Origin of the sequence: Hominiventricola aquisgranensis (genome assembly GCF_040096225.1) — a bacterium.
In the GTDB taxonomy this organism is placed as follows: domain Bacteria; phylum Bacillota; class Clostridia; order Lachnospirales; family Lachnospiraceae; genus Hominiventricola; species Hominiventricola aquisgranensis.
Window position 1 is genome coordinate 57,672 of the sequence record NZ_JBBMFC010000012.1, and the last position, 44,118, is coordinate 101,789.

The 44,118-nt window shown below is 45.9% G+C and carries 31 protein-coding genes (1 of these 31 cut by a window edge); 2 read left to right on the forward strand and 29 right to left on the reverse strand.

All coding sequences use genetic code 11. The features are described from left to right. From WMO62_RS08200 to WMO62_RS08340, 29 genes are all read right to left on the reverse strand, one after another. A protein-coding gene (locus tag WMO62_RS08200; RefSeq protein WP_349144382.1) for a DUF5722 domain-containing protein crosses the window boundary here: on the reverse strand, positions 1 to 2,565 show its 5' portion. It extends 4,221 nt beyond the left edge of the window; the window shows 2,565 of its 6,786 coding nt (coding positions 1-2,565); the start codon lies at positions 2,563 to 2,565; its stop codon lies beyond the left edge, outside the window. A gap of 152 nt (positions 2,566 to 2,717) precedes the next feature. Next, entirely contained in the window at positions 2,718 to 14,447 is an 11,730-nt protein-coding gene (locus WMO62_RS08205) for a hypothetical protein (protein ID WP_349144383.1), read from the reverse strand. 246 nt (positions 14,448 to 14,693) lie between these two features. Beyond that, positions 14,694 to 15,725 carry an SH3 domain-containing protein gene (locus WMO62_RS08210; RefSeq protein WP_349144384.1) on the reverse strand — a complete coding sequence of 344 codons (1,032 nt, stop codon included), beginning with the start codon at positions 15,723 to 15,725 and terminating at the stop codon, positions 14,694 to 14,696. Between the two features lie 246 nt (positions 15,726 to 15,971). Beyond that, positions 15,972 to 17,675: an AAA family ATPase gene (locus tag WMO62_RS08215; RefSeq protein WP_349144385.1), complete on the reverse strand. Its 1,704-nt coding sequence runs from the start codon at positions 17,673 to 17,675 to the stop codon at positions 15,972 to 15,974. A 98-nt stretch (positions 17,676 to 17,773) separates the two neighbouring features. Further along, positions 17,774 to 18,127 (reverse strand): helix-turn-helix domain-containing protein, encoded by a 354-nt coding sequence (locus WMO62_RS08220; RefSeq protein WP_117496979.1) that lies wholly within the window; start codon positions 18,125 to 18,127, stop codon positions 17,774 to 17,776. Between the two features lie 179 nt (positions 18,128 to 18,306). Further along, a complete protein-coding gene (locus WMO62_RS08225; RefSeq protein ID WP_349144386.1) occupies positions 18,307 to 18,855 on the reverse strand; it encodes a pentapeptide repeat-containing protein in 549 nt (182 codons plus the stop codon). Then, the gene (locus WMO62_RS08230; protein WP_117496981.1) at positions 18,846 to 19,091 is read right to left on the reverse strand and encodes a helix-turn-helix domain-containing protein; all 246 of its coding nucleotides are present in this window, start codon (positions 19,089 to 19,091) and stop codon (positions 18,846 to 18,848) included. The genes WMO62_RS08225 and WMO62_RS08230 overlap by 10 nt, the downstream gene beginning before the upstream one ends. A 157-nt stretch (positions 19,092 to 19,248) precedes the next feature. After that, positions 19,249 to 21,453, reverse strand: coding sequence for a glycoside hydrolase family 25 protein (locus WMO62_RS08235; RefSeq protein ID WP_349144387.1), 2,205 nt, complete (start codon positions 21,451 to 21,453; stop codon positions 19,249 to 19,251). 33 nt (positions 21,454 to 21,486) lie between these two features. After that, entirely contained in the window at positions 21,487 to 22,734 is a 1,248-nt protein-coding gene (locus WMO62_RS08240; RefSeq protein ID WP_117496983.1) for a nucleotide sugar dehydrogenase, read from the reverse strand. Positions 22,735 to 22,948: 214 nt separating this feature from the next. After that, the gene (locus tag WMO62_RS08245; RefSeq protein WP_349144400.1) at positions 22,949 to 24,118 is read right to left on the reverse strand and encodes a MalY/PatB family protein; all 1,170 of its coding nucleotides are present in this window, start codon (positions 24,116 to 24,118) and stop codon (positions 22,949 to 22,951) included. Between the two features lie 87 nt (positions 24,119 to 24,205). Next, on the reverse strand, positions 24,206 to 25,360 hold the full coding sequence (locus WMO62_RS08250; RefSeq protein WP_349144388.1) for a trans-sulfuration enzyme family protein: 1,155 nt from the start codon (positions 25,358 to 25,360) through the stop codon (positions 24,206 to 24,208). Positions 25,361 to 25,579: 219 nt separating this feature from the next. Further along, on the reverse strand, positions 25,580 to 26,026 hold the full coding sequence (locus WMO62_RS08255; RefSeq protein ID WP_349144389.1) for an RrF2 family transcriptional regulator: 447 nt from the start codon (positions 26,024 to 26,026) through the stop codon (positions 25,580 to 25,582). A 2-nt stretch (positions 26,027 to 26,028) separates the two neighbouring features. Beyond that, positions 26,029 to 27,339 carry an O-acetylhomoserine aminocarboxypropyltransferase/cysteine synthase family protein gene (locus tag WMO62_RS08260; protein ID WP_117496987.1) on the reverse strand — a complete coding sequence of 437 codons (1,311 nt, stop codon included), beginning with the start codon at positions 27,337 to 27,339 and terminating at the stop codon, positions 26,029 to 26,031. 84 nt (positions 27,340 to 27,423) lie between these two features. Beyond that, complete coding sequence (gene cysK / locus WMO62_RS08265; protein ID WP_117496988.1) at positions 27,424 to 28,356, reverse strand: cysteine synthase A; 933 nt, start codon at positions 28,354 to 28,356, stop codon at positions 27,424 to 27,426. Between the two features lie 276 nt (positions 28,357 to 28,632). Continuing rightward, positions 28,633 to 29,121: an HD domain-containing protein gene (locus tag WMO62_RS08270; RefSeq protein WP_349144401.1), complete on the reverse strand. Its 489-nt coding sequence runs from the start codon at positions 29,119 to 29,121 to the stop codon at positions 28,633 to 28,635. Between the two features lie 122 nt (positions 29,122 to 29,243). Continuing rightward, positions 29,244 to 29,930 (reverse strand): response regulator transcription factor, encoded by a 687-nt coding sequence (locus WMO62_RS08275; RefSeq protein WP_349144390.1) that lies wholly within the window; start codon positions 29,928 to 29,930, stop codon positions 29,244 to 29,246. Further along, positions 29,923 to 31,434: a histidine kinase gene (locus tag WMO62_RS08280; protein ID WP_349144391.1), complete on the reverse strand. Its 1,512-nt coding sequence runs from the start codon at positions 31,432 to 31,434 to the stop codon at positions 29,923 to 29,925. The genes WMO62_RS08275 and WMO62_RS08280 overlap by 8 nt, the downstream gene beginning before the upstream one ends. Positions 31,435 to 31,558: 124 nt before the next feature. Continuing rightward, on the reverse strand, positions 31,559 to 32,026 hold the full coding sequence (locus WMO62_RS08285; protein ID WP_349144392.1) for a hypothetical protein: 468 nt from the start codon (positions 32,024 to 32,026) through the stop codon (positions 31,559 to 31,561). Positions 32,027 to 32,038: 12 nt separating this feature from the next. Then, positions 32,039 to 32,224 carry a hypothetical protein gene (locus WMO62_RS08290; RefSeq protein WP_349144393.1) on the reverse strand — a complete coding sequence of 62 codons (186 nt, stop codon included), beginning with the start codon at positions 32,222 to 32,224 and terminating at the stop codon, positions 32,039 to 32,041. Between the two features lie 247 nt (positions 32,225 to 32,471). After that, positions 32,472 to 32,750: a type II toxin-antitoxin system HicB family antitoxin gene (locus WMO62_RS08295; protein WP_118440105.1), complete on the reverse strand. Its 279-nt coding sequence runs from the start codon at positions 32,748 to 32,750 to the stop codon at positions 32,472 to 32,474. 76 nt (positions 32,751 to 32,826) lie between these two features. Beyond that, positions 32,827 to 33,867: a [FeFe] hydrogenase H-cluster radical SAM maturase HydE gene (gene hydE, locus WMO62_RS08300; RefSeq protein ID WP_147601648.1), complete on the reverse strand. Its 1,041-nt coding sequence runs from the start codon at positions 33,865 to 33,867 to the stop codon at positions 32,827 to 32,829. Beyond that, positions 33,824 to 35,029 carry a PP-loop family protein gene (locus WMO62_RS08305; RefSeq protein WP_117497010.1) on the reverse strand — a complete coding sequence of 402 codons (1,206 nt, stop codon included), beginning with the start codon at positions 35,027 to 35,029 and terminating at the stop codon, positions 33,824 to 33,826. The genes hydE and WMO62_RS08305 overlap by 44 nt, the downstream gene beginning before the upstream one ends. After that, positions 35,026 to 35,817: a tRNA threonylcarbamoyladenosine dehydratase gene (locus WMO62_RS08310; RefSeq protein WP_118596807.1), complete on the reverse strand. Its 792-nt coding sequence runs from the start codon at positions 35,815 to 35,817 to the stop codon at positions 35,026 to 35,028. Before WMO62_RS08310 ends, WMO62_RS08305 begins: the two co-directional genes overlap by 4 nt. Before the next feature lie 111 nt (positions 35,818 to 35,928). Further along, complete coding sequence (locus tag WMO62_RS08315) at positions 35,929 to 37,344, reverse strand: aldehyde dehydrogenase (RefSeq protein ID WP_349144394.1); 1,416 nt, start codon at positions 37,342 to 37,344, stop codon at positions 35,929 to 35,931. After that, the gene (locus tag WMO62_RS08320) at positions 37,338 to 38,546 is read right to left on the reverse strand and encodes an iron-containing alcohol dehydrogenase (protein ID WP_349144395.1); all 1,209 of its coding nucleotides are present in this window, start codon (positions 38,544 to 38,546) and stop codon (positions 37,338 to 37,340) included. The genes WMO62_RS08315 and WMO62_RS08320 overlap by 7 nt, the downstream gene beginning before the upstream one ends. A gap of 82 nt (positions 38,547 to 38,628) precedes the next feature. Beyond that, positions 38,629 to 39,270 carry an endonuclease III domain-containing protein gene (locus WMO62_RS08325; protein ID WP_117497018.1) on the reverse strand — a complete coding sequence of 214 codons (642 nt, stop codon included), beginning with the start codon at positions 39,268 to 39,270 and terminating at the stop codon, positions 38,629 to 38,631. Between the two features lie 94 nt (positions 39,271 to 39,364). Next, positions 39,365 to 40,072, reverse strand: coding sequence for a response regulator (locus tag WMO62_RS08330; RefSeq protein ID WP_117497020.1), 708 nt, complete (start codon positions 40,070 to 40,072; stop codon positions 39,365 to 39,367). Next, positions 40,062 to 41,126 carry a sensor histidine kinase gene (locus WMO62_RS08335; RefSeq protein ID WP_117497022.1) on the reverse strand — a complete coding sequence of 355 codons (1,065 nt, stop codon included), beginning with the start codon at positions 41,124 to 41,126 and terminating at the stop codon, positions 40,062 to 40,064. The genes WMO62_RS08330 and WMO62_RS08335 overlap by 11 nt, the downstream gene beginning before the upstream one ends. Positions 41,127 to 41,251: 125 nt before the next feature. After that, positions 41,252 to 41,398, reverse strand: a complete 147-nt coding sequence (locus tag WMO62_RS08340; RefSeq protein WP_349144396.1) for a hypothetical protein — start codon at positions 41,396 to 41,398, stop codon at positions 41,252 to 41,254. 262 nt (positions 41,399 to 41,660) lie between these two features. On the opposite strand from WMO62_RS08340, the gene WMO62_RS08345 reads away from it, so the two are divergent. Both WMO62_RS08345 and glgD read left to right on the forward strand, forming a co-directional pair. Continuing rightward, complete coding sequence (locus WMO62_RS08345; RefSeq protein WP_349144397.1) at positions 41,661 to 42,869, forward strand: glucose-1-phosphate adenylyltransferase; 1,209 nt, start codon at positions 41,661 to 41,663, stop codon at positions 42,867 to 42,869. Then, a complete protein-coding gene (gene glgD, locus WMO62_RS08350) occupies positions 42,863 to 44,008 on the forward strand; it encodes a glucose-1-phosphate adenylyltransferase subunit GlgD (RefSeq protein ID WP_349144398.1) in 1,146 nt (381 codons plus the stop codon). The genes WMO62_RS08345 and glgD overlap by 7 nt, the downstream gene beginning before the upstream one ends. Positions 44,009 to 44,118 lie beyond the last annotated feature (110 nt).

The following is a 44,118-nucleotide window of genomic DNA, read 5'->3' on the forward strand; positions in this document are numbered from 1 at the left end:
TGTGTAGCTGCCTGCATCTTTGACATATGCTGTCATAGTTCCGCTGGCATCTGTATATTCCGCCCGGTAATCTCTTCCCTTTAGAAGGAAGGTCCCATTCACAGCCACTGCATAGGGTTCTACATTTACAGCTTCCCCGGTCCATGCATACAAAGATGTATAATCAATGTTTGCATTTCCGGCTTCATAGGCCTCTCCCATATCCGCCGGGAGAATCTGGAATGTAAGCTCCCTCTCCCCTGAATATAATCCAATACCGGCTACTTTGATTCTACCCGTTCCTGCGTGCAGATTGGAAGAATATTCTACGGTATAATCGGCTCTTTCTTCCAGTGTATAAGTCTCATTCTGAATCGCAAATTCCGTTTTAACAGCTTTTCCCGTAAATGTCACCGGATCAAGTCCGCTCACAGTCAGCTGGCTGATGTCTCCAGGCCGGATCACATAGATCGTTCTGGTCACTTCTCCGGTGTAATCACCTGTACCTTTGATCACAACCGTATAGCTGCCTGCTTCCTGAATGGCAGTTACTGCCTCTCCTGCTGCATCTTTATAGATAACTGTATAATCGGTATCTTTCCGCAGTTTATTTCCCGTCTCCGGCTCTGTGACTGATAACTGCGGATCAATGGCACTGCCTGTATAATTATAAGATTCTGTCAGAGAAATATTCAGATCCTCCACGGATCTTACCACATGTACGGACAGCTCCTTGCTTCCAGTGTAATCGCCGATTCCTGCAATTATTATTTTATAGTATCCTATATTTTTGATTTCGGATACTTCTGTTCCTGATGGGTTATGATAAAAAACTGTATAGTCTGTACCTGCTTTCAACAGTTTCTCTGTATCAGCCTCACGAACAGTAATCTCCGGTGTGATTGCCGAACCTGCGTACATCTGCTCCGAATCTGTTGTAATATCCAGACTGCTCAGATCTCTTGTCACATGTATGGTCTTAACGATCTTTCCTGTATAACTTCCCATACCTGTGAACACCAGCTCATAGGTTCCTGCATTCTGAATCTCGTCAATATCCTCTCCCGCAGCATTTCTATATGCTACGGTATAATCTGTATTTTCTTCCAGATCTGTACCGTCATACTTCACTGTAAACACCGGTGTGATGGCAGATCCTGTCCACGGATATTTTTCTGTCCAGGTAATACTCATGTCTGTAAGTGGTGTCTTCTGAACATATTCGTATGCATTTTCTGAAAGAGTTGGATATACAAATGTAAAATCCGAATCGGTATAGGTCAGAACGCTCTCTGCAATATGTTCTTCGCCTACATTTCCAGATGCTCCAAATCCTTTTGTCTGACTTCCCGCCAGAAAATAGGTATCATATATATTCATGCCCTGATCATCCCATGTGGCATCTACCAGATACCACTGGTCATCTTCCATCTGCACATAGTTCCACATATGGGCACCTTTACTGTCTCCGATGCCTCCCATTCCGCTCACAAGCACACAGGGAATCCCCACTTTATCACACAGGACTTTGAGGGCCTTTGCATAACCCTCGCATACCACTTTCTTTCCTTTGTCCTTGTACCCAATAAATGCCGGAACTGATGTATGCGCATACAAATACTGACTTAAGTTGGATTTATCTGCTCCTGCTGCTTCATTGTCATAAGACAGTTCCTCACACAGATAATCATGAAAATACTTTACCAGCTTGTAGCGGTCATCTCCCGCCGCTTCCCGAGCCTGTTCCACAATCTGGGCAACAGCTTCCTGGTAAGCTCTGAGCGTCTCATCTCCTGTGGTTCCTGTGGAACAGTTTTCATAATATTGATCTCCATCTCCGATTTCATAGTCAATTTCGGAGACTCTGCCATCTCCAGATGCGTTTTCATAGGTACAGATTCCCATTGATACACCATAAGCCCAATAAAGTTGTGGGTAGTCCTGCTTCATAGCCCACCATGCTTCGTTCGCCGTCATGACGGCTCTTTCATATACTTGCTGGTAAGTCGCGGGTGTATATGGGAGCTGGGTTTTCAGGGGAATCTCAACTATCAGCGGTGCAAAGGGTTCTTCCCCATAATAGCCATCATCCATCAGTTTTTTTTTCAGTGTCTGATACAGTTCTATTGCGACCGGATCACTCAACTGTTCTCCAAAGGAACCGTTCCACTCAGTGTCTGTCTCACTCAGAAGTGCAAACTCCGAGAATCCATCGATTGCAACCAGATCCGGTTCAGCTTCAACAACTTCATAGATTGTTTTCATCTTCTGTTCTGTATCAGATTCCTTGTCAGTCTTCTCCGCTGCTTCTACTTCAGTCGTTTTCTGCTTTTCAGCTTCTGTTTCGTCTGTCTCGTCCACGTCCTCCGTCAGCGTGCTGTTCTCTTCTCCATCCGTATTATTTTTCACGCCTGCCTGCACGGTATTCGTATCATTTTCCACGTCTGTCTGCGCGATGTTCGTATCAATACCTGCCTCTCCTTCTTCCGTCTTATACGGAGTGGCTGCCGTCGCATACACGGGCTGTACCTGACTGATCATCATGGATGCCGCCAGCATCAATGCCAGTATTCTTCTGGATCTCACTCGTATTTCCTCCTCTTGTCTTCTGTTCTATTCTATGCTTTCTGTCATTTTGCTGTATATCTGTAAATGGATCTTAATCATTCGGCAGATCCACTTACAGATATGCAGGCGGCTTTGTTATCCGCCGCCTGCAGACTGTATTTCATTTACATTTAAAGGATCATATTCCATGTCAGGTTATTGGTTCTGGCAGGCTTTAACATCATTACTTTTGCTCCATCTGGCACGGTTCCCATTCCAGAGATATGGGCACCTGACTCAGCATCATATCTGCTGTACTTCGGTGCAAATATTTCATTTGCCTGCTCCTGCGTCACCTTCGGAGCCTGCAGAAGAACCATTCCATTGACAAGCTGTGCCTTGGAATTTCTTGCATATTCTGTCAGGCAGATAATGATCGGTGCATGGACTGCCACATTCTCAGATGTTGCAGTTTTGTCAAAGGAATCCGTCTTTGAAACTGCTCCGGTGATCACGATCTGTGATACGTTGCTCCTGTTCTTCCGGCCGATAATCTGATTATCCATGGTCTCCAGTTTCACCTGATTCATTCTTACTGCACCAGTTACCGTATTTTTCACCCACATGCCTGCATCGATCACGCCAAGGTGCATGGTCGTTGTACCTGTGGATGTGTAATTTCTGGTTTTCACATAACCATTGATCTGTGCATCTTTTACCGCCACATTTCCTGCGGTCACATTCAGTGTCACACCTTCATTCAGCTTCAGGCTGCTGATTCCACTGATTCCTTTTGGAACAGAGAGAATCGCCTCTTTGGATCTGACCTGCACAACGGTGCTTCCGACTTTATGATCAAACTTGTCAGACAGCTTCAGATCCACGGTTCCAAATCCTGTGATCTGTTCCGCAGGCTGAGTCTGCATGTTGTTAACATAATAAAAATTATCTCCGTTGCTCCAGTTGGTGGTCATCTCCCAGGTCAGTATGCTCTTGGTGCCACCACTGATTCTTGACGGTATCGCTGACAGATATGCGTATGTGTTGCCCTGATTTGCTTTATATTCAAAGTTTCCACTTTCCAGCATATTTTTCATGGTCAGATCATAATTACCGGCATTTAAGGTGTATGCACGGTTTTCATACCATACGGTCTTTCCACTTGCTTTTCTAAGTACTCCGATCAGTCCGATCCGGTCAAATTCCGTCGGGCAGCGGAGCGTGATCGCTGTACCGGTAAAGAACACATACCGTCCATGGTCATCATTGGATTTCACGGTCAGTTTTGCTGCCTGTGCAGGCATGGTCAGTGTTCCGATCGTACCATTGTCCCCTGCATTCTCTGTCAGCATGATGGTGTATGTTCTCGCCTTCTTTGCGATCACATCGATCTCTTTGACTGCCTGTGCCCAGTTCATAAAGGACGCTTCATAAACCGATGTTCCATCTTCCTGCGCAGTCACAATGATGGGAAGTCCGCCATTGTTGACTGCATATTTAGATTCTGCCAGATACATGCCTTTCTCATATTTCCACAGGGGCAGGTTCTTCGCATAGGAAGTATCTGAATCCTCCACCAGCAGAGTCACATCCGCAAGAGATGCCTTCGGGATCACTGCCAGTTTTACATTTTCTGTTGGTTTTCCATTTACTCCAAGCTCATAATCCTTCATGTCATTCATGCCAAATGCATGGGTATCTTCCAGCTTCCCATTGATCTTCTTCTGATCATAGACCATCATCTGAATACTGGTCGGTACTGTGATCTCCCCGTTGATGACCAACTGGGTTCTGGATATCTTGTTCGCAGGTCTTGCTGTCCGATAGGTTGTCAGCTTCAGAGCTGCATCATCTGCATGCTTGGTCAGGTCTGTGAAAGTCATGACTTTTTCGCCGGTCACTGCTGCATCATTGGAAGCTGCCGTCAGTGTAGTCGCCGTCAGATTACCCTTTACATGCAGTTCTCCCGCAAGGCTCAGGGTCTTCGCAGATACTGCTCCATTCACCGTCACATCTGCGCCTGCCGGGATCACAATCTGTCCCTGCGGTGCTGTAATTGATGTATAGGTATCGCTCTTTTTCGGCAAGGTCAATGTCCATCTGGTATTGCTCATGGAGATGGTCGGTGCCTGCTCTTTTGCAGTCTGCCATTTTCCACCACTGACTGTTCCTGCTACCAGCTTCACACCGTCAAATGTCGTGTCACATCTCGGTGTAACCGCACCGGTAAACTTCAGTGTCGGTACAGCACTTGTACTATCGCTCTTGATGGTAACTGCTTTTGCATAAGTCGGCAGTGTCAGTGAACCATATGCCGGTGCCTGATTGCCGTCCTGTGCCGTCTTCACCAGCGGCTGTCCATTTTCCCGTTCCGCATTGGCAGTCAGGATCGTCATGGTATATGCATCATAATCTGCTGCTTTCACACCGGTTCCTGCACGGTTGATCATGGTAACTGCCTGTGAAAATGTCTTCGCATAGGTTGTTGCGTCAGACTTTTCATCACTCTCACGGGTGATCTCTACTGCCATCTCACGCTTGTCACCGTTCTTCACATTGTAGTTCAGATCCTTGTAGCTGATGAGATTTGCTAATACATCATCCGATGCTGTCTGATAATAGTGCGCACGGAAAATACCAGCGTCCGCCTTCGGTGCTGCCAGAAGCGAGATATCTTTATAAGTCTCAGTCGGATCGGCCGAAGAGCCTCCCCGGTACAATGCTGCTGATGTGAGTGTTCCTATTTTATATGCATTCAGCACATCCGCCTGCGTGGTCGTATCCTTCATTACTTTGATCCAGATCCGCCGGTCCTTACCTGTGGATGCCGAACCGTTCACTGTAAAGGCAGATTTGCCAGTCTTCGCATCTACTCTGCGGGTTCCGATGTAGCTTCCCTTATTCTTCATCCACGATGTCAGACTTGTACTGATTGTAGTCGCTCCCCATGCATTCCAGGTAGATGCTTTTGCATCCGTATCTTTCATCGTAACTGCATTCACACTAACAGTTCCCAGTGTTGCCAGATCTGTTCCATTGAGAAGATCCAGATCATTTACATACTGCATGGTGCCCAGTACACCAATCTTGCATCCATCCATGGTCAGGGTACTTACATTCCGGACGCCAGTGACAGAAGCAAACAATGTCTGTGCATTTTTAAAGGAACAGTTCTCCAGTGTCACACGAGATACGGAGGTCTTCTTTCCGTCCACTGTCATGGTTGATGCGGACATGGTCAGTGCCGGGTTTGCCACATTCACTTTATTATTCTTAATCACTACCGGATCAAAGACAAAATTTTCAAATGTAACGATGCCTGCCGGTTTCATTCCGTCTGCTGCCAGGAATCTGACCTCTGATCTCTGGATCTTATTGGTGTAGACTACACTTGCCGCCTTATTTGCTTTCGGAAGCACCAGCGAGCTGGCAGCCGTAGCATCTGTAATGCAGGTATCTGTCAATTCGGTCGGAACCTTAACCGTATATGTATCCGTCAGTGCTGCCAGATTCGCGATCTCCGTCGCCGCCTGGTTCAGATCCAGACAGGTCGTAGATTCATCGGCATGATCAAGTTCCACCTCATACGATTTAAGGCTGTCTGTTCCCAGATATACACCGCCTGCATATTTCACCAGATGATATTTTGTGTTGTCAGTATTGTTATATCCCACCTTAAAATGTGACAGATATTCTTTCGGAATGTCCGCCAGTTTCTTCGTTGCCGGAACGGTGAGCTTCACATTGCTATCGCCTGTACGATTATAAATAAGTTCGTAATCGGTTGCATCTATCAGACGCGGATCTTCTTCTGTACTATCATTCTCATGAACTGCCAGTATGATCTTGCCTTCATCAGCGCCTGCTGGTTTGCCGTTTTCATCAACTCCAGCATATACGCCGCCTGTAAGTGTAAACTGGGAGTTATCCAGACCCTTTTTCTCCACGGTTCTCCAGGTTCCGATCATCGGTGGATTGGTAAGCTGGTTTGTATAGACGATATCGCCGATCTTCATGGCAGCTTTTCCGTACAGCTCTGCTCCTGCGTGTAATACAAGTGTCTGCACACTCAATGCCCCTGCTGCCTGAACAGCAACATTTTTACGGATATAAACGGTTCCGTTTGTGATTGCCAGCTTACCGGTCAGATCATAACGAGTATTCTCATCGCCATCGAACTCATACTCTGCCGTCTTGGAACCGGCTCCTGTGATACTTCCGATTGATGCATCGACTCCGCTGACAACAACGGTATCCATCGTAAAGCTATAACTTCCCACTGCAATGTCTCTGGAAATACCATAAGCTTTTTTCACACCTTTTACTGTTTTCACAGCGGTTGGTGCCAGCATAATTCCCCTGAACACTGTATTGGAGCGTAAGGAAATGTTGTTATTATAATAGATCCGATCACTATTGACATCACATGCTGTGATTTCCACTGTTGCTTTTGTTGACGGCAGTGTCAGATTTACCGGCTGTACTGCTTCTCCCAGGTTCTTACACAACACAATACTGATGGTCTCACTTGCAAGGTTGCTGCTCTTATAAGCATTGACTGCTGCCACTGCATCTGCCCAGGTCACATAATAACCAAGCAGTTCTTCGTCCTCCACATATACAGCCGCCTGTACTTCATCTGCATAATAGATATTTACATAGCCGCTCTTGTCGCGGAAGAAGATATAACCAGTTTTCTTTCCGGTCTCATATGGATTCTCATTTCCTGCTTTCAGATTCTCGCTATCCGGTACGAAGAGACTGATATCCGCCTTCGGTGCAACCAGGAAACGTCTGCACGCGGTCTTCTGTGCCGCTGTAAATGTATCGCCCATCACTGCCAGCGTCGGAACAGTTCCATCGCTGTTCAGCACCTTGACCCTAATCGTTGAACCATCTTTACTTGCTACGTTTCCTTTGATGGTCAGGTAAGGTGTCAGATCTGCGGCACTCTTGCGGATGGTGGTCAGTGCATTCTTGGATCCTGTATAGGCCAGATCTTTATTGAATGTAAATACGCCATCTGCTTCTACCTGAGAATCTGTCATGGTCACATTGCCATTGACTGTCACGGATGCTGCTTTGAGCTGTGCATTTCTAAGTGTCAGATCTTTCACTACTGTAAACGCGCCATCTGTGTAGATCCAGTTGCCTTTTCTGTCTTTACCGGTCACATATTTCTCTACATAGAGCTTTCCATTTGCGTCTTCATCATTTGTGTTTTTATCTGTGTTCAGATCCACATAAGTGAATCCTGTCACAGAACCATAGATCAGGTTGCCCTCAGTTGCTCCTGTATTTTCTTCACTGCGGTTTCCGACTGTCTTAAGTGTCTTTCCGGTAACTGCTGTCAGCTTCAGAGTTGCCGCATTGTTTCCTTTGAGGATCAGCGGCGAATTGAAGGTCACATTGTCACCCAGATTCAGGGTATATGCACCTGCCACAGTCAGTGTAATCGGTTTTACGCATGTCTTCGGATCTCCGTCAAATATAACATTAGTCCAGGTTCCATTTACCCTGACTTTGCTGTTCAGATTTACATTTTTCAGAGTGAGTCCTGTGTTGGCAGTGATATTTCCCTGATAGTAAATGTTCTTTGCATCACCTTCGGATGTCACAATGACATTGGCTGCAGCATTTCTTCCCGGAAGCAGCAGACTGATCGGTGCTGTCTTCTCTGCTTTTGCACTTCCCAGATCGGTCTTCAGAGTGATCGTATACTCTGTATTCTTCGCATTGCTGTTGCCTGCTGCCTGATTATTGATCTCCGTCACTGCATCCGCCCAGGTCAGACACGGGGTCTGCTGGTCTGCCTTCGTACCATCACTGTCAGTGGTCTTGTATGTCAGCTCGATGGCGTAGTCCGTGGTGCTCATATAGTTAATATAACCGCCAGACTTATAGAGCATGCCCTTCTGCACATCACTGTCTGTTGTATTCAGGACAATCTTGGCTGCTGCTGTTTTCTTCGCCAGCACAAGCGGAATATTCTTATAGACAGTCTCCTGATTGTCATTGACCGTCTTATAAGTGCTGCCCCATACATAGCCAGCCAGAGGTGCTTCTTCATTCGACCGATCCTTAAATAGTACTTCCTGTGCCGTCAATGTGGTTCCTGTCTTCACCATTTCTACCACTGACAGCTTCAGCGGATCTCCCTTGACCGTTCCATTGATGATAAAGTTCGGTGTCACACGGGTGATCTCTTTGTCTGTACTCCTTGTGTTTCTTGTCAGCGTCACAGATGCCTGTACGGAACAATCACCCTTTGTGATTACATCCGTCACAGTCAGCTTACCGTCTACTTCCAGTAATGCAGTTTCTCTTTCTTTGACATTATTGGCAAGCTCCAGATTAGTTGCGGTCACATTGCCTGTTACATACAATCCCGCACTATGATCGCTCTGAACTTTCAGTACGCTCAGTCCACTGATGCTTCCATTTACGGTAAAATTACAGGTTGTACTTGTTTCGTCTTCATTCTTTCCAGTTTTAGATACGGAATTCCGTACAGTTACCTGACCTTTTCCGTTTCCAGTGATTCCAGTGATCTTATTCCCTGTCGGAATATAACAACTATCCAGTTCCAGTTCATAATTCTTTACCTTGATACTTCCACCGGAAGTCTGTGGTACAAGATCAAGCTCCACAAACGTGGTATTGCTGTTCAGCTCAATCAGATTCTTAAAACTGAATTTTATTGAACTCTCTGTCTCATTTACTACATACAGCCGGTGAACTTTTGTAGGGAATCCAAGGTTCTCATTCACATTTGTCGCACTGTCCTTCAAAATGGAAATCACATAATCAGCCGTCGGATCATTCAAAAACTGAATCTGGCCGAAGGCTTCTTTGACAGTTCCAAAATAACCATAGATATTGCCTTTCTCATTATAAGAACCATAATTCAGTGCAACCGAAGGTGCGGCCGTTCTTGCGATAATAACCCACTCACCAGATTTTTCTGTCCACTGCTTCTCACCCTTCTCGTTCTCTGTTACGAACCAGGATGCCGGTGCATTTTTGGCACTCAACAGTTGGTGATCTGCGGTCTTCGTATTGTAGATTCCCTCAGTATCAACAGTAATCGCACAGGAGAGATAATACGCTTTCTCTCCCTCTGCCTCATGATAATCCCCGTCACTATCAACCTTTTCGGTCACATACAACATGGAATCTGTATTTTCTCCCGGATAGGAGACCTTGTTATCCTCTCCGTTGGTGATTACATTGGCCAGTGTGATCTTACCGGAGGTCATCTGATTGTTATTATTTCTGACGCCCACAGTCTTTAACCATGCTGCATCATTCATTGTCAGCTTTGTTGCGGTCACGTTACTGGTAACCTGCAGGGTCGGAGTATGATCCGGCTTACCAGACAGAATCAGATGTGCAATGCCGCTGACAGAGCCTCTGGCTTCCACCCACGCACTGGCCTCAGACGGAAGTACTGTGCTATCTCCTGTTACAATCTGCCATACCGAATTGGCGGATCCTGTTACATTGGTAAATACACCGCCGGAATTTTCCAGATAGAATGTATTCCGGTTCAATGCAACGCTCGCTGGAGCTGCACCTTCTTTTGCTGTTGCTTTCGGCGTCAACCAGAAATTCTGGAATGTCACATTGGTTGGAAGGCTTACATTTCCATACCAGGTCAGTGTACACAGTTCAGCGCCTGAACGCTGCTCATAAGAGAAGTCCAGACTTGCGGCTTTGGACGGAATGGTAAATGTTCCATCGATCGTCACTGTGTCGTCCAGTACCTGGATCTCATACTCATTTTTCGCATCATTGATGTTGTTGATAGCTGCTACTACCTGCTGCCAGTTTGCATATTCTCCGATCCGCGATCCTTCTTTAATTCCCTTCTGGGTAACTGCAAACAGTGCTTTCGCAATCAGGAGTTGTTTGCCATTCTGCTGCAGCATGAAATCATACTCTTCTCTTGCTGCATCCGAGTTATCTCCATCCCGAAGTTCTGCTGTGACATTGAACATCTCCAGCGGGAATCCACTGGTCATGCTGGTGTTAAATGCCACCTGCTTAAGCAGTGCATCTGCCGTCTTGTCCGGCTCATGGATCTTCACGGTACAGCGGCTCTCTTCATCTGCCTGTACCGGTGTTCCATTGATCGTCAGTGTATCACTTAAAGACTTCTGGATCACAGGCGTTCCTGCTATCCGCAGTCCATAGAGTACAACCGTTCCCGGCTGATCGGTCTCACCTTCACCCATATACTGTGAGTCCACTACAAATAAGGATTCGTCATTCAGCCATACTGCATCGCCATTTACTGATGCATAATTATGTACATGGAAGACTGCCTGGTCATCATTTACCAGCTTCTTCAGCCGTTTTACTGTGGATATGGTAACGGATGCCGTACCATCTTTCGTCGGATACCCTCCATTATATAAGGTACCTGCTGTCATGTTCAGGGTATCGATTTTTACCTGTCCGCCGTCATTGTAAATGGTCTCATAACCGCTGATGGCATCTTTTGCAACAGCTTTCGTTACATTCCATGTGGTTACATCTACAGCTGCGCCTGACTCCACCTTGACACTTCCACCCTGCTGCACAAGTGTCGGAATCGTTACCTTGCCATCAAAGGAGGTGCTTCCGCTGTTGAGGGTCAGCTTCTTGAACTGTACTTCCAGTTTATCACCAGAGATGTAGGTTCCTGCCTCAGTTGAGCCTCTGCTCACCAGAGATGCCACATTCAATGTAGCCTCAGACATGTCAAATACGGCATTCTCTGTCTTCTGATGTTTGTCTTCTGACCAGGTGATCGCATTGGCATAAAATGCTGCATTGGGAGCATTGATGGTCAGATCATCACCTTTTGCCGTCCACTGTTCGTCATAACCGCCTTCCAGCTTATACTCACTGAATCTGCCCATATGGATTTCTGTCGCACTCGGTGCTTCCAGCGTTCCATTTCTGATATCTACAAATGGACTGATGTAAATCGTAGAGGCTGTTGTCTTCAGAATCACTTTCTTGCCGGATCCATCCAGCTTCAGATACTGAACCTTACCTGTTTCCAGATTCTTCGGTTCATCCGCATAGGTTATGAACTCCAGATCCGTTACACAGGAAGGCAGTGTAACATTATTTTTCAACTGCCCTGATGCAAGGAGTACAAAGGTATATTTTCCTTTATCATTTCCGAAACCGCCCGAAGATATCAACTTACTAATACTTGCAACTGCATACTCAAAACTGTCAAAACGACAAATCATATTTGCATGTTTCACCAGAACAGTTGCTTCTTTAGCCCTTACGCCATAACCTGTTCCCGTTTTTTCACACACAGCATATAAAGTAATCACCTGCTTATGTTCAGAATCTGCATACAAGTCAGAGGTAAAAAATCCATCCAGTGCGGTTCTTACCTTTGGCATATAAATCTCATATCTACGCTCAGAAATTTCATTGCTTTTGTTCCATCCGAATGGCTTTTCTTCCCATTTACCAGTTTCTTGATTATATGCCATACCTTTGCAGAGCACCGGTGTAACCATCTTACCTGAACGAGATACACTTCCATTGATCAATAATGTATGGTCTGATACATTATCCGGTGATACCATCCGCAGTTCAAAGTTCTCCTCTGCTTCCAGCTCACTTCCACTTCCTTTTACAAGCAGATTATTGATCACACCACGCTCTGTAAGGGTCATGGTAGAACCAGAGACTGCCGTCAAGGTTCCGCCTACATTTTCCAGAAAATGAACGGTCAGTACGCCATTCAGTTCCAGATTGCCGATCACTTTCAGGGTTCCGATGGATACTTCCTGTTTCTCAAATTTTCCATCAGAGACCTCATAGCTCTCTCCAACCACCTTCAGACTTGCACAGTTCAGTGTCTGACCGGTCAGATCCACATTGGCTGCCATGGTCACTGCCAGTTTACCTGTGTTGGTCCACTCTACATTTTCTGTAACCAGTCTGCCGCTGTAAGCAACATTCTGCTCTCCCACGATCAGCTTTTCAGAAAGATTATTCATATTTACAGTCAGATTCGACCACCGTATATCACTGTTATCCGGATATACGGTCAGAGATCCAGCTTTGCTCACGCGGATCTGTCCATTCGTTGCCGAAGTGGTCATAACTGTATCCGCATCTGTCAAAGTCAGAACCTGTTCCTGCAGATCAAGCAGAACTGCATGTCCCTGCTCCCGGTAATTCAGATCATTCTTACCAGCACTCACTGTCTTGTCTGCATTTACCTGACTAGTATTTACACGGATCACATAAGAGACATCATTCTCCGGCTGCTCTGCGATCCATTCTTTTGCTTCTGCAAGTGTATCCACGCCAGTCTGGTAGGATTCTGCATCCTCTCCCGGCTGATAGATCCAGTAAAGCTTCGTCTGATCTTCCGGTTTTGCTACAACTGTCAGGCTGCATGTTGCTTCATCCAGTGCAAATTCAACATTTCCGTCAGCCACGAAGTAGTCATTGACATCCTTGCCGGAAGATTTAATCTGAGCGATCAGATCTGCGCCAAGAATGGCGACCTGGTCATTCTCGGAAAAGGTTCCCCAGTCTTCAAAAGTGCCAGCTACATCAACAACATCTCTCTGAAGACGAATCTGGAAGTCATTGATTTCACTGTTGATATGAAATATCGGCCATTCCACAACATCAGCAGTTTTCTCTGCTACCAGTAATAATTCATTCGCATCATTACTTATTATCTTATTAACTGTACAGCTTTTCTGTGTAAATAATTTGGAGTCTCCCTTCATTGTAAGATTTTCGATCTCCATCTCTTTTGCATTTACACTGCTTTGTTTCAGATCAAACGTAGCATTGGTTGTTTTCCATTTATTTTTTACAGTCAGGCTGCTCCATTTTGTAATAAAAACATCATCTGTAACAAATTCAGTTTCATCATTTACCGTCAGATTACTGTTCATTGCAGTCTCTAACTTCTTTTTAATTCCATTTGAAGTATTATAGGATACCTCATTCCAGGTTACACGGTTGTGCTCCCCAAGTTTAACTGTAACAGAATCAGTACTTGTTGATGTATCCCCATCATTTGCCACTTCAATATTCATATTCTGCCAGTTCAAGTAGACATCACTGGTATCCTGCGAAGACTGAAAATCAGCACCAATCGTTACAGTATTATTTTGATCAACCGTTGCAGATTTGACAACAAATTTTATTGTACCGAAAGTCTTATTTTCATCATTGCTGATTCCTTCCACATTCACCGTATAGGTACCAAAGGAATATCCGTCTCCTTCAATAGTCAGCGTATGTCCGTGAAGATACAGCGTCGTGTTGCTCCGATCCTCTGTCTGGGTATAAGCAGGGACTGTCAGATCCTGCTCAATCTCAACGGAATAGGAAGAATATTCACCTTTTTTGATCTCTTCCTCTGCCGCTTCCAGCGGATTCCTGCCTTCTATATCAGCCGCTGTCCATGTCTGAAGCTGTGTAGTTGTTCCATCGGCAATACCATTTAAAATAACCGCTGGCTCTTTCACTTCTTCCTCAGACTTTGCTGAAAACAAATCTGAAGTGACTTCATCTGCTGTGATCTCCGAGCCTGGCTGTTTGTCTTCGCCCGAATCACTGTTCCCAGTGTCTCCGATATCTCCAGCCGTATCACTACTTCCAGTGTCTCCGATATTTTCAGCCGTATCACTGCTTCCGGTGTCGCCATCGGTGATGCCGGTGTCATTATCCGTTCCGGCACCATTGTCCGCCGGCTGCTCAGATACATTCGTATCTTCAGCCGCAGAAGCCTTCTCCTCTCCTTCCTCTGTCAGAGTCTCCACTCCATCAGAAGCTGTTATGGATGCAGCCAGTGTCTCCACCCCGGCACTCTGCCAGAGCATTGCAAAGACCAGCATCCAGGCAAGAATCCTCTTGCCAACTCTACTCTTTTTCATTGGAACCTCCTTCTTTTTCATTCGTTCTGTAAAAAGACATTCTTGTATAAATTATAGCACATTTTTCAGTGACTTTTTCTAAAAATTTTTCATATTTTTATTTTGAAACTTTCAAAAGTAAATTCCACCGTCTGCATACCCATGCCACATTTTGAAATCTATTTTTTATTATTTTATGGTTTTATTTTATGATTTGGTGAAATTAACGGATATATGAAAGAAAAGTCCCTTGTCTATGTATTGGATTTATTCATTTGATAATGAAGTTGGTTCTTCTTCCGTTTCTTCTGTTTCTGGCTCTTCTATAATTTTCAGATTTCTCTTTGCGACATAACCTTCCTTCCGTACACCATCCTCATCTATGAACGTAACCTTGTAGTAGTAATTTGTATTTTTGATGATAGTTGCTTCTATATTTTTCTTTAATCGGGTAACAATTTTGGCTCCTTTTTCAGGAAGTTCTTTTACATCACTTGCTACATAAGTCATAACTGGAAGTCCCACATTTTCCTGAAGATAAGGCTGAATAAAAATCCCCCATATGAATAACCAAAAATTGATTACAATAAAATATTTTTTGTATTTTTCTGCCGCCCAATTTGCAACTCTCTCTTGGAAACCAACAGGATTATTCATTTGATCATTTATTGTATCTTGAATTTCCTGCTCACTTGCAAAATCTGTTTCCAGCTCTACATTTTCTGAGATATTCTCTTCTTGAAGAGATTCATATGCTGCATCGACAGCCTCTTTAAAAGTTCCGTTTTTTTGCAGTGTTTGAGAAAAAATTTTGCCGTAATTAATACTCTCTAACTGATTAATCTGTTCAGCAATAACACTATCCGTAAAAATTTTCATTGATTCCTGAAGGTTCTGAATTGAACGCGCCGTATCAATAGTGCTTACTGATATCAATAATTTTGCAATATTTTGTATGCTATCTAGGCTCCTTCTAGATTCTTCCGCGATGTTTATTGCTGAAAACTGTCTTCCAATCTCTTCAAAAGATTCCATTGATTGTTTATAAGACTCTGATACCTTAAAAGGCGTATACGCAGCTTTCAATACTGCTGACACAGATTTTGATATATCTACATTTTCATACTCCTTCACCATTTCTGCTATTCTACTGCTCATAAGTTCTGCTGCTCCTGTAAATGCCGATGTGTCAAAGATCATTTCAGACAATGTTTTAGTTAATGGTATTAACGATTTCCTGATTTTTTCAAATGATTCTAAATAGGAATCATACGGCGTTTTCGAGTTATCATTTTTCATTTAGTTATACCTTCCAATAAAAAATCCCCAATTTCTGTTCTTGGTTTCAATTATACAACAAATTTCAACAAAGAAAACGTCATTTTTCCGTCAAAAGAGCATTAAGAAAAGGACTAGCAGCTCTGCCAGTCCAACTTAAATATTTATGAAACTCTCCTAAAGTTATTTCTATTTGTTTCAAATCGACATCCTTGATTTTTATTAAAGTCTTCTAGAGTTATATTTAAAGTTACCTGTCTTATAAACTTATATTCTCCCAACCACAACTCTGCATCTTTTCTTACAGAATGCCATCCCATAGAGCAGAATATCATTTCTCCCATCATTCAGCAGATATTCCTGATATCTTCTGTCTTTAATCTGATCCAGCGCATTTTGACACGCCTGCTCCATATCCTTGTATTCCTTTGTGTATTTCAGTTCCACAACAATACCTGCATCTGGATCATCCGTCTCCACGATAATATCCGCAAATCCTGCTCCAGCTTCTGCATTGGATTTTACCAGCCAGTCCGCATTTCCCGTGAGGATTCCTACCAGCAGATTATGATACGAGCTTTCTTTCTCTTCTTTTCTGGCTCTGGTATCAAAGACACTGACCGAATTGCTCAGGATCTTATTCAGATATTTTTCGATTTCTTCTGTATTTCCTTCTGCAAATGCTTTCCAGAAATTCTGCAGCTGCTCTGTGTTGGAAAAAATCGATTTCTTAAACCATTCCTGTATCTGAAGTTTGAATACTTCCCTGACTTCTTTGTTAGGAATCACCAATTTGTAGGCGCCAGCATCCGTCAGACCAGTCTGGGTCAGATAACCCGTGGTAAACAGGACACTCCAGAGGTTATCAATGCTGTTGTCGATTTCATCATAGGTCAGATCCAGCCGAATCTGTTTTTCAATCGATTCACCGGCAATCAGACTTTCAATCTCACTTCTGGTTGTCTTGGTAGCTTTGTCAATAAATCTCTTTACCAGATCATTTCCGCTGGTATTGATCCAGTAAGCTTCAGGTCTGGCATTTGGATCACTCCTGATCCGGTCCACATGATTCACCACATCCCACGGACAATAGACATCTGCATTTCCAAAGCGGTATCCATCATACCATTCCTTTGTCTCATCAAACCGGTTCTCCACATGATAATATGTAAAAAGTTCTTTTACTTCTTTATCCGTAAAGCCAAACTGCTCATCAAATCTTGTGTCCGTAATAGACAGAATCTTAAAATTATTAAGCCCTGTAAATATGCTTTCCTTAGAGACCCGGAGACAGCCTGTCAGCACAGCAAATTTCAACGCGTTATTGGTTTTTAATACTTTTCCAAACATTGCACGTATCAAAGTAACCATTTCCTGATAATACCCATGCTGGAAAGCCTTATCCAACGGCACATCATATTCGTCTATCAGAATGATCGTTTTTTTACCATAATGCTTGTATAACAGTTCCGAAAGTGTCTGCAAAGAAGAGAGTAACAGTTCATCGCTCATCTGATATGTTCCATCCAGAAGAGTTACCATCGATGTATATTTGTCTTTTTCTCTGTTAGTCAGACGAAAACTATTTTCCAGGAATTCAAAGCGTTCTGCCTCTTTGGCAATCAGTTCAATCATCTGATATTTTGCCGCTTCATAATCCAGTCCTTCCACATTTTTCAGCGAAATAAAGATAACAGGATATTTCCCCATATATTCTTTACATAACTGCTCATTACTGGAAATCGCTAATCCATCAAACAGTGCAGGATCTGTGCCAATCTCAAAAAAGCATTTCAGCATACTCATATTGAGTGTTTTTCCAAAACGCCGAGGACGGGTGAATAGGTTCACTTTTCCCCTGTTATCAAGCAGCTGCTCAATCAGCTTTGTTTTATCAATATAGTAATAACCGTTTGATCGAATCTCTTCAAAATTTTCGATTCCAACTGGTAATTTTGTCTGTTCACCCATGACTTACGCTCCTCCCCTCTGGCCTGATTTCGTTCATATACTTTACTAATAGTATAACCGCATAGCAAAGATTCTGGCAACTGTATTTATGTTACTTTTTACGGCTCATAATCCGCGATCATCTCGATGAATTCCCTCACTCTCTTCTGCTTCCACTCCGGCAGAGCATTGTAGACTCTCTGAACCGGCAGTCGGCGGGCCGGCTTTTCTGGCACTTCCCCATCTTCCATGAATTCTCCCATCAGAACATCCATGGACACATCCAATACATTGCATATTTTCATCAGGGTGTATACCTGTGGCCGGGTCTTTCCGCACATCATCTCGCTGATCGTGGATGCGGACAGTCCTGCTTCTCTGGCAAGGGATGACATGGTCAGTCCTTCTCTTTCACTGTACCTTCTGATCTGTTTCAAAATTCTCTCACATACCTTCTCTGGATCGTATCTCATAAGCGTGCTCCTTCTTCTTTCGATTTTTTGAAAGGTATTTTCGCTTTTTCGAAAATTCTTTCCTATAATCGCTTCTATATATATAACGAGTTTGTAGCTTTGTTTTGACACTTTTTGAAAAAAATTTTTAAATTTCTTCAAAAAGAGTCCGGGAACGTGTTCCGGACTCTTTTGTTCGATCAAAAACATTCTTCTTTTTCTTCTCTGCAATTGATGAATTTGCAGGTTCCTTTTTTATCTTCTGGAAATTCTGTGAAAATGCAGTTTTTGAATTTGCATTTTACAAAAGATACTCTTGTAAGCGTCACATCCTGGATAATGCAATCTATAAATACACACTTGTGAAATTCTGTTTCTTTAAACTTACTGTGTGAGAAATTGCATCGGATAAATTTTGCTCCGGTAATATAATTCTCTTTCCATGACATGCCAATGGCAACGCAATCTTCCATGCGGACCCATTCCAGACTGGAACGTTCCAGATGGATATTGCTGAGAATGCAGTAATTGAACATATCACTTTCCATATCCAGCAGCTCATAATCACTGCACATAAAATTGCACTTGATATATCCGTTAGCCAGGAACTTTGCTCCGATAACGATCCGTGTAAGCGAGAAATTGCTGTTCAACACGGATGTACAGAATAGTTTCCCACCTGTGATATGATATCCGTAATAGTTCTGATTCTGAAGGACCTTAAATTTTGCGCTCAATGTCAGGGGCATATTTTCACCTGCCTCTTCTCATGTCTCGGATACGGCTTTCTCTCATCCGTCAGATCCAGCAGATAGTCCACGCTCGTCTGATAAAACCTGGATAGTTCGATCAATGTCTCCAGGGGCACATGGATCTTTCCTGTCTCATAATCGCTGTACGTTGTCTGGCTGCAGCCAAGATGCTTTGCCAGATCTTTTTGTTTCAAATCTTTATCTTCTCTTAAATCTCTGATACGCCTGTACACAACTTTTACACCTCATTATTAACATAACGTAAAAGTCGACAGCATATTGATTTTTACCGGTATTTCCGGTAAGATTTTCCTTTTTCTTCCAAATATCGCTAAAAGAAACGCAAAAAACAGGTGCCACGCAGCACATGACACCTGTTCATCTTTCCTTTTAATAGCCAGTATAGCTGATGTTCATATCTACATTTCCTTTGATACCGGAAACGCTTCCTTTGGAAGAATACTGCCACATATCATATTTTCCAGAATATGTGCAGCTGGAATTGTACTGTGCCACCCAGATACAGTATCCGTTCAGTGCGGATGCATTCAGCTGGTTTGCATACCAGGACTTGCTGGCGTAAACTCCTGCTTTGTAGCCTCCATTTCTGACTGTCTGGCAAAATGCCTTTACAACTGCAGTACGGGCACTCTTGCTCAATCCGTTGGCACGTCCGCCGGATGCACTCTCTGTATCAATAAAGATCGGATATGTCACTTTATAACCGGATGCCAGAGACATGGCCATACTTGCCTCTTCTACTGCTTCTGCTTCGTTGACTGCCTGTGTAAAGAAGTACAGTCCGACTTTAATGCCTGCCTTTGTGGCACCGGAAATATTTTTCTTAAAGTACGGATCCTGAACCAGTGCTCCGCTGGAAGATCCTCTGTATCCTACACGGATGATTGCAAAATTGATACCGGAAGCTGCCACAGCACCCCAGTCGATATTTCCCTGATACTTGGATACATCGATTCCACGGTTACCAGAACTCTGTGATAAAGCTCCGTCACCTCCGAAGGTATACATCACACCGCCGATAACCTGATTACCGGTTATTTTATTGTGATTTGCATCATAATAATATACTTTTCCACCATCTGTTCTCCAGCCGGTGTACTGCGGAGATGTATAGAAGGTATCCGTAAATGCATAATCCTTAAGGGTCGCCTGCTTTGTTGCATTTGCATCTGTATACAGAACATTTCCTGATTTATCTTTCAGTACAACGGAGCTGTCAGAGAAGTCTGCAACCGTTACTTTCGTCTTCACAGAAGCCTCTTTTGTGGTTTCCTTTGCATCCGTGACATATGTAATGGTGGCTGTCACTTCTGCAGAACCTTTACTTTTTGCAGTCAATGTTACAGAATTTCCGCTGTCACCTGACAGTGCAACAACTCCTGCATTGGAACTGCTCCATTTTACCTGTTTGATCAGTGCACTTTCTCCCGTGATGTGAAGTGCAACTGCCAGAGAATCAGATGCGGAACTGCCTCCGTTATAGAGAGTTACTGTCTCCGGAAGAGTGACCGTAGCTGTTGTCGCAGCAACTGCTGCCTTGGCATTTGTATCCGTCGTCTGTTCTGCTGCCGCATAAACCGTTCTCATGGAGAAGATCTGTCTCAGCGCTGTGGTCAGGCTCTGCTCAGATGTACCCTCACCTTTGGAAGGGGGCTCCGGTGTGGTTGGTTCTGTTGGCTGTTCCGGGATAGTTGTCCCGCCGGAATTATCCCCGTCACCTTTGTCATCATTTTTACCCGGCTCTATTGGTCCGCCGGAATGATCGCCGTTGCCCGGTTCCGTCGGAGTGGTTGGCGTCGTCGGCTCCGTAGTAGTCGTTCCTGCACTCTTAGTCAGTGTAACGCTTACCATCTTACTGCTTGCGGATGCTTTGCTGAAATTGGATACATCTACATCTGCACGGGATACTTTGCTTGTAGATACTTTGCTCTCCAACAGTGGAACGGTATCATTCAGAGTACTTTCCTGCGGTACATCTTTTTTCGCAGTATCCTCTACCGCAGTATTGATCTGAGCTTCCATCTTGATCTCATCTTTGACATCTACTTTTTTGTACTCGATCTTGTCTTTGACAGTTGCCTGCATGGTACCCTTTTTCACTGCATAGGATCCTGCATTTTCCAGAGTAACCGTGTATTTTCCTGCTTCGATCTTATCAATATAGATGATGCCATCCTTGTCCTTATCTTCATAAGTGGAGACTTTTGCATTTTTCTTATCAGATTTTACACTGACAGAGAACTGCTCACCGGTCACAAGCTTGGATTTCTGATCCTCAATCTTAATCTTCAGATCCTTCTCGATAGAAGTACATGCAAGAGAAAGCTCTTTCTGATCTTCCTCAACCGGCTCTTCCTCTTCTTCCTCTTCTTCGATCTCCTCTTCTTCCACCGGTTCCTCTTCTGCTTCCTCTTCAGGCTCAGGACCCGGATCCTCGATCACCTGGGCTTCTGCTACTTCTTTCGGAAGGCTTTCATACCCATAGATCACATAACCTCCTGCACCGATACTTCCGGCTGCAACAACTCCTGCCAGGATCAATGACAGTAGTTTCATTCCTAAAATCTTTTTCATCTCTCCATCCCCACGCTTCAGTGTGTTTGTAGATTAATCTCTTCTGAAAATATCTCTGGTGTACACCTTTTCCTGTACATCATCAAGGCACTTATCATATCTGTTTGCAATAATTGCATGGCTCATTGCTTTGAATTTTTCCAGGTCATTGACCACCACACTGCCGAAGAAGGTCTCGCCATCTTTCAGTGTCGGCTCATAGATGATCACGGTTGCGCCTTTGGCCTTGATCCGCTTCATAACTCCCTGAATGGAGCTCTGACGGAAGTTATCACTGTTGCTCTTCATGGTCAGACGATAGACACCGATGGTCACGGATTTCTCCTTATGCTCATCAAACTCATTTTCCTCATCATATCCATAGTAACCAGCCAGCTTCAATACCCGGTCTGCGATGAAATCTTTTCTGGTACGGTTGCTCTCCACGATAGCCTCTATCAGATTTTCCGGCACATCTGCATAATTTGCCAGAAGCTGCTTGGTATCCTTCGGCAGACAATAGCCGCCATAGCCGAAGCTTGGATTGTTGTAATGGCTTCCAATACGCGGATCCAGACACACACCGTCAATGATCTGCTGGGTGTTAAGTCCTTTGCTCTCTGCGTATGTATCAAGCTCGTTGAAGTAAGCCACACGCAGAGCCAGATAAGTATTTGCAAATAGTTTTACTGCCTCTGCCTCGGTAAATCCCATGAACAATGTATCAATGTTCTCTTTGATCGCACCTTCCTGAAGCAGTGCTGCAAACTCATGGGCTGCCTCCACCAGACGCTCATCATCCTGATCCGTTCCGACAATAATACGGGATGGATACAGGTTGTCATAAAGTGCCTTACTCTCCCGTAAAAATTCCGGGCTGAAGATAATATTGCTGCTGTTAAACTTCTTACGGACACTCTCGGTATATCCAACCGGGATCGTAGACTTGATCACCATGATGGCATCTGGATTGTATTCCATTACCAGCTTAATGACTGCTTCCACTGCGGAAGTGTCAAAATGCTGGGTGCGGCTGTCATAGTTGGTCGGTGCTGCGATCACTACGAAATCTGCTGCGCTGTAAGCCGCCTTCGCATCCATGGTTGCTGTCAGATCCAGATTCTTCTCCGCCAGATATTTTTCAATATATTCATCCTGGATCGGAGATCTCCGGTTGTTAATGAGTTCCACTTTCTCCGGCACGATATCCACTGCCAGAACCTTATGATGCTGGGACAAGAGAGTTGCAATGGATAAGCCCACATAGCCGGTACCTGCAACTGCGATTGTATAATCTTTCATTGTATGTTCTCCATTTGTGATAATTCAAAGTCAATGACTTATTGTTCTTACTATCATTTGCTGAATCTTAAGTATAACACATTATGGCCTCTGTTACAATTCTTCTGGGTCTGCATTTTCATCTTAATGCTGCCCCACGTCCACTTCATCCGTGCTACCATTATAAGTCACACCATCCACATAAAAAATACCCGCGGAACTCCGCGGGGATAGATTATTTCAACGCTTCCGCCAGCCGGTCAAATGCTTCCTGCAATGTTGCCCTCGGGCAGGCGATATTGATTCGCTCGAAGCCTTCGCCATCCTTGCCGAAGATGGCTCCACTGTCCAGCCAGAGCTTTGCTTTGTTGACGATCAGATCTTCTCGTTCTGCTTCTGTCAGCCCAAGCTCTCTGAGATCCAGCCAGATCAGGTAGGTTCCCTCTGGCTCGATCAGGTGAATACCCGGCAGATTGTTGGCAATATAATCACGGGCAAATGCAAGATTCTCCTGCAGATATCCTTTTAACTGCTCAAGCCACTCGCCGCCTTCTTCATAGGCTGCCCGGCAGGCCACCAATCCCATCGTATTGAGCTGGCTGTAGCCTGCCTGATCCACCGCTTTTCGGAAACGATGACGAAGCTCCCGGTTCGGGATAAAAATGTTGGAAGTCTGCAATCCAGCCAGATTAAAGGTCTTGCTGGGCGCCGTGCAGGTGACGGAAATATCCGCATATTTTTCAGACAGACTGGCGAATATGGTATGCTTGTGTCCCTTCCACACAAAATCACTGTGGATCTCGTCACTGACTACGATCACACCATGTTTCACACAGATATCTCCGATCCGGCGCAGTTCTTCCTCTGTCCAGACACGCCCCACCGGATTGTGCGGACTGCAAAGTAAGAATAATGTTACCTTATGCTCCACGATCTTACGCTCCAGATCGTCAAAATCCATCTCATAATGTCCATTTACCAGCTTCAACGGGCTGTTCACAAGTTCCCGTCCATTGTCGCGGATCGCCTCGCTGAATGGATAGTAGACCGGCTGCTGCAACAGCACACCATCACCTTTTTCTGTAAATGCGCGGACTGCAGCTGCAATGGCAAATACAACGCCCGGCGTCTTCACCAGCCAGTTCCGCTTTACTTCCCAGTCAAAATGCTCCCGATACCAGCCAGCCACTGCCTGAAAATAATCATCCTTTGCTTCACTGTATCCGAAGATTCCGTGATCCACGCAGGCATGCAGCCGCTTCAGGATCGGTTCTGCTACACGAAAATCCATGTCAGCTACCCAGAGCGGCAGCACATCTTCACGTTTTCCACGTTCCACAGCAAAATCATATTTCAGGCAACTGGTTCCACGCCGGTCAATAATCTGGTCAAAATCATATTTCATCATTCTATCTCCTTTTCTGCCAGTCAGTGCATGGGCATCCTGTCCGAATCCAGCTGCACTGCTTCTCGATCCACCTGAATATTGCTCTCAGGCTTCAAGCGCCTGCCTCAAATCTGCGATCAGGTCATCTGCATTTTCAATGCCAACAGAAAAACGCAGGAAGCAATCCGTGATCCCCAGCCGCTCACGCACTTCCGGCGGCACATCTCCATGGGTCTGGAGCATCGGATAAGTGATCAGGGATTCCACGCCGCCAAGGCTCTCTGCATAAGAGATCAGCTTTACTTTTTCCAACACCCGTTTTGCTGTCTCCGGAGAATCTACATAGAAAGAAATCATACTGCCAGCTCCACGGGTCTGTGACTTGTTGATCTCATAACCCGGATGTGTGGCAAGACCCACATAGAGAACTTTCGTTACCAACGGATGCCCTTTCAACCATTCTGCCAGACGAAACGCATTTTTCTGCTGACACTCCATCCGCACAGATAAAGTCTTGATACCACGGATCAACAGGAAGCTGTCAAAGGGCGGAAGGGCCGGTCCCACCGTTTTATAGTAATAACGGATCTGCTCCGCCAGTTCCTTATTTGCAGAACATAGGAAACCTGCCAGGGTATCATTGTGTCCGCCGAGGAATTTGGTTCCGCTGTGTACCACCAGATCTGCGCCCAATGCAATGGGATTCTGGAAATACGGAGACAGGAATGTATTGTCCACGATGAGTTTCAGCCCATAGGTATCTGCCAGCTTCTTCATGATCCGCAGATCCGTCACCTGCATGGTTGGATTGCTGGGGGTCTCAATGTACAGTGCTTTTGTATTCGGATGCTTTTTGATCTCTGCTTCTGTGGCGGCCGGATCAGATGTATTTACATAAGAAAAGGAAAGTCCCTTCTTCGCTGCTGTGGTCGCGAACATTCTGACGGATCCACCATAGAGATCCTCTGTACATACAAAATGGCTGCCCGGCTCGAACAGTTCCATGCAAATAGAAAGTGCTGCCATACCGGATGTACAGGCTACCGTATCGTATGCACCCTCCAGGGACGTAACAATTTTCTCCAGTTCACTTCTGGTCGGATTGCTCTCTCTGCTGTAATCATAGCCGGTGGAACGTCCCATACCCGGGTGTGAAAAAGTTGCTGTCTGATAAATAGGGGTTCCCATGGAGCCGTAGGAATGGTCTCTGGTTACTCCTTCGGCTCCGTGGATACATCGGGTCTCAATTCCGTATTCCATATAGTTCCTCCTCAAGCATGTATTTTATTATTCCTATATGTTTAGTATGATTATATCTTTTGCAAAAGCAGATGTCAAATAAATTTCACAGACCATCAAAGAACTTCATTCCTTTCACCACAGCAGAAAAAGCGAAACACATGGACTTCCATGCATTTCGCCTTCTTTGCATTTCATTTTGTAATTGATTGGATGCGGAAACAGCTTCTGATGTCCATCCTAGATGTAATACATATTTTCTTCGTCCTGTTCCCGCTGCATACAGTCCTGCTCAAGATCAGCCAATGTCAGATTCTGAAGTATCTGGTCCAGGCGATCATTGACGCGGTCCACAATATCTTTCTGGATCGTCTCTGTCACAATGGAAGCAGTTCCTTCCCCATTGCCGGTCTCCGACTCCAGATGGTAAGAACCTTCCAGAGCTTCCACGATCTGGGAAACCGTAATCTTGTCTGCAGGATAATTCAGCAAATACCCACCCTGGGAGCCTTTGACGCTTCTGACGATCCTGGCCCTGCGAAGGCTTGCAAATACCTGTTCCAGGTACTGCGGGGATATCTGGTTGCGCTCCGCAATGCTTCCCAGTGACACATGCGTATCACGGGAATACATGGCGAGGTCGATCAGAGCGGTTACTCCGTATCTGCATTTTTTGGAAAATTTCATCCTTACTGTACTGCCTTAAATGCTTCGTCCAGATCCTGGATGATATCGTCGATATTTTCCGTACCGATGGAAAGACGGATGGTATTCGGTTTGATACCCTGATCCAGAAGTTCCTCTTCTGTACACTGGCTGTGAGTTGTGGTTGCCGGGTGGATCACCAGTGACTTCACATCTGCTACGTTTGCAAGCAGGGAGAACAGCTCCAGATTGTCGATGAAATCTTTTGCTTTCTGTGCATCGCCTTTGATCTCGAAAGTGAAGATAGATCCTCCGCCATTCGGGAAATATTTCTTATAAAGAGCCTGCTGCTGCGGATCCTTGGATACGGACGGATGATGAACAGCCTCAACCTGCGGATGATTATTCAGATACTCAACTACCTTCAGTGCGTTCTGTACATGACGCTCTACACGAAGGGACAGGGTCTCCAGTCCCTGCAGGAAGATCCAGGAGTGGATCGGAGAAATAGTTGCTCCGGTATCACGCAGAAGGATTGCACGGATCTTGGTCACAAATGCAGCCGGTCCTACAGCTTTGGTAAAGCTGATGCCATGATAGCTCGGGTTCGGCTCAGTCAGTGACGGGAATTTTCCAGATGCTTCCCAGTCGAATTTACCACTGTCTACGATCACACCACCAATCGTAGTTCCATGTCCGCCGATGAATTTGGTTGCAGAATGAACAACAATATCTGCACCGTACTCGATTGGACGAACCAGATACGGAGTTGCGAAAGTGCTGTCAACAACCAGCGGAATCTTATGTGCATGAGCGATCTTGGCAATAGCCTCGATATCTACTACATCAGAGTTCGGATTTCCAAGAGTCTCGATGTAAACTGCTTTGGTATTTTCCTTGATGGCAGCCTCTACTTCATCCAGATCAAAAATATTTACAAAGGTGGTCTCTACGCCGTATGCCGGAAGAGTATGCTCCAGCAGGTTGAAGGTTCCGCCGTAAATATTTTTTGCAGATACGATATGGTCACCGCTCTGTGCCAGGTTCTCAATGGTGTAGGTAACTGCTGCTGCACCGGAAGCAACTGCCAGAGCTGCAACGCCGCCTTCCAGAGCTGCAATTCTCTGTTCAAATACATCTTCCGTCGGATTAGTCAGACGTCCGTAAATGTTTCCTGCATCTGCAAGACCAAATCTTGCTGCTGCGTGATCGCAGTTACGGAATACATAAGAAGATGTCTGGTAGATCGGCACTGCGCGGGCATCCGTTACCGGATCCGGGCTTTCCTGTCCTACATGAAGCTGAAGGGTCTCAAATTTGAATTTTCTGTCTGCTCTTTTCAATTTTTCTGCCATGGGTCTGTACCTCACTTTATCGTTGTATGTGTGTTTGCGATTATATGCAGATCACCACCTTGACGGTCACTGATCTGTCTTTATTTACTCTGCGAACAGAGGTGTGGAATAATATCTGTCTCCACTGTCCGGAAGAAGTGCTACGATGGTCTTTCCTTTATTTTCCGGTCTCTGAGCCAGCTGGATCGCTGCTTTGAGTGCTGCGCCTGAGGAAATACCTACCAATACACCTTCATGTTTTGCAAGAAGTTTTCCACCTGCAAATGCGTCGTCATTTTCAATAGTAATGATCTCATCATATACTTTGGTATTCAGTACATCCGGAACAAATCCAGCTCCGATTCCCTGAATCTTGTGTGCTCCGCTTCTGCCCTCGGAAAGTACTGGGGATGAAGCCGGCTCCATAGCTACGATCTTCACATTCGGATTCTTGGATTTCAGATACTCGCCTACACCTGTCAGGGTTCCGCCAGTACCCACACCAGCTACAAAGATGTCTACCTGTCCATCGGTATCATTCCAGATCTCCGGTCCGGTCGTTGCTCTGTGTGCTGCCGGGTTTGCCGGGTTCACGAACTGGCCCGGGATAAAGCTGTTCGGGATCTCTTTTGCAAGCTCTTCTGCTTTTGCGATTGCTCCCTTCATACCTTTGGCACCCTCGGTCAGAACCAACTCTGCACCGTATGCTTTCAGCATGTTTCTTCTCTCAACACTCATGGTCTCCGGCATTGTCAGGATGATGCGGTAGCCTTTGGCTGCTGCGATAGATGCAAGACCGATACCAGTGTTTCCAGAAGTCGGCTCGATGATCACAGAACCTTCTTTGAGGATTCCTTTCTCCTCAGCATCCTCGATCATAGCTTTTGCTACACGATCCTTTACGCTTCCTGCCGGATTGAAGTACTCAAGCTTTACAAGAAGCTTTGCTTCCAGACCAAGCTCTTTCTCAATGTTTGTTACCTCCACCAGCGGAGTGTTTCCAATCAGTCCAAGTGTTCCTTTGTAAATATTTGCCATTTTCTTATCCTCCATAATTCCTATCCGTTTACTATGGTTTTCTTGTTGTTGATCGTATTATATTCCCTCTTTTCCTATTTGTCAAGTAGGTTTTTATGGCTTTTGCAAAGTCATGCATAAAAATAATCTGAAGTATGCGGGGGAGCTTGCTTCCCTAAGCATACCTCAGATTATTTTGGTATATGACGCGCAGCGGCATATCGAGCTTTTTAACTGCGTAAGCAGCGGTAAGCACCGCAAGGTGCGGAAAAGCGAGATGCATGACTTACTCTTTCACTACAACACCTTACTTCCATTTGCAGTCAGCCGGAATTTCATATTGAGGATTTCGGCTGCCCCGCGGCACATCATCATTCTTCCAAGAAAAATATCAAAATACTCATACATGGTACAGATACTTTCATCAATCTGCAGGTTCAAAGAGATCAGTTTCTTCTCTTTGATAATCTTCAGCTTTGCCTCTGTGACTGCATAATTTACTCTGTCATGGATATCAAAAGCAGCCCGGTCCTTATCCCTCACACGATTTCTGCGTACATCCGTCTTATCTGCAATGATTAAAGCCGCACTGACCGGATCTGTCGCTCCGCCTGTGGATTCATCATGATTACCGATGGCAGACATGATCGTAATACGGTCCTCCAGAGACAGATCTGTGCCTTCCAAAAGTTCATTTGCCAGAATAGCTCCATATTCTGCATGGCGGCTACGGTTCACTGCATTTCCAATATCATGCATAAAACCTGCAATCTTAGCAAGCTCGATGGTTTCCTCCGTTTTCTTTCTTTTTCTTAGTACGTGCCTATTTTACGTAAAGCCATCAGGCGGTGCTATCCTGCCTCCCTGAAATTCAGGTAAATTATAAGTAAAGAAGCTGTCGCATTCTGTTACTTCTCCAAAAACTGTGCCGGAGTCATGCCCACATAGCGTTTGAAGTATTTATAGAAGTTATTGAGGCTTGCATATCCCACCCGAAATGCGGCCTCCTGAATATCACATTCATGGCTGGAGAGCAGGCGACAGGCCTCCTCGATCCGAAGCTGATGGATGTAGGAAAGGATTGTGACACCCATATGCTTCTTGAACAGCCGGGCCAGATGGCTCTCGGTGCTGTATGTCACTTTGGAGAGATCCTCCAGTTCCATGTTTTCATTATAATGATTATGGATATATTCCAACATTACATTGACCGTCTCGTTGGACGTGAATTTCCAACCGATTGCACGAAAGATAGCTGCTTTGAGCTGCTCAAAATCCACCGGTTTGGACAGGATATCACTGACACCCAGGCGCAGGGCCTGCTGTGCATTTTCAAAAGAAGCAAATGCAGTCAGCACAATGATCTGCGCTCCTACTTCCCTGGACACTTCCTCGATCACCTGAAATCCATTTTTCTGAGGCATATGAATATCCAGAAAGATGAGGCGCGGAGATGTCTCTTTAATCAGTTGAATCGCTTCCTCCCCATCTTCTGCATTTCCCACGATCTCAATGGGGAGCTGCTCTTCCTCCAGAAAATGACAGATAATATTTCTGGTAGCCAGCTCATCATCACAAATCACAGCTTTAATCATCGTTCTCTTCCTCTCCGTCTATCCAGTTCTTGTAAGGGATCTCAATCGTCACTACCGTTCCCCCAGTCTTACCTGCCTGCAATTTCAGGACACAGTTATCTCCATAAGCACTGGTCAGCTTCTCATAGATCATAGAGAGTCCATGACTGCTGCCGCTCTGGATCTGCAGCTCAATCTGCCGGTATCGTTCCTCCTCCAATGCCGGGCCGTTGTTCCAGATCTGAAAATGAATCTGCTTCCGTCCCGCCTTTATGGTCACTATCAGTTTTTTCTCTTTTTCATTGGAAAATCCATGGGTAAATGCATTTTCCGCCACAGGCTGTAGGAAATTAAACGGTACGATGGCCTGCTCCAGTTCCGGATCCATGGATATTTTATAAGAAAATCCCACCGGATACCGCAGTTTCTGCAGCTTTAGATAAGCTTCCAGATAATCAAGCTCCACCGCCAGCGGAATCTGTCGGCCACGGATCCGCACCGAATAGCGAAGCATCTTCGACAAGTCAATGATCGACTGATAGAGAGGTTTCATGCCCCCTTCCAGTGCCTGGGCCGCCATACTGTTCAGCGTATTGAACAGAAAATGGTTATTGATCTTCAGATCCGTCACCTGAAGCTCGGAATCTTTCAGATGCATCTGCAGATCCTTCTGAATATCCAGCGAACTACTCAGATTCTTTTCTGTCTCAAATAGTTCCCGCCGGTACTGGTCAAATTCGCAGAAATTACGTATGGCCTTCGCCACCTTCCGAAGCAACTGCAGAATACCAAAACTACCGCTCTCCGGCATATCATACATATACACTTCTTCTGATGATTGCTTGCTGTTAGACTGCACAATATATCCACCCTGCACCCAGCCAAGAAGTCTGTCATCCCACAGAACCGGCACCTGAAAAATAGTCAGTCCGCAGGGACATACAAATGTATTTTCCGATGCTTCCCCACAATTCTGATCAAGCTTCAGACAATATGGATGATTTCCTTTTTCAATCCCGCATTTTTTGATGCAGGGTTCTGGAAAATAGTCACTTTTCAATACGACACGACCAGATGTATTCCGAATCACAAATGCCATGTGCAGACTCTCCAGAAACTGTGTGCGGACTGCCTCCACAGCCGCATAGAGCTGATCATTGGCACTGCTGCCCGGCAGCGGCCTGGTCTTATCGATCAGACTGTCCGGATCGATGGATACCGGACTTGCCACCAGCAGATGAACCAGCGGCACATCGCCTGTGTTGACAAATTCGTGCGTGCAGCCTGCAGGCATATGGAATCTGGCTCCCGGCTCAAAGATCTGTGGCTCTCCATTGATATAACCAATGCCTCTGCCTTCCAGCACATAGACAAACTGCTCCTCATAATGCACATGCCGGAGCATGGTCTTTCCCGGTTCCACATAGACGGTTCCTGTCCGAAGAGACGCTTCCTCTGATCCCATTCCCGGATATTCCGGTTCCATCCATTCAATATATCCCCAATCTGTCTCCTGCACCCGCATATTAAGTCTCTCCTTTTTGTCAACTGGCCTGTGATTATTATACACCATGAAAGAGGAGCTGTCACACCCTGAAATCATTCAGCCGCGTACAGCCCCTCTTTCTATATCATTATTTTACTTTTGATCAGTCATCAAAAGATCCAGCCGGGTACAGCGGGAATTTTGCAATCAATGCTTCCGCTTTTGCCTTGCATGCCTTTAAGTTAGCTTCATCTTCCGGAGCCTCTGCTACCTGGTTGATGATTGCTGCGATCTCACGGATCTCCGGCTCTTTCAGTCCTCTCTGTGATACAGCAGTCAGACCAATACGGATACCGCTTGTTACACCCGGTTTCTCTGGATCAAACGGAATCATGTTCTTATTTACAGTGATGCCTACTGCATCCAGTGCATTCTGCATGGTCTTACCAGTCAGACCTTTACTTCTTAAGTCAACTACTAACAGATGGTTGTCTGTTCCGCCGCTGACAATACGGAAACCGTATTTCTGAAGCTCTTCTGCCAGGCATTTCGCATTTACAACAACCTGGGCCATGATATCATGGAACTCCTGAGATGCTGCATATTTGAAGGACCAGGTCTTAGCTGCCACCTCAGATCCTGCCTAGAATCTCTTTCCCGGATATCCTTCCAGTGTTTTATTGGTAAATACGCTGCCGCTCAGTTCCATAACTGCCAGCGGTGCGGTACTCTCAGATGCAATCATCTCAATATTATGTTCCTGACGATTTAACTCCTCATCAACCAATGCCGCAAGTTCCGGGTCTGTCTGTCTTGTTACTTTAATCATAGCCTTATTCTCCTCTGCGTTTTCGTTTTTGGTTGTCCTTTGATATAAATCAATATATCATGTTCCACAGACTGATTCTATTCTCAAATCCGGTCTGTCATTTACCATTTTTTACTTTTCCTTTTACACAAACATCAAAATCCATCTACTTAGATGATACCCTGTGCTTTCAGAATAAGCTGTGCGATCACTGCAGACCCAATATAAGTACCGATTCCCTTCATTTTAATTAAAAATATAACAACTTCTACTCATCCCATCCATCAAACAACCGGATATTGACACAAATATTTCTGGTCACATCGCCCTCGATGGTGTCCAGGTCATCCATGTCGGATACAGGCGGAAGGTCCGCCTCGTCCTCAGACAGCTCCAGACTGATCCAGTCATAGACTGCTGCATTGACTTCTTCAATGGCATCATCCAGAGTATCCCCCACTGCCTCACAGCAGGCCAGATCCGGAAGCCATGCTTTCCATGTTCCGTTGTCCTGCTTTCTGATAATTGCCGGATATGTGAATTTCATACTTCTTCTCCTTTTCCATGTGCAGTTCACTGCTCCTGCAGTGCCCGGTCCTCCGCCATGCGCTGACCTGCAGCACTCATTCCACTGCATCGCCGCGGTCGCTGACCAGATGATACCCCACACTCTCCACTCTGCGTGACAGGCATCCTCTGCATTCCGCCGCTTCCTCGCCGGTGCAGATCTTATTGTCATAAAGTTCATAAGCTTTCCGGTTCTTCACCGGTGACAGATTGGGCATCACCACATTGGCTCCCCGCTCCAGTCCTTTTTCTCTTCCTCGCGGATCCATGGTGCCAAGTGCCGTGGTCGCCGGAAGCAATACCTTCGGCAGCATAATACGGATCACTGACAGCAGATACAACGTCAGCTCCACACTGCCTGCCGGTTCCTGCGCAAACCGGGTGTCATGGTGTGGGATAAAGGGTCCGATTCCCACCATCTGAGGCTTAAGCTTTTGTAAAAATACCAGATCCTCTGCCAGGCAGTCGTCCGTCTGCCCCGGACTTCCTACCATAAAGCCAGCTCCCACCTGATAGCCAAGCTTTTTGAGATTCCACAGACAATCCATCCGTTCGGACAGCTTCTGAGTCTCTGGATGAAGCTGGCCATAATGAACTGCATCTGCCGTCTCATGGCGCAGCAGATACCTGTCCGCCCCTGCCTCTTTGAACCGCTTGTAACTGTCATAGGATTTCTCCCCGATAGACAGGGTCAATGCACAGTCCGGCCAGCCCTTTTTGATCTTGCGGATGATAGATTCCATCCGTTCATCCGTATAGTACGGATCCTCGCCGCCCTGCAGCACAAAAGTACGAAATCCCAGTTCATAGCCATTTTCACAGCAGGTCAGGATCTCTTCTTCCGTCAGCCGGTAGCGGTCCGCATTTCGGTTACTCTTACGGATTCCACAGTAATAGCAGTCATTTTTACAGTAATTGGTAAATTCAATGAGCCCTCTGGTAAATACCTGATCCCCGTAGTATTTCTTCCGAAGCTCCACAGCCCGGGTCTTTAAGGCTTCCACTGCTTCCGGATCCTTATACGCCCGGATCAGTTCCACAAACTCATCCTTTTTAAGATTCTGATTTTCCAAAAAATCCTTTACGATCTTCTCCATCTGCGTCCTTACGTCCCCACTCATCATAATCATCCAGGAAATTATACTCCTGATCATCCTTATGATATCCGATCACCGTCCGAAGATTGATGTTGTGCACACTGTTAAAAATATTATATTCGATCACATCGCTGACCTGACGGAAATGCTTGATCAGCTCCGTCATCTCATCACGTTTGGAACCTTTTTCACCGCCGCAGGTAGCACAGTTCTCTGTAAAGCGGCATGCACACTGGATAAAATGCAGCTGATGATAGTCTCTCCATGCCTCAATATCTGCTTCTTTTACCATATAAAGCGGGCGGATCAGTTCCATCCCTTCAAAATTCTTGCTGTGAAGCTTCGGCATCATGGTCTCTACTTTTCCGCTATAGAGCATCCCCATGAGGATCGTCTCGATCACATCATCAAAATGATGTCCCAGCGCGATCTTATTGCATCCCAGCTCCTTGGCATGGGAATAGAGATAGCCTCTTCTCATGCGGGCACACAGATAACAGGGATTGCGGTCAACTTCTGCCACAATATTGAAAATATCGCTCTCGAAGACGGTCAGCGGAATATCCAAAAGCTTTGCATTATCTTGGATAATCTTCCAGTTGTCCTCATTGTAACCTGGATTCATCACCAGAAATACAAGCTCAAACGGGAATTTTCCATGTCGCTGCAGCTCCTGCATGAGCTTCGCCATGAGCATAGAATCCTTTCCGCCGGAGATGCAGACTGCGATCTTGTCCCCCTCCTGGATCAGATCATATTTCTGGATCGCACGCGTAAAACTTCTCCAGATGGATTTCCGGAATTTTTTGATCAGGCTTCGCTCGATCTCCTTGGTCTTTTCTTTTCTTGCGTCCTCTTCTTTCATGAAGCGCTCCAGCTGCAGACGCAGATATGCGCGGTAACCTCCGGTAATATTTCCCGCATCATATCCATGGGAACAGAGCAGTTCCACATAATCAAGGCTACGCTCACCTGTGTGACACAGAACCCACACAGGCTTATCCTTCGGGATCTCTTCATAGCGGTCAACAAATTCCTTCATGGGAACATTGATGGCTCCCTCGAAGGTTCCTCTCTGATACGTATCTGCCGGGCGCACATCTACGATGGTCACAGACCCGGGAGTCAGTTGTTCCAGTTCTTCTATGGTAATGGTCTTCATGCTTTTCCTCCCGTCTTCACCTTTGCCCGGGTGTCTGCGTCTGTCAGATCCTTCACCACTTCTCCGGCAATGATCAGTCCCACCACGGACGGCACGAATGCATTGCTGCCCGGAATTGCCCGGCGCTCCGTACATTTACGGACTGCTCCCGGCGGGCAGATGCAGTGCTCGCGGCAGCTGATAGCCATATCATCAATGGGCTCCAGCGGCTGCTCTTTGGAATATACAACTTTTAACTTTCTGATACCGCGCTTCTTCAACTCCCGGCGCATGACCTTCGCCAGCGGACACACACTGGTCTTGTAGATATCTGCCACTTCAAACGCAGACGGATCCATCTTATTGCCTGCTCCCATGGAACTGATGATGGGCGTTCCTGCCCGCTTCGCCTGCTCCACAAGCTCGATCTTTCCAGTCACTGTATCAATGGCATCCACCACATAATCATACTGGGTAAAATCAAACTGCTCTGCATTATCAGGCATATAAAAGGTCTTATAGGTGTTGACCACCGCATGGGGATTGATATCCAGGATCCGGTCTCTGGCCACATCCACCTTGTATTTTCCAACGGTACTGCGGGTTGCGAGAATCTGACGGTTAATGTTGGTCAGGCATACTTTATCATCATCGATCAGATCAAGAGTGCCCACACCGCTTCTGGCAAGAGCCTCCACCGTATATCCGCCGACACCGCCTACACCGAACACAGCAACTCTGGCATTCGCCAGTCTCTCCATATTATCTTTTCCAAGCAGTAACTCGGTTCTTGAAAATTGATTCAGCATTTATTTCTCCTCATCTCATTTGTTCCCTCTTATACTGCAACAAATCCCAGGAAACGTCAAGATGCGATTAAGAGCCATGCACATATTTTGAAACATGTACATGGCTCTTTCTTAACGTACAAACATCCGCACCAGTTTCTCTTTCCAGCCGGTGTATGGCTGATACCGCATGGGCAGATCCATCCAGGTGGATTTCTTCACAATGCTCTTCTCATGGCTGAACAGATCAAAGCTTTTCTTTCCATGATAAGAACCCATACCGCTGTTGCCAACGCCTCCAAAGCCCATCTCGGAAGTTGCCAGATGAATGATGGTATCATTGATGCAGCCGCCTCCATAAGAGGTCTCCGTCAGTACCTGTTGTTCGGTCCGCTTGTCTTCTGTAAATACATAGAGTGCCAGAGGTTTCGGTCGTTCCTGCACAAACCGAATGGCTTCCTCTATATCCTTTACCGGTATGACCGGTAAAACCGGGCCAAAGATCTCTTCCTGCATAACTGGATCCTCCGCTGTCACATCAGCAAGCACGGTCGGTGCAATGCGGAGTGCATCCTCCTGGACCTGACCACCTGCCACCAGTTTCATCGGATCGATGAGTCCACGAACCCGGTCAAAATGCTTCTGATTGATCATCTTTCCATAATCCGGGTTTTCTAAGGGATGCTCGCCAAACATCCTTCTGATCTCTTCCTTGATACAGGTCAGAAGCTTCTCTTTCACCGACTTTTCCACCAGCACATAGTCCGGTGCCACGCAGGTCTGTCCACAGTTCAAATATTTTCCAAATACCAGCCGTCTGGCAGTCAGCGGAATGTTCGCGGTATGATCCACGATGCAGGGACTCTTTCCTCCCAGCTCCAGCGTCACCGGAGTCAGGTGGGCACTTGCCTTCTCCATGACCAATTTTCCCACATTCACACCACCGGTGAAGAAAATATAGTCAAATTTCTGATTCAGAAGATCTTCATTTTCTTTCCTGCCGCCTTCTATTACCGTCACATAGTCTGAAGAAAATGCTTCCCGGATCAGCTTCGCCATCACAGCTGAAGTCGCCGGTGAATAGGCAGACGGCTTCAGCACACAGCAGTTGCCCGCTGCCAGTGCTCCGATCAATGGCTCCAGCGTCAGGAGCATCGGGTAATTCCACGGAGACATAATGAGCACCACCCCATATGGCTCCTGCACCGTAAAGCTTGCTGCATGGAACTGTGCCAGCGGGGTGTGTACCCGTCTGTTCCTGCTCCAGCTCTTCACATGACGTCTCACATACCGAAGCTCTGATAAAGTCAGCCCCACTTCACACATATAGGATTCTGCTCTTGATTTTCCAAGATCGGATCGTAATGCCTGGTAAAGCTCCTGCTCATATGTTAAGATGGACTGCTCCAAACGATTGAGCGCGTCGATCCGCGCCGACAGGGCGCGAGTCTTTCCTTCCATATAATAGGTACGCTGGGCTTCCACTATTTCTTTACTTTTTCCACAGCTGCCTGCGGATCCATCTCTCATTTCCACATCTCTCAACATGTTTTCCCCCTCACTGCCAGATAAATCTTCTCCAGTTCCTTCCGATCCATCAGCACCGGCACCGGATACAACGGATTAGCCTCCTTGTCCGCATGCTTCGCCATAATCGGAATATCCTTCTTACAGATCTCAGGAAAATATCTGGGAATTCCCATGGAGTCGTTCATCTTCTGGATCCAGTCGATAAAACACTGCGTAGCTTTTGCATCATCCATCTCCGGCTTCGCCACACCCGTATTTCTGGCAAGCGTTCCCAGCTTTTTCTCGCAGTCCGGACCATAGATTCTAAGAACGATAGGCAGAATCACCGCATTGGCAAGACCATGGGGAGTCCCGTACTGTCCGCCCAGAGAATGTGCTACCGCATGAATATAACCCACATAGGATTTGGTAAATGCAACCCCCGCACAGTAAGCAGCCCTGAGCATTCCTTTTCTGGCTTCCTTATTGTGTCCATTGTCATAAGCATTTTTCAGATGCTCATGGATCAGACATACTGCTTCCTCTGCCATAGATCTGGTCTCTTTTGTAGTGGAGCCGCCAATATATGCCTCTACTGCATGAGTCAGTGCATCCATACCGGTAGTAGCTGTAATATTAGCCGGAAGTCCTACTGTCTCATGATAGTCGAGCACCGCATAGCGCGGGATCAGTACAAAATCATTAATCGGATATTTATAATGTTGTTCACTGTCAGTGATAACCGCAGCCAGTGTGGTCTCACTTCCAGTTCCTGCTGTAGTTGGAATTGCGATCAGAAGTGGAAGCCTCTTATGTACTTTGAGCAGACCTTTCATCTGCTGAATGCTCTGGTGGGGCTTTACGATCCTGGCACCTGCGGCCTTGGCACAATCCATGGAGGATCCGCCGCCAAATGCAATGATTGCCTGGGCTCCTTCTGTCAGATACAGCTCTCTGGCCTCCTCCACATTCCAGATAGTGGGATTGGCCACAGTTCTGTCATAGATACAATAAGAAATATTGTTTTCCGTCAGGGTCTTCTCCAGAAATGAAGTAAGCCCCAGTCTGCGGATTCCCTCATCCGTCACGATCATTACTTTCGTGATCTTCTTTTTGCGGCATACCTCCGGGATACCTACCACAGACGGAATGATCTTCGGATTCCGGTACGGCAGGAGCGGCAGTGCCATCTTAAATACCATCTGAAAGCTTCGACAGTAGATTCTTCTTAATACAAACATAAATATTTTGCCTCTCAAACTAATTTTTTATCTATCTTGACGCAAAATATTCAAAAAATCAAGTGGTGTTCTGCACAAAATCTCAGATTCTCTGTGCACAGATGTCGTTCAAACAACACTTATCGCAGTAAGGCTTTGTTCTGGCAGTGCAGATCTCCCTGCCATGATAGACCAGCCGGTGGCAGAAATCGCTGCCTTCCTCCGGCGGGATCAGCTTCCACAATGCCATCTCCACCTTCTTCGGATCCTTGATGCCGTCCACCAGTCCCATGCGGTTTACCAGACGGATACAGTGAGTATCCGTCACAATGGCAGGCTTATGAAAGACGTCACCCATGATCAGGTTGGCACTCTTTCTGCCCACGCCCGGCAATGCCAGCAGCGCATCAAAATCCTCCGGTACTTTTCCGCCGTATTTTTCCCACAGGATCTTCATGCAGGCACTGATATCTCTGGCCTTACTTTTGCCCAGTCCACAAGGCCTCACAATTTCTTCAATATCATTTACATCTGCTTCTGCCAGGGATCTCACATCCGGATATTTCTTATAAAGTCCTTCCACCACCACGTTCACTCTGGCATCCGTGCACTGGGCTGCCAGCCGCACACTTACCAGCAGCTTCCACGCATCGTCATAATCCAGTGTACAGTCCGCATCTGGATACGCTTTCTTCAATCGGTCGATGATCTGAAGGGCCAGTTCTTTTTTCTCATTTTCTTCCATACTATATAGATTTCCTTTGTGTTTTTCGTATTCGCAACTGTCTCCAAACAGTTTGTCTGCGACCAGTATATCAGCTTACATCCATCCAGACAAGTCAGTCCCCATCCACGATCCGATACCCTACGCCTACTTCTGTAAAAATATACTGAGGCTGTGCCGGGTTATTTTCCATCTTCCGCCGGATATTTGCCATGTTGACCCGCAGGATCCGATTGTCATTCTGCATGTTTGGTCCCCAGATCTCTTTGATAATGAAATCATAGGTCAGCACCTTGCCTGCGTATTTTCCAAGAAGGCTCACGATCTTGTACTCATTCTGAGTCAGATTCACATCCCGGTCTCCCACATAGACCCGGTGCTTGTCATAGTCGATCAGCAGGTCTCCTGCCCGGAACTGCCCGGTCTGCATGCCTTCTGCCGTCAGAACAGTGGCTCTTGCATGGCGGATGGCTGTCCGCACCCGCGCCAGCAGCTCGGAAGTGCCAAAGGGCTTCGTAATATAATCATCTGCACCTGCATCCAGTGCTGCCACCTTATCCTTCTCGTGAGTTCTGGCGGAGACCACCAGAACCGGCATGGATGACCATTGCCGTACATTTTTCAGGATCGTCATTCCATCCATATCAGGAAGTCCCAGATCCAGGATCACCACATCAGGGCACTGGGAAGTGACCATGCTGTAGCCTTCCGCGCCTGTCGTAGCGATCAGAACATCATAATTATTTGCCTCCAGAACTGTTCTGAAAAAATTCCGGATACTTTTATCATCTTCGATCACCAGCACTCTGTCCTTAATATCCATCCGTGTCCTCCTCATTCATGGGCAGCCAGAAAGAGATTCTTGCTCCGCCTTCTGCCCGGTTTTCTGCATGCATACCGCCTTTGTGTGCTTTTACAATACTGTGGCAGACAGACAGGCCGATTCCCATATTCCGCTTTGAATCCGACTCTTCCTCGTCTGACGAGATCTTTCCTTCAAACATGACCGGCAGCACTGACTCCTTAATTCCCTGTCCATCATCCTCCACAGCGATCTCCACCCGCCCCGGCGTGTGTGTCACTATGATCCAGATCTTTGTATATGTCTTCCCATGGAGCACTGCATTTTCCAGAAGATTCACCAGCACCTGTTCGATCAGGACACCGTCCATAGCTACCATAAGAAATTCTTCCGGCATCTTCACTTCCACCGATGCCTCCGGGAAGCGTTTGTTGAACTTGATCACTGCACTGCTGATGATCTCCTCCACCACCTCGTCCTCCGTATTGATCCTGGCATTTTCCCCATTGATCCGGGTTACAGACAGAAGGTTTTCCACGATTCGGATCAACCACTGTGCTTCATCTTTAATATCCTGCACCAGCTCCATCTCCCGTTCCTGTGTCAGAACCTTCTGATTCTCCAGTATTCCTGATGCAGACCCCACAATGGATGTCAACGGTGTACGAATATCATGGGATATGGCCCTCAGCAGGTTAGCTCTGGTCTTTTCCTTCTCCACTTCCAGCCGGATCTGCTCCTGTTTCTTGATCCTGGTAGTCAATGCGCTGACACAGATAGATACTGCCAGCATGGTGAGAAATGTCATGGGATATCCTGTAATTGTAAAATTCAATGCAAAATAAGGATAGGTAAAGATATAATTCACGCCGATCACCGCTGCCATGGAAGCAATGATGCCATACACATAGCCATCCGTCAGCAGAGAGATGAACAGCACCGCCAGTACGAACAGCATGGGCACATGAAAATCCGAATTCGATACCCGATGGAGCAAATAGGAAAGGCCTGATGTAGCTGCCAGGATCGCTGCCGTGATCGCCATATTTCCGATTCTTGTATGCTTCTCTTTCATAATTATGTGCCCCTTTTATTTTCTGTTTTTATCATAGCCCAGGCAGCATCAAGTGTCAATGTGCCAAGGGCGTCTCATACCACAAAAAGGCTGCCCGCTTCAGGCAGCCTTCCCGTACTTTTTCTCTACTGATACAGGGATTTCCCGTATTTGATTTTTCCAAAGATCTTCTGCACCAGGATCACCGGCAGGCTGATCAGAATATATAGGGTAGGGATCCCACCCAATATTCCCATCGTGCCTACCAGAAACATACTGCCAATCTGATTCATGTCATTCCCTCTTTTCTGTCTGTTTTCTTGATTGCAACGAGCATAGCACATTCCCTTTTTCAAATCTACGGCTTTGGCAGCATCTTAACCATGCATTAACTTAGGCTTTTTTCTTCTTAACCGGTTCTTAACCCTGTCATATTTTGCCTTGTCTTGTCATATTTTCCATAAAAATCACAAACATTTTGCACAAAAGACCTATCATTTTTACAAAAAAGATAGTATAATTTATCTATGATTTCAAGTATCAGGAGGGAATAGTATGGCAAAAGAAATGATTGCAATGCTTCTTGCTGGCGGACAGGGCTCACGACTCTATGCTCTGACTCAGAAGCTTGCAAAACCAGCAGTTCCATTCGGCGGAAAATATCGTATCATCGATTTTCCCCTTTCTAACTGCATAAATTCAGGGATTGATACGGTGGGTATTCTGACCCAGTATCAGCCGCTGGTTCTGAATGAATACATCGGCAACGGACAGCCGTGGGATCTGGACCGTCTCTTTGGAGGTGTGCACGTACTGCCGCCTTATCAGAAGGCATCCGGTTCAGACTGGTATAAAGGTACAGCAAATGCAATCTATCAGAACATTTCCTTTATTGAGCGCTACGATCCGGAGTACGTGATCATCCTTTCCGGTGACCAGATCTGCAAGCAGGACTACAGCGATTTTCTGCGTTTCCACAAGGAGAAAAATGCAGAATTCAGTGTAGCCGTTATGGAAGTACCGTGGGAAGATGCATCCCGCTTTGGTCTGATGGTAGCTGATGAAGATGACCGTATCACAGAATTTCAGGAGAAGCCAAAGAATCCGAAGTCCAATCTGGCTTCCATGGGTATCTATATCTTCAACTGGGATATTCTAAAGAAATATCTGGAGGAAGATGAGCAGGACCCGAACTCCGAAAATGACTTTGGAAATAATATTATTCCGAATCTGCTGAAAGATCATCGCCGCATGTATGCTTATCATTTTAACGGATACTGGAAAGATGTAGGAACTATCCCGTCTCTTTGGGAAGCGAATATGGAAGTCCTTGATCCGGAGCACAGCGGTATCAACCTGTTCGATGACGACTGGAAGATCTATAGCCGTAACAGTGGTATGTCCGGTCACAAGATCAGTGCCAATGCTGTGGTAGAAAATTCGATGATTACCGATGGATGCCGTATCAAAGGAACGGTCAAACACTCCGTTCTCTTCTCCGGTGTTCAGGTCGCAGAAGGTGCTGTGGTAGAAGACGCTGTTGTCATGGGCGGTACTGTCATTGAGTCCGGTGCAGTAGTAAAACACTGTATCGTTGCTGAAAATGTAAAAATCGGCGAGAATGCCGTGGTTGGTGCAATGCCAAAAGATGGTGAGCAGTGCGTGGCAACCATCGGATCCGGTGTGACCATCGGTGCAGAGGCTGTCATCGGCCCCAATGCCATGATCAGCGATAACGTAGAAGGCGGTGAAGAAAAATGGTAAATTCCAATACAAGAACTCTGGGAATCATTTTCCCCAACAGCTATGACTATTTCGTGCCGGAACTGGTTGGCCTTCGTCTGATGGCATCCATCCCGTTCGCAAGCCGTTACCGCCTCATTGATTTTACCCTGTCCAGTATGGTGACCAACGGTATCTCCAATGTGGCAGTCGTTGTAAGCAATAACTATCAGTCTCTGATCGACCATCTGGGAAGCGGCCGTTCCTGGGATCTGGTTCGTAAAAATGGCGGCCTGAATATTTTCCCACCAAATGCATACAGTTCTTCCAAGCCATATGTTGGACGAGCTGGCGCACTGGCAAATATTCTGGATTTTCTGAAAAAGCAGAAACAGAAATATGTCCTTCTGGCAAATGCAAATATCGCGTCCAACTTTGATTTCAGAGCAATGGTGGATGCTCATGTTGCAAGCGGCGCAGATGTGACACTTGCTTATCGGGAACAGGAACTTCCAAAGGGCTTTGTGGAAGCTCCAGATGATGCCAAAGGTTACTACTACACCCTCCGCATGGACGAAGACAAACGCATCAATAAGCTCTATGTGAACCCGAAAGACAAAGGTATCCAGAATTTCTATCTGAATATTATGGTCATCAGCCGCGAACTGCTGATCGATCTGGTCAACGAAGCTTCGCTTCTTGGCAAAGAATATCTGGAGCGCGATGTACTCCTTCCGAAGCTGAGCAAGCTGAATGTACAGGGTTACAAATACGACGGCTACACCGCTTGCATCACTGGTCTTAAGAGCTACTTCGATGAGAACATGAAGCTTCTGGATGACTACAATCAGGATGCACTGTTTGGCAAAGCTCCAATCTACACCAAGGTTCGTGACGATACTCCGACCCGCTACATCACTGGCGCAAAGGTAAGCAACATCATGGCTGCTGATGGCTGTATCATCGAGGGTGAGGTAGAAAATTCTATTCTCTTCCGTGGTGTGAAGATTGAGAAAGGCGCCAAAGTCAAGAACTGTATCCTCATGCAGGACACTGTGGTAGAAAAAGGTGCTGATATTGAATACCTGGTAACTGATAAGCAGGTAACGATCACCTCCGGCACTGAGATGAAAGGGACGGACAGCTATCCGGTCTATATCGCCAAATTCAGGACTGTATAGAATACGCTTTTCAAAAATTGTACATAAAAAATGGGGGCTGTAAAAAAACTCCCCTGACAGAAAAATCGCCCAGACCGTGAGGTCTGAGCGATTTTTTGGTATAATTAATT

Coding starts and splice junctions, on each gene's coding strand:
- WMO62_RS08205 (WP_349144383.1), bottom strand. CDS start 14,447: ATGAAAAAGAGTAGAGTTGGCAAGAGGATTCTTGCCTGGATGCTGGTC.
- WMO62_RS08210 (WP_349144384.1), bottom strand. CDS start 15,725: ATGAAAAATGATAACTCGAAAACGCCGTATGATTCCTATTTAGAATCA.
- WMO62_RS08215 (WP_349144385.1), bottom strand. CDS start 17,675: ATGGGTGAACAGACAAAATTACCAGTTGGAATCGAAAATTTTGAAGAG.
- WMO62_RS08220 (WP_117496979.1), bottom strand. CDS start 18,127: ATGAGATACGATCCAGAGAAGGTATGTGAGAGAATTTTGAAACAGATC.
- WMO62_RS08225 (WP_349144386.1), bottom strand. CDS start 18,855: ATGCCCCTGACATTGAGCGCAAAATTTAAGGTCCTTCAGAATCAGAAC.
- WMO62_RS08235 (WP_349144387.1), bottom strand. CDS start 21,453: ATGAAAAAGATTTTAGGAATGAAACTACTGTCATTGATCCTGGCAGGA.
- WMO62_RS08240 (WP_117496983.1), bottom strand. CDS start 22,734: ATGAAAGATTATACAATCGCAGTTGCAGGTACCGGCTATGTGGGCTTA.
- WMO62_RS08245 (WP_349144400.1), bottom strand. CDS start 24,118: ATGAAATATGATTTTGACCAGATTATTGACCGGCGTGGAACCAGTTGC.
- WMO62_RS08250 (WP_349144388.1), bottom strand. CDS start 25,360: ATGGAATACGGAATTGAGACCCGATGTATCCACGGAGCCGAAGGAGTA.
- WMO62_RS08255 (WP_349144389.1), bottom strand. CDS start 26,026: ATGAAATTTTCCAAAAAATGCAGATACGGAGTAACCGCTCTGATCGAC.
- WMO62_RS08260 (WP_117496987.1), bottom strand. CDS start 27,339: ATGGCAGAAAAATTGAAAAGAGCAGACAGAAAATTCAAATTTGAGACC.
- cysK (WP_117496988.1), bottom strand. CDS start 28,356: ATGGCAAATATTTACAAAGGAACACTTGGACTGATTGGAAACACTCCG.
- WMO62_RS08275 (WP_349144390.1), bottom strand. CDS start 29,930: ATGATTAAAGCTGTGATTTGTGATGATGAGCTGGCTACCAGAAATATT.
- WMO62_RS08280 (WP_349144391.1), bottom strand. CDS start 31,434: ATGCGGGTGCAGGAGACAGATTGGGGATATATTGAATGGATGGAACCG.
- WMO62_RS08290 (WP_349144393.1), bottom strand. CDS start 32,224: ATGATTAAAGTAACAAGACAGACAGACCCGGAACTTGCGGCATTGGTT.
- WMO62_RS08295 (WP_118440105.1), bottom strand. CDS start 32,750: ATGAAATTCACATATCCGGCAATTATCAGAAAGCAGGACAACGGAACA.
- hydE (WP_147601648.1), bottom strand. CDS start 33,867: ATGGAGAAGATCGTAAAGGATTTTTTGGAAAATCAGAATCTTAAAAAG.
- WMO62_RS08305 (WP_117497010.1), bottom strand. CDS start 35,029: ATGAAGACCATTACCATAGAAGAACTGGAACAACTGACTCCCGGGTCT.
- WMO62_RS08310 (WP_118596807.1), bottom strand. CDS start 35,817: ATGCTGAATCAATTTTCAAGAACCGAGTTACTGCTTGGAAAAGATAAT.
- WMO62_RS08315 (WP_349144394.1), bottom strand. CDS start 37,344: ATGTTGAGAGATGTGGAAATGAGAGATGGATCCGCAGGCAGCTGTGGA.
- WMO62_RS08320 (WP_349144395.1), bottom strand. CDS start 38,546: ATGTTTGTATTAAGAAGAATCTACTGTCGAAGCTTTCAGATGGTATTT.
- WMO62_RS08325 (WP_117497018.1), bottom strand. CDS start 39,270: ATGGAAGAAAATGAGAAAAAAGAACTGGCCCTTCAGATCATCGACCGA.
- WMO62_RS08330 (WP_117497020.1), bottom strand. CDS start 40,072: ATGGATATTAAGGACAGAGTGCTGGTGATCGAAGATGATAAAAGTATC.
- WMO62_RS08335 (WP_117497022.1), bottom strand. CDS start 41,126: ATGAAAGAGAAGCATACAAGAATCGGAAATATGGCGATCACGGCAGCG.
- WMO62_RS08340 (WP_349144396.1), bottom strand. CDS start 41,398: ATGAATCAGATTGGCAGTATGTTTCTGGTAGGCACGATGGGAATATTG.
- WMO62_RS08345 (WP_349144397.1), top strand. CDS start 41,661: ATGGCAAAAGAAATGATTGCAATGCTTCTTGCTGGCGGACAGGGCTCA.
- glgD (WP_349144398.1), top strand. CDS start 42,863: ATGGTAAATTCCAATACAAGAACTCTGGGAATCATTTTCCCCAACAGC.